55 protein-coding genes, 1 tRNA gene and 1 pseudogene (2 of these 57 only partly in view) are annotated in these 57032 nt (G+C 64.6%); 15 read left to right on the top strand and 42 right to left on the bottom strand.

Translation table 11 applies throughout. The features are described 5' to 3' along the window. A protein-coding gene (locus tag GGR46_RS17560) for an RNA-binding protein (RefSeq protein WP_183999315.1) crosses the window boundary here: on the bottom strand, positions 1 to 1017 show its 5' portion. 534 nt of this gene lie to the left of the window's left edge; 1017 of the gene's 1551 nt are visible here — the first part of the coding sequence; the start codon lies at positions 1015 to 1017; its stop codon lies off the left edge, out of view. Positions 1018 to 1314: 297 nt separating this feature from the next. Here GGR46_RS17560 and rtcR point away from each other — a divergent pair, with 297 nt between their 5' ends. Then, positions 1315 to 2913 (top strand): RNA repair transcriptional activator RtcR, encoded by a 1599-nt coding sequence (gene rtcR / locus GGR46_RS17555; RefSeq protein ID WP_183999314.1) that lies wholly within the window; start codon positions 1315 to 1317, stop codon positions 2911 to 2913. A gap of 369 nt (positions 2914 to 3282) precedes the next feature. Here rtcR and GGR46_RS17550 read toward each other — a convergent pair whose 3' ends face one another. The 6 genes and pseudogenes from GGR46_RS17550 to GGR46_RS17525 form a co-directional block, all read right to left on the bottom strand. Further along, the gene (locus GGR46_RS17550) at positions 3283 to 3834 is read right to left on the bottom strand and encodes a hypothetical protein (RefSeq protein ID WP_183999313.1); all 552 of its coding nucleotides are present in this window, start codon (positions 3832 to 3834) and stop codon (positions 3283 to 3285) included. 40 nt (positions 3835 to 3874) lie between these two features. After that, positions 3875 to 4165, bottom strand: a pseudogene (locus GGR46_RS25935) (RHS repeat-associated core domain-containing protein); the annotation flags it as partial. A gap of 115 nt (positions 4166 to 4280) precedes the next feature. After that, positions 4281 to 4508, bottom strand: coding sequence for a hypothetical protein (locus GGR46_RS17540; RefSeq protein ID WP_183999312.1), 228 nt, complete (start codon positions 4506 to 4508; stop codon positions 4281 to 4283). After that, entirely contained in the window at positions 4505 to 8746 is a 4242-nt protein-coding gene (locus GGR46_RS17535) for an RHS repeat-associated core domain-containing protein (protein WP_183999311.1), read from the bottom strand. Before GGR46_RS17535 ends, GGR46_RS17540 begins: the two co-directional genes overlap by 4 nt. A gap of 93 nt (positions 8747 to 8839) precedes the next feature. After that, the gene (locus tag GGR46_RS17530; protein WP_183999310.1) at positions 8840 to 9061 is read right to left on the bottom strand and encodes a hypothetical protein; all 222 of its coding nucleotides are present in this window, start codon (positions 9059 to 9061) and stop codon (positions 8840 to 8842) included. 127 nt (positions 9062 to 9188) lie between these two features. After that, positions 9189 to 9395, bottom strand: coding sequence for a helix-turn-helix transcriptional regulator (locus GGR46_RS17525; protein WP_183999309.1), 207 nt, complete (start codon positions 9393 to 9395; stop codon positions 9189 to 9191). Between the two features lie 737 nt (positions 9396 to 10132). Between GGR46_RS17525 and GGR46_RS25860 the strand changes: the two genes are divergently transcribed. Continuing rightward, entirely contained in the window at positions 10133 to 10591 is a 459-nt protein-coding gene (locus GGR46_RS25860) for a ParB/RepB/Spo0J family partition protein (RefSeq protein WP_343058227.1), read from the top strand. Positions 10592 to 10804: 213 nt separating this feature from the next. On the opposite strand, the gene GGR46_RS17515 is transcribed toward GGR46_RS25860, so the two are convergent. After that, entirely contained in the window at positions 10805 to 11437 is a 633-nt protein-coding gene (locus tag GGR46_RS17515) for a response regulator (protein WP_183999308.1), read from the bottom strand. Further along, positions 11434 to 14523 (bottom strand): triple tyrosine motif-containing protein, encoded by a 3090-nt coding sequence (locus GGR46_RS25855; protein ID WP_183999307.1) that lies wholly within the window; start codon positions 14521 to 14523, stop codon positions 11434 to 11436. Before GGR46_RS25855 ends, GGR46_RS17515 begins: the two co-directional genes overlap by 4 nt. 119 nt (positions 14524 to 14642) lie before the next feature. On the opposite strand from GGR46_RS25855, the gene GGR46_RS17505 reads away from it, so the two are divergent. The 6 genes from GGR46_RS17505 (at position 14643) to GGR46_RS17480 (ending at position 18606) form a co-directional block, all read left to right on the top strand. Further along, positions 14643 to 15002: a hypothetical protein gene (locus tag GGR46_RS17505; RefSeq protein ID WP_221262842.1), complete on the top strand. Its 360-nt coding sequence runs from the start codon at positions 14643 to 14645 to the stop codon at positions 15000 to 15002. Between the two features lie 150 nt (positions 15003 to 15152). Further along, the gene (locus GGR46_RS17500; protein WP_183999305.1) at positions 15153 to 15980 is read left to right on the top strand and encodes a VOC family protein; all 828 of its coding nucleotides are present in this window, start codon (positions 15153 to 15155) and stop codon (positions 15978 to 15980) included. A gap of 23 nt (positions 15981 to 16003) precedes the next feature. Beyond that, positions 16004 to 17194, top strand: coding sequence for a carotenoid oxygenase family protein (locus GGR46_RS17495; protein ID WP_183999304.1), 1191 nt, complete (start codon positions 16004 to 16006; stop codon positions 17192 to 17194). Then, positions 17139 to 17372, top strand: a complete 234-nt coding sequence (locus GGR46_RS17490) for a carotenoid oxygenase family protein (protein WP_183999303.1) — start codon at positions 17139 to 17141, stop codon at positions 17370 to 17372. Before GGR46_RS17495 ends, GGR46_RS17490 begins: the two co-directional genes overlap by 56 nt. Positions 17373 to 17396: 24 nt before the next feature. Beyond that, on the top strand, positions 17397 to 17807 hold the full coding sequence (locus tag GGR46_RS17485; protein WP_183999302.1) for a putative quinol monooxygenase: 411 nt from the start codon (positions 17397 to 17399) through the stop codon (positions 17805 to 17807). A gap of 22 nt (positions 17808 to 17829) precedes the next feature. After that, positions 17830 to 18606 carry an alpha/beta hydrolase gene (locus tag GGR46_RS17480; RefSeq protein WP_183999301.1) on the top strand — a complete coding sequence of 259 codons (777 nt, stop codon included), beginning with the start codon at positions 17830 to 17832 and terminating at the stop codon, positions 18604 to 18606. A 1-nt stretch (position 18607) separates the two neighbouring features. Here GGR46_RS17480 and GGR46_RS17475 read toward each other — a convergent pair whose 3' ends face one another. After that, positions 18608 to 19525, bottom strand: coding sequence for a LysR family transcriptional regulator (locus GGR46_RS17475; protein WP_183999300.1), 918 nt, complete (start codon positions 19523 to 19525; stop codon positions 18608 to 18610). Positions 19526 to 19638: 113 nt separating this feature from the next. On the opposite strand from GGR46_RS17475, the gene GGR46_RS17470 reads away from it, so the two are divergent. The 4 genes from GGR46_RS17470 to GGR46_RS17455 are packed head-to-tail and all read left to right on the top strand — an operon-like array spanning position 19639 to position 22811. Continuing rightward, positions 19639 to 20439: a type 1 glutamine amidotransferase domain-containing protein gene (locus GGR46_RS17470; RefSeq protein WP_183999299.1), complete on the top strand. Its 801-nt coding sequence runs from the start codon at positions 19639 to 19641 to the stop codon at positions 20437 to 20439. 59 nt (positions 20440 to 20498) lie between these two features. Next, entirely contained in the window at positions 20499 to 20792 is a 294-nt protein-coding gene (locus GGR46_RS17465; RefSeq protein WP_183999298.1) for a putative quinol monooxygenase, read from the top strand. A gap of 15 nt (positions 20793 to 20807) precedes the next feature. Continuing rightward, the gene (locus GGR46_RS17460) at positions 20808 to 21818 is read left to right on the top strand and encodes an aldo/keto reductase (RefSeq protein WP_183999297.1); all 1011 of its coding nucleotides are present in this window, start codon (positions 20808 to 20810) and stop codon (positions 21816 to 21818) included. Positions 21819 to 21842: 24 nt separating this feature from the next. Next, positions 21843 to 22811 (top strand): hypothetical protein, encoded by a 969-nt coding sequence (locus GGR46_RS17455; RefSeq protein ID WP_183999296.1) that lies wholly within the window; start codon positions 21843 to 21845, stop codon positions 22809 to 22811. Between the two features lie 71 nt (positions 22812 to 22882). Here the strand turns inward: GGR46_RS17455 and GGR46_RS17450 are convergent, their stop codons facing one another. Together GGR46_RS17450 and rfaE2 are read right to left on the bottom strand one after the other, a co-directional pair. Continuing rightward, positions 22883 to 23455: a D-glycero-alpha-D-manno-heptose-1,7-bisphosphate 7-phosphatase gene (locus GGR46_RS17450; RefSeq protein ID WP_183999295.1), complete on the bottom strand. Its 573-nt coding sequence runs from the start codon at positions 23453 to 23455 to the stop codon at positions 22883 to 22885. 8 nt (positions 23456 to 23463) lie between these two features. After that, entirely contained in the window at positions 23464 to 23946 is a 483-nt protein-coding gene (gene rfaE2 / locus GGR46_RS17445; RefSeq protein WP_183999294.1) for a D-glycero-beta-D-manno-heptose 1-phosphate adenylyltransferase, read from the bottom strand. Between the two features lie 62 nt (positions 23947 to 24008). Between rfaE2 and GGR46_RS17440 the strand changes: the two genes are divergently transcribed. Then, on the top strand, positions 24009 to 24578 hold the full coding sequence (locus GGR46_RS17440) for a D-sedoheptulose-7-phosphate isomerase (RefSeq protein ID WP_183999293.1): 570 nt from the start codon (positions 24009 to 24011) through the stop codon (positions 24576 to 24578). A gap of 33 nt (positions 24579 to 24611) precedes the next feature. Here GGR46_RS17440 and rfaD read toward each other — a convergent pair whose 3' ends face one another. The 29 genes from rfaD to GGR46_RS17295 all read right to left on the bottom strand — a co-directional run bounded on the left by rfaD (position 24612) and on the right by GGR46_RS17295 (position 54824). Further along, positions 24612 to 25607, bottom strand: coding sequence for an ADP-glyceromanno-heptose 6-epimerase (gene rfaD, locus GGR46_RS17435; protein ID WP_183999292.1), 996 nt, complete (start codon positions 25605 to 25607; stop codon positions 24612 to 24614). Continuing rightward, positions 25604 to 26533, bottom strand: coding sequence for a D-glycero-beta-D-manno-heptose-7-phosphate kinase (gene rfaE1 / locus GGR46_RS17430; protein WP_183999291.1), 930 nt, complete (start codon positions 26531 to 26533; stop codon positions 25604 to 25606). Before rfaE1 ends, rfaD begins: the two co-directional genes overlap by 4 nt. Before the next feature lie 65 nt (positions 26534 to 26598). Next, entirely contained in the window at positions 26599 to 27426 is an 828-nt protein-coding gene (locus tag GGR46_RS17425; protein ID WP_183999290.1) for a glycosyltransferase family 9 protein, read from the bottom strand. An 8-nt stretch (positions 27427 to 27434) separates the two neighbouring features. Then, entirely contained in the window at positions 27435 to 28739 is a 1305-nt protein-coding gene (locus GGR46_RS17420; RefSeq protein WP_183999289.1) for a hypothetical protein, read from the bottom strand. A gap of 56 nt (positions 28740 to 28795) precedes the next feature. Then, positions 28796 to 29743 carry a GDP-L-fucose synthase family protein gene (locus tag GGR46_RS17415; RefSeq protein ID WP_183999288.1) on the bottom strand — a complete coding sequence of 316 codons (948 nt, stop codon included), beginning with the start codon at positions 29741 to 29743 and terminating at the stop codon, positions 28796 to 28798. Continuing rightward, positions 29740 to 30711 (bottom strand): NAD-dependent epimerase/dehydratase family protein, encoded by a 972-nt coding sequence (locus GGR46_RS17410; RefSeq protein WP_183999287.1) that lies wholly within the window; start codon positions 30709 to 30711, stop codon positions 29740 to 29742. The genes GGR46_RS17415 and GGR46_RS17410 overlap by 4 nt, the downstream gene beginning before the upstream one ends. Continuing rightward, positions 30708 to 32042, bottom strand: a complete 1335-nt coding sequence (locus GGR46_RS17405) for a nucleotide sugar dehydrogenase (RefSeq protein ID WP_221262841.1) — start codon at positions 32040 to 32042, stop codon at positions 30708 to 30710. The genes GGR46_RS17410 and GGR46_RS17405 overlap by 4 nt, the downstream gene beginning before the upstream one ends. 19 nt (positions 32043 to 32061) lie before the next feature. Further along, a complete protein-coding gene (locus tag GGR46_RS17400) occupies positions 32062 to 33303 on the bottom strand; it encodes a glycosyltransferase family 4 protein (RefSeq protein WP_183999285.1) in 1242 nt (413 codons plus the stop codon). Next, complete coding sequence (locus GGR46_RS17395) at positions 33300 to 33962, bottom strand: sugar transferase (protein ID WP_221262840.1); 663 nt, start codon at positions 33960 to 33962, stop codon at positions 33300 to 33302. The genes GGR46_RS17400 and GGR46_RS17395 overlap by 4 nt, the downstream gene beginning before the upstream one ends. Before the next feature lie 4 nt (positions 33963 to 33966). After that, positions 33967 to 35160, bottom strand: coding sequence for a polysaccharide biosynthesis protein (locus tag GGR46_RS17390; RefSeq protein WP_183999284.1), 1194 nt, complete (start codon positions 35158 to 35160; stop codon positions 33967 to 33969). Then, positions 35157 to 36047 (bottom strand): NAD-dependent epimerase/dehydratase family protein, encoded by an 891-nt coding sequence (locus GGR46_RS17385; RefSeq protein WP_183999283.1) that lies wholly within the window; start codon positions 36045 to 36047, stop codon positions 35157 to 35159. Before GGR46_RS17385 ends, GGR46_RS17390 begins: the two co-directional genes overlap by 4 nt. After that, positions 36044 to 37426: a glycosyl hydrolase family 28-related protein gene (locus GGR46_RS17380; protein WP_183999282.1), complete on the bottom strand. Its 1383-nt coding sequence runs from the start codon at positions 37424 to 37426 to the stop codon at positions 36044 to 36046. The genes GGR46_RS17385 and GGR46_RS17380 overlap by 4 nt, the downstream gene beginning before the upstream one ends. An 85-nt stretch (positions 37427 to 37511) precedes the next feature. Then, a complete protein-coding gene (locus tag GGR46_RS17375) occupies positions 37512 to 39080 on the bottom strand; it encodes a lipopolysaccharide biosynthesis protein (RefSeq protein WP_183999281.1) in 1569 nt (522 codons plus the stop codon). 36 nt (positions 39081 to 39116) lie between these two features. Next, positions 39117 to 40295 carry a glycosyltransferase family 2 protein gene (locus GGR46_RS17370; RefSeq protein WP_221262839.1) on the bottom strand — a complete coding sequence of 393 codons (1179 nt, stop codon included), beginning with the start codon at positions 40293 to 40295 and terminating at the stop codon, positions 39117 to 39119. Between the two features lie 39 nt (positions 40296 to 40334). Beyond that, positions 40335 to 40982, bottom strand: a complete 648-nt coding sequence (locus GGR46_RS17365) for a serine O-acetyltransferase (protein ID WP_183999279.1) — start codon at positions 40980 to 40982, stop codon at positions 40335 to 40337. Continuing rightward, the gene (locus GGR46_RS17360) at positions 40979 to 41893 is read right to left on the bottom strand and encodes an NAD-dependent epimerase/dehydratase family protein (protein ID WP_183999278.1); all 915 of its coding nucleotides are present in this window, start codon (positions 41891 to 41893) and stop codon (positions 40979 to 40981) included. Before GGR46_RS17360 ends, GGR46_RS17365 begins: the two co-directional genes overlap by 4 nt. Positions 41894 to 41921: 28 nt before the next feature. Further along, the gene (locus GGR46_RS17355; RefSeq protein ID WP_183999277.1) at positions 41922 to 43145 is read right to left on the bottom strand and encodes a methyltransferase domain-containing protein; all 1224 of its coding nucleotides are present in this window, start codon (positions 43143 to 43145) and stop codon (positions 41922 to 41924) included. Next, a complete protein-coding gene (rfbC, locus tag GGR46_RS17350; protein ID WP_183999276.1) occupies positions 43142 to 43699 on the bottom strand; it encodes a dTDP-4-dehydrorhamnose 3,5-epimerase in 558 nt (185 codons plus the stop codon). The genes GGR46_RS17355 and rfbC overlap by 4 nt, the downstream gene beginning before the upstream one ends. Continuing rightward, positions 43699 to 44754, bottom strand: a complete 1056-nt coding sequence (gene rfbG, locus GGR46_RS17345) for a CDP-glucose 4,6-dehydratase (RefSeq protein ID WP_343058223.1) — start codon at positions 44752 to 44754, stop codon at positions 43699 to 43701. Before rfbG ends, rfbC begins: the two co-directional genes overlap by 1 nt. Beyond that, positions 44751 to 45521, bottom strand: coding sequence for a glucose-1-phosphate cytidylyltransferase (gene rfbF / locus GGR46_RS17340; RefSeq protein WP_183999275.1), 771 nt, complete (start codon positions 45519 to 45521; stop codon positions 44751 to 44753). Before rfbF ends, rfbG begins: the two co-directional genes overlap by 4 nt. 89 nt (positions 45522 to 45610) lie before the next feature. Next, positions 45611 to 46804, bottom strand: a complete 1194-nt coding sequence (locus GGR46_RS25510) for an exopolysaccharide biosynthesis polyprenyl glycosylphosphotransferase (RefSeq protein ID WP_221262836.1) — start codon at positions 46802 to 46804, stop codon at positions 45611 to 45613. Between the two features lie 81 nt (positions 46805 to 46885). Further along, positions 46886 to 48079 (bottom strand): hypothetical protein, encoded by a 1194-nt coding sequence (locus GGR46_RS17330; RefSeq protein WP_183999273.1) that lies wholly within the window; start codon positions 48077 to 48079, stop codon positions 46886 to 46888. Next, complete coding sequence (locus tag GGR46_RS17325; RefSeq protein WP_183999272.1) at positions 48076 to 50295, bottom strand: GumC family protein; 2220 nt, start codon at positions 50293 to 50295, stop codon at positions 48076 to 48078. The genes GGR46_RS17330 and GGR46_RS17325 overlap by 4 nt, the downstream gene beginning before the upstream one ends. 6 nt (positions 50296 to 50301) lie before the next feature. Next, entirely contained in the window at positions 50302 to 50979 is a 678-nt protein-coding gene (locus GGR46_RS17320) for a polysaccharide biosynthesis/export family protein (RefSeq protein ID WP_246426202.1), read from the bottom strand. 219 nt (positions 50980 to 51198) lie between these two features. Next, entirely contained in the window at positions 51199 to 52545 is a 1347-nt protein-coding gene (locus GGR46_RS17315; protein ID WP_183999271.1) for an O-antigen ligase family protein, read from the bottom strand. A 378-nt stretch (positions 52546 to 52923) separates the two neighbouring features. Then, positions 52924 to 53000, bottom strand: a tRNA-Arg gene (locus GGR46_RS17310). Positions 53001 to 53045: 45 nt separating this feature from the next. Beyond that, positions 53046 to 53708, bottom strand: a complete 663-nt coding sequence (gene nth, locus GGR46_RS17305; protein WP_183999270.1) for an endonuclease III — start codon at positions 53706 to 53708, stop codon at positions 53046 to 53048. Next, on the bottom strand, positions 53705 to 54433 hold the full coding sequence (gene dapB / locus GGR46_RS17300) for a 4-hydroxy-tetrahydrodipicolinate reductase (RefSeq protein ID WP_183999269.1): 729 nt from the start codon (positions 54431 to 54433) through the stop codon (positions 53705 to 53707). Before dapB ends, nth begins: the two co-directional genes overlap by 4 nt. Positions 54434 to 54473: 40 nt before the next feature. Next, positions 54474 to 54824, bottom strand: a complete 351-nt coding sequence (locus GGR46_RS17295) for a hypothetical protein (RefSeq protein WP_183999268.1) — start codon at positions 54822 to 54824, stop codon at positions 54474 to 54476. 117 nt (positions 54825 to 54941) lie between these two features. Here GGR46_RS17295 and GGR46_RS17290 point away from each other — a divergent pair, with 117 nt between their 5' ends. Further along, the gene (locus GGR46_RS17290; RefSeq protein WP_183999267.1) at positions 54942 to 56087 is read left to right on the top strand and encodes a hypothetical protein; all 1146 of its coding nucleotides are present in this window, start codon (positions 54942 to 54944) and stop codon (positions 56085 to 56087) included. Next, on the top strand, positions 56084 to 56791 hold the full coding sequence (locus GGR46_RS17285) for an NAD-dependent deacylase (RefSeq protein ID WP_183999266.1): 708 nt from the start codon (positions 56084 to 56086) through the stop codon (positions 56789 to 56791). Before GGR46_RS17290 ends, GGR46_RS17285 begins: the two co-directional genes overlap by 4 nt. Here GGR46_RS17285 and GGR46_RS17280 read toward each other — a convergent pair. Next, positions 56782 to 57032 carry the 3' portion of a hypothetical protein gene (locus tag GGR46_RS17280; protein ID WP_183999265.1) on the bottom strand. 217 nt of this gene lie beyond the right edge of the window, so only the last 251 of its 468 coding nucleotides appear in the window; its start codon lies off the right edge, out of view; the stop codon is at positions 56782 to 56784. The two genes, GGR46_RS17285 and GGR46_RS17280, sit on opposite strands and share 10 nt — an antisense overlap.

Below are 57032 nucleotides of genomic sequence, written 5' to 3'. Positions count from 1 at the left end.
AGAGCCCATCGAGCCCGACACGTCAGGACAGATGACCACACGGCCCGGCACCGTCGGCACGCGGACGAGCGACTGCTCGAGCGCATCCTCCAGCGCCGCCTGCACCTTGAGCGGCACGCCCTCACCGGCCTGCCCCAATGCCACCATCAGCTGATAGGGCATGGGTTTGATCTTTCCGAGCACACTCGCGTCGGTGAGCCGCGCGGCAACCGCATCGGTGACCCCCGCCACGTCGAACGCGCCGTTGCGCGCCAGCGTGTTGAGGTTCATCCGCAGCGCCTGCCACCCGATCCGCGTGGAAAGCTCTGCCCAGTTCTCCGCGGTCAGCGGAAACGCGGTGAGCCACTCGAACGGCACCGCCGGCAACGGCAGCGACCGATCGGCCTTCCACGCTTCGAACGCAGCGATCTCGGCAGGCAGCGCGGCAACGTCATAGGGACGCCCGATCAGCCAGCCATAGAAAGCGCGCCGCACCGCATCGGCAGGCTTGGGGTGAACCATGCGGACGATATCCGCCAGGCTCGGATCCTTGCCCGTCGCCGCAGCCAACAGCTGCGGCATCGATGCCTGCTCCAGCCAGCGCTGGACCAACCGCTTCGGCCGCGAGCCGAGCGACGAGCGGCCCACCTGGCCCGAGCGCATGATCTGCACGAAGTTGCGCAGCATGCGGCCATTGTCGATCACGCGGTTGAACACCGCGACCGCGAGGTCGGGATCGGCAACCGTCAGATAGGCCGCCAGCAGAGCCGGCATGTCCTTCATCGTGCCCGACTGGCGGGCATAGATGGCTGCCTGCGCCACGAAGTACGGATCGCAGGCGCGCGCCGCCTCCAGTACGTCCGACAGCTGGGTCTCCGCGGCGCCGTAGAAGCCGTCGGCCAGCGTGCCGGTCGCCGCGACCTGGGCGAGCTTGTGCTCGGGCCCATAGGCATAGGCCGGCGCTCCCTCTCGGTTCCGCGTGTCCGCGGCCGGCATCAGCTTTGCGATCGCCGAAGCGAAAAGTCCCTTGTTGGCCATTGTCCAACCCTCCTGCTGGCACCGCCCTGGGCGACGCCGTGAATTCCTCGGGGGCGGCCAGCCCATTCCGACCGCCCCGCGTTCCGCCGCCGGTTCAGGATGTTCGACCGCCCTGTCCGACGCAGATGTACTCCGCAGGAGGCGTGCCAGTTTATGGAACCGGCTAGCGCAATTCTTATAATGCACTGATTCTCAGCGATTTTATTGCAGACACCGGCCGCATTGTGATCCGTGGAAGAACGAAGTGCCCGCAAATATCCTATCGCTGTAGATCGAGATTTATCCTATAGGATAAGCATGAAACCTCTCACCGTTATCGGATTCCTCGGATCGACGCTGGACACGAGCAAGTTCGGCCCGTCGCGCTGGAACAAGTGGCGCCCCTCGGTCGCGCTCACCATGCACGAGGATCTGCGCGTCGATCGCTTCATCCTGCTCCATGGCGCGCCGCACAGCCGCCTCGCCGAATATGTCGCCGAGGATATCCAGTCGGTATCGCCCGAGACACGGGTCGATCTGCGCCGCCTCGACTTCAGCGATCCGTGGGACTTCGAGGAAGTGTACGGCAAGCTGCTCGACTTCGCCCGCGCCGAGCCCTTCGATCCCGATGCCGAGGACTATCTGGTCCACATCACCACCGGCACGCACGTCGCCCAGATCTGTCTCTTCCTGCTCACCGAGGCGCGCTATCTGCCCGGGCGGTTGCTCCAGACCCAGCCGGCCAAGCGTGCCGAGGACGGAGGCGCGCCCGGACGCTGGACGGCAATCGACCTCGATCTCTCCCGCTACGACAGCATCGCCACACGCTTCGCCGTGGCAGCAGAGGAGAGTACGTCCTTCCTCAAGTCTGGCATCGCAACGCAGAGCGTTACCTTCAACCGGATGATCGACGAGATCGAACATGTCGCGCACCGCTCAAAGGCGCCGATCCTGCTGATGGGCCCGACCGGGGCGGGCAAGAGCCAGCTTGCGCGCCGCATCTACGAATTGAAGCGCCTCAAGCACCAGATCGCAGGTCCGTTCGTCGAAGTGAACTGCGCGACCTTGAAGGGCGACAGTGCGATGTCCGCCTTGTTCGGACACCGCAAGGGTGCCTTTACCGGCGCGGTCGCCGACCGGCCCGGGCTGCTGCGTGCCGCGGACGGGGGCATGCTGTTCCTGGACGAGATTGGCGAGCTGGGGCTCGACGAGCAGGCGATGATCCTGCGCGCGATCGAGGACAAACGCTTCCTGCCTGTTGGCTCGGACAAGGAAGCCGCGTCGGAGTTCCAGCTGATCGCCGGCACCAATCGCGATCTGGGCGAGGCGGTGGCCGCCGGTACGTTCCGCGACGACCTGTATGCGCGGCTCAACCTGTGGACGTTCCAGTTGCCCGGCCTCGCCGAGCGGCGCGAGGATATCGAGCCCAATCTCGATTACGAGCTCGACCGCTTCGCGGAGCGCGAGGGCGACCGCGCGAGCTTCAACAGGGAAGCACGCCAGCGCTATCTCGCTTTCGCGACCAGCCCGGACGCGACCTGGCCGGGCAATTTCCGCGACCTCGCGGCGAGCGTCACGCGGATGGCGACCCTCAGCCCCAAGGGCCGCATCGACATGGAGTGCGTCGAGGCCGAGATCGGACGCCTGAAGCGCCTGTGGTCCGGCCAACGCGACGACGGCGCCGACGTGCTGGCGGAAGTCCTTGCGCCCGAGGCCCTGGCTGAAATCGATCCCTTCGATCGCGTCCAGCTTGCCGAGACCATTCGGATCTGTCGGAAGAGTCGCTCACTTTCCGAAGCCGGGCGCACGCTCTTCGCAGCTTCGCGCACCCGGCGGACATCGGCGAACGATGCCGACCGGCTGCGCAAGTATCTCGCACGGTTCGGTCTGGAGTGGCCTGGCATCGCATCGCTTTAGCCACAATATTTTCGAACGAAGGCGGGGAAGGCGGAGGGATTTCAGCTTTCTACTCAAGCACTTGATTTAGCTTGAAAGCTTCCTCGCCCACAATCTCCGCCCCCACATTCTTCCCCACACGCGGTAGGAGATTTTTTGGAGCTAGGTGGCACTGCTCGTGCCGGCAACCGGCGCCAAAACGGCACCGGAGTCTTCACCCTAGTGCCGCCAATTTCCCTAAACAACGATGCGCAGACAATGGTTTACCCCGTAGGGGGAGCCATTCCCTTTATCCTGTTTTCGCAAATACGGCATCCTGACGAGCCATCGTTCATGGCTCACCGAAGAAAGCAAAGTAGAAGAGGGCCGCGTCCACACAGCAGCCAGCGACTACAATTGCCCAAAAAATGACGGGTTGCTCATTCCGCCGGAACCCTTTGCCATCGGGTGTACCGCTGCCAGTTTTAAGCGCACGGACCACGATGAAAGCTCCGAAAATTCCAGCAAGCAATGTGGGTATATTGACCAAGGCATCCCTTTGGCGCGCTGGCACTTGGATATTTGAGTGTCCGTCCAGGTTCCCGCAAAACTAACCGATGGCAGCTGCACACTTCCGACATCAAACGTGCCACCACCGCCAGAGCCAGAGTCGTTCCATGATTTTGAATAGCCTCCGCCGATACCCAAACGACCGCCACCAACTCCGATCGATGCTCCGATGGAAAACCCATCTGACATGCCGGTGAATGCACCGATGCTGCTGTAGCTCGGTGCTGTGAGGGTCGCACCCGCCGCTAAGCCTGCTCCGAAACCAAAGGTTGTGAAAGTCCCGTGCGTTCCGGTCTGCTGATTGACCCAAGTGCCGGTTGCACCGACCATTCCAATGGCGAGCACACCTGAACCGCTAAGCGTTTTCGTCTTAATCCGCCCGTTTTCGTTCATCGCATCGGCGCATGTGAAAGGCCGCTGCTTTTTCGGCTTTCTAGGACCAAGTGAGGATCAGCCCCTGGCCCCTGACCACCTTTCCCGGACTTGGAAACTTTTTACACAGAATAGCATCGGCCCTGTGACCGTGATTACACTGCCCGGCGTCGGATATTGCGGCGGTGGAACAGCCACCCTCCCCCGGTTTGCAGTCTCGAAGCCCGGAGGGATCTATCAAATTGACGGGATCACCGCCGACGTAATTGTACCAGTTCGGCCCGTCCTCATAGCCGATCGGATCGGTCTGCGTGAAGCGATCAAGCTCCGGCGAATACATCCGCGCCTTGTAGTGATAGAGCTCGAGCTAGGGCATCCATCCCTGCCCGGGCACACAGGTTGCTTCGGATTGTGCTGCAACAATTTCCGCTCGCGGCGAAATGTGTGAGCCAGCATCATACACCGAGCTATAAGCCTCCCCCGAAGAACGAAATGATCTTCGTCCCGACCACCTTCATTGCGATGGCCACGGCGAGAACTATGACGGCCATCACTATGTCTTTCGGCAAGAACCCCCATCCCAACTGAAGAAACAGGTCGACGATTCCGGCAATCGCGATGCTCGCGGCAACTGCAATCACGCCCCAGATTGAAATTTGGAAGGCGTAATTCGTGAATGTCGTCGGCTTATTCATGGCGTGCATCCCAGCTGTGGCGTCGCGGCAGTGGCAGTGACCTTCCCTCCGTACCCGGCATAGGCACCCACACCCGCGTCGGGACCACCGCTTAGAGACCCTCCACTACCGTTCGTGCCGACCGATACTTCGCCGCCACCGCCAAACGCAGCACCCGCAGCGACGACGTGCTGACCGCTCACACCGGACTGGACCGGGCCGTTGGAATATCCAACGGACGGCGAATAACCAGCACCTCCGAAGAAGCCCAATCCGCCGAGCAACGAGAAGCTGCCGGATGCGTAGAATTGGGTTCCTCGCAAATTGAGACGGCTGATCGACTCAAGCGGGATCGAGATGCCGGCTTCGGTGCTGACATTACCGATCAGGTAAAGGAATGCCCCAGTCGCAGAAGCACCCAGCGGCGAGATGTTGATCCTGGCGCCGCGCGGGCATGGATGCGGCTTATTATTCTGCGGCTTTTTCGGGCCAGGTCCGGGTCCAGGTCCTGGCCCTTGACCACCTTTGCCCTGGCTTGGAAATTTTACACAGAATATCATCGGCGCTGTGACCGTGATTACACTACCCGGCGTCGGATATTGTGGCGATGGAACAGCCACCCCCACCTCCCCCGGTTTGCAGTCTCGAAGCCCGGAGGGGTCTATTAGATTGACGGGATCGCTGCCGACGTAGTTGTACCAGTTCAGCCCGTCTCCATAGCCGATCGGATCGGTCTGCATAAAGCGTCCAAGAGTCGGCGAATACATCCGCGCCTTGTAATAATAGAGCCCGAGCTCGGGCATCCATGCCTGCCCGGTATATTGGAAGCGCCCGATATTGCTGGCTGCCGGGATGCCATATTCGTCATAGCGGTTGATGCCGGTCGCGTTGCCCGAGCTGTCGGTCACGGCCACCACCGAACCGCGCTCGTCCGCATGGAGCCAGCGACGGTCGCCCGTGCCCGACCCTTCGTACCACACCACCGGTTCGTCGGTCCCGGGACCCCAGACATAGCGGCGCAGGATCGTCCCGCTGGTCGAGTTGTACTCGGCTGCCATCTGGCTGCCGGCCCAGGCGAAGCGCGTGTCTGCGGAGGGGCCGGTATAATATTGCAGCAACTGCCCGCCGGCCGGCTCGTAGACCATCGTGACGCCGGGCGCGGACGACATCCGGTTCTCCGAGGTATAGTCGTAGCTCGAGCTTCCCGAAGCGGTCAGGTTGCCCCGGCCATCATAGCCCAGCGGCGTGCCGCCAGCGGCCGTCATCTGGTTGAGGCCGTTGACCGAATAGGGACGATCGACATTGTAGTGCCCCGTCCAGGCATAGGCGTCGTTCGAGCGGGTCGATGCGCCGATCTGGCCTGCAGGATTGTAGGTGAAGCCGTTGGTGAAATCATAGGCGCTGCCGCCCAGGTCCTGGCTCAGGGACGAAAGCCGCGACACGGCATCATAGCCATAGCTCGTGCTGGTGCCGTTGCCGCGGGTGACGCTCGTGCGCCGGCCGAGGTCGTCATAGCCATAGGTCGCAAGCACGCCAGCACCCGAGGTCGCGCCATTCTCGCGGATCGCCGTGACTTCGCCGGTCAGGTTGTAGTCGTAATCGACATGGAAGCCGTCGCTCCATGTCATCCGCGTCTCGCGCCCGGCAAGGTCATAGGCATGGAGCGTGCCGGCGTTGTAGTTCTGCTCGTTCACGACACGCCCAAGCGCGTCATAGGTGAACGCGTTGACCGCATAGCCATTTCCGGTGGCATTGGTGAGGCGCCCCAGCAGATCGTAGCTATAGACCACGTCCCAATCGAGATAGGCGGTGTTCGGCGTCACCTTGCTGGCTACGCGATTTAGGTTGTCATAGCCATAGGTGATCGTCTGACCATCCCGCAGGCGGCGCGAAGTGACGTTGCTCGCAGCGTCATAGCCCAGCTGCTCGTAATCGCTCGCCGAACTCGTCGCGGCGCCCTGCGCGGGCACCGGATAATAGGTCTTCGAGAGCCGATCGAATCCGTCATATTCGTAGCTGGTCTTGTTGCCTTCACCATCGGTGACGCTGGCGACCTTGCTGTTGCCAGAATATGCGGTCACGATCTCATCCGCCTGATCGGCCGTGCCATAGGCCGTCTGGACCCGGGTGACCCGATCCGCCGCGTCATAGATCTTTCGCGTGATCCGGTCCGGTCCGGCGGAGCCGGCGGTAGCCAAGCTGCATGCTCCCGGCAATGATCCCCAGGTCGCGCCGTTCATCCGCAGCGCGGTGCAATCCAGGCGTCCCGCCGCATCATAGCCGTATTGCGTCACATTGTAGGTCGTGCCGCCAGCACTCAGATCGTCCCTGGTCTTGAAACCGTTGGAGTCATAGGTCGTGGCCAACTGCTGCTGGCTGGAGAAGGCTGCCCAGTCGCCGTCGCCGGTTCCGCCCACTGTTCCAACCTCCACCAGCGTCGGCTGATCATCGCTGTTGAAAGTGGTTCGCTCGGCCCTGCGCAGCCGCGGGCCGGCGCCATCCGGGTCTGGGGAAATGATGCCCACGCGATTATTCGCCGCATCATAGCGGAACGTGGTGGTGTCGTCGCTTCCTGCCAGCGGTCCATCGACGGAGAGAAGGTTGCCGGAGCTGTCATAGCTAGCGGTTTGCGTGGCGGTCAGGCTGCCGTCACCGGAGCCCTTGCTTACGCCGCTCGGCAGAAGGTTGCCGTTGTAGGAGATCGTGGTCTTCACCTCATCGGCGCCGCCGGCACAGCTGCTGGTCGTGCGGCAGGCCGAGACCCCGGTCAGCATCGAGACGCCCGCGACCGACGAGTAACTATATCGGGTCTGCGGCTGCACGCCCCCTGCCGTTGCCGCGGAGGACGTCACCGAGGTTGGCTGCCCCGTTGTCGGGTCATAGGTGTAGTCGGTCTGATTGAGCTTAGCGTCCTTGGTCCAGATGGGGCTGTTGCACGTCACCACGTTGCTGCAGCTGTCCGCATATTTGGCGGTCGTGACGATATCCGCGCCACCTACCGTCGGCTTCGCCTTCAACGTGGTCGAAGTGACATTGCCCCGGCCATCATAGGCATACTGGACCTTGTTGCCTTCGGGATAGGTGACCTCGGTCAGGCGGCTGCTCGTGTCGTAGTCAAATTGCGTAACGAGGTTCCCGGACGCTAGGACCTGTGTGATCTTGTGCACCCGCCCTTTCGTCAGGTCCGCCTCGACTATCTTTTGATTTGAGAGCGCGTCGGTAACGGTTGTGGTGGCGATCGAGCCGCTGACGATGCGCGAATAATTGGTAGTCAGACCGTCGATCGTGATCGACGACACATAGGAAGGAGTGCCGCTGTAGCTGATGGTCGTCGAATAGGAGGCGGCGCCGGGGCGCTGGATTCCGGTCAGCGGCACGCTGCTGGCGCTGAAACGCCAGGTGCGGCCTGCCGGGTCCGTATAATCGCCGAAGTTCCGCACCGGATCCAGATAGGTGATCGTCGGCGCGGACGCGGGGGGTTGGTTGCTGTTGGAGAACGCAACTGAGGTCCGCTGATACCAAGGGGTCGGCGGCGCAGAGGAGGTGCCGCCCGTGGTGTCTGATTGATAGTTTACCTGGAAACCATATCCAGCCGAGCTCGTGACTTTGCTCAACCGATAGTAAGAAATGCCTGCGGTGCAACTGGGCCCGGAGCCGCTAGTGCATCTCTGCGCCCAGTCATAGGTAATCGTGAACTTCATCCCGTTGGGCTTGGTGATACTGACCGGGATGCTGCAGGAGAAATCACCGTATCGCGAGCAGGCGTAACCCTGGACTGGATAAGTTCCGCTCAGCTTGCCCACGCCGAGCGATCTGAACTCGGTCTTGGTGCCGTCTGAGGCCGTATAGGTGTAGCCTGCACCGTTAACGACCAGCGTCGCCCCGCTTCCCGTCAGGGGAGTATAGGTGGTTCCACTCACGGCAAACGCGTCCGAGGCCGGACCCTGGATGACATAGGCGACCGTCGAGCCGCCAACGGTCCGAAGTGCCACGCCGCCGGTCCAATCGTCGGCCCAGCCACCGTCACCGTTGCGGGTACGCGTGAAGGCCACTTTGCCTTCGCCGGAACCGATCGCGCCTTCCGTTAAGGTGGTGACATAGTTGCCGCTGACCAGATCCACACCATTTTCGTCCACATCGACATGGATGGGTGGCGTCGTCTGCGCCATAGCCGGCACTAGGTGGCCGGCACCGAGAATGGTCGATGCGCAGAGCAGGCCAAGGCGGCGCGCGCGCGGAGTCATGTGCTTGCGGATCATAAGTGCTCCGTGAAAGGAGGCCAGGTATCGGCCGCGCGACTCCCTTTTCAGGAACGCAGCCTGCGACGATTGCGGATTGGACGAATGGTCGCGTCAGGGAGCGGGATTGGGAGACCCGGTGACCTTGACGTTCTTGCGGTTGTCGGCCTTGTCGAGGGTATACTCGGTCTTCACCCCGTTATTCACGGTCCCCGAGCGCTCGACCTTCACCAGACGCCCCTTCGCGTCATAGGTGTAGGTTACAGTTTCATTGGCCGACGCGTGTGAAGCGAGAACCGCGCTCAAGACGAGCCCGCTGGTCAGGATGCTACGCATATACCCCCATCTCGTGACGACGCGTTAGATTCCGTCACTCTCGGTCATCATGCCTGGTTGCACAAAATCCCCAAGGTGGAGATTGCACCGAAACGAAGCCAAACTGGGGACGTGCACCCGTCATCGCTCAAGACACATCCGCCTCATAGAACATCGGGTTCTTGAGCCATTCGGCGATCGCGGACTCGCGCCAGCCGGCGCACCGGGTGCTGATCTGGACGTTCCTGGGAAACGTGCCGTTCTGCATCTTGCGGTACATGGTAGAGCGGCTGAGGCCGGTGCGCTCGAGAACGGTCTTGATCCGGAGGATACGGTCGGGGGTGTCGGTCTGCATTGGTATCACCTTGCACTTGGTGCCGTTGAGTGGTGCGCCCCGGGGTAAGTTGGGCAGGAATCCAGACAGGTGAAAAGGGCCTCTTGGGTGTCAGAGGGTGCCTTTGCGGCCATAGCGTGCACAAACGTAGGATAGCGTAGGTCGCTGGAATCCGGGTGCTTGTGTCAGGGCGTCCCACGCTGCGCGTGACCGCGCTCTACGCCGCTTGCGCGGCCCCGAGCCGCTGCGCGTCTCGGCCCATTCGGGTTGCGGTCGCTGACGTGGCGGCCGGCGGTGCCGGCCTGAAGCGGAACGCGATGTCTGATGGGCGTTCTCTGGCGGACTGCTGCGCAGCCGCCAGGGTCCGCGGTGCTTCTTGTTTTCCGCGTGACACACTCGATCCGGCCGAAAGGCACGGCGGCGGCTGGCGCACAGTTGCGTGCGCACGCCGCCGCGACGGCCGCCCGGATTCGAGAGTGCTGCTTTGATGGGCGCCTTCGGCGCCGGGCGCTGCGCTTCTGAAGATCTGCGGACGGTGCTGGTGCGCCGGCGTTTGCCTGTCGGCCGCGGCCAAGGGGGGTGGGCGTCGCTCCCTCTAGTCCCGTCGCGGCGTGCCGCAACCCGGCTTGCGCCGGGTCCTCCACTGTGTTTCGGCCCTGCGGGTGCCGCCCGCCGCTCAAGCGGGACTGCCAGTCTGCTCCTTGCCGCCCGCCCCCCTTTTCCGGGGCCGGTGCGGTGTTTGAAGAGGAGTAGGACAGATGGAACTCGAGCATATCGATGTTGCCAAGCTCTGCATCTCCGCTGCCAACATGCGGGCCAAGGGCAAGGCCGACCTGTCGCACATCCTGCCGTCGATCCGGGCACGGGGTGTGCTGGTGCCGCTGATCGTGCGGCCGACCGAGGAAGCCGAGCGCTTCGAGATCGTGGCGGGCAAGCGGCGCTACCATGCGGCGTTGGTCGTGGCGGAGGAGAGTGGGGAACCCGGATCGTCCAATTGCCTCGCGGGATGTCACTCGCCGGATCTTATTTCGCAGACCTTTTGGCTTCCGGTGATGGTGACGTTCACGGTTCCGGTTGCCGTGGCGCCCAGCGAATCCGCGACGACGTACGAGACTATTTCGTTGCCGGGTCAATCCGAGACGATCTCGATAGCCGTGATGAAAATCTCATCGAAGTTTCGTTGGTCGATCGAGCCGGCTACGGACTGGGGGTCATAAGCAACTTTCGCGTCCATCATCAAATTCCGGGTTAATCACGCTGCCGACCCCCGGCAAATCCTTGTACTTGTCTTCGGTACCCATCACGTGACCCACTTCATGGCCCACCCCGAGCACGTCGCCGGGACGGCCGGGTTTTATCGAGAGTGCGGACTGCCAGATTTCGGCCGCGGTAGGGTAGCACGAACGCGGACATAGCTGCGCCAACCCTACTCAAAGAGCGATAATTCCCCGCCGCAGGGCGACGGTCACCGCTTGGGTGCGGTCATTGACGTCGAGCTTGGAATAGATGGCCCGCAAATGCGCCTTCACCGTATCTTCGGACAAGGACAGTCTGCGAGCGATGACTTTGTTGGCGTTTCCATCGGCAACCATGCCGAGAACCTCAACCTCGCGCATGGTGAGCGGATCCTCGGCGGCATGAACCGCGATCTCTTGTGCCACTTCCGCCAGAACGTAACGGCGGCCTTTGTGCACGACGCGGATCGCCTCCAGAAGTTCTTTGCGCAGCGACGTCTTGAGCAAATATCCCGATGCACCGGCCTTCAGCGCGCGCAATGCCTGAACATCACCCTCATAGGTGGTCAGTACGACAATGCGCGCGCCGGCAAATTCCTCGCGGAGCGCCTTGATAACTTCCAGTCCGCCCAGCACCGGCATTTGCAGGTCGAGCAGCATGATGTCAGGCCGGAGGGTGCGATAGGCGGCGATCGCCTCCTCGCCATTTGCCGCCTCGCCCGCGATCGTGATGTCGGGCTCGTTGCTGACGATTGCGGCGATACCGTCGCGCAGCGCCGCGTGATCGTCGACGACGAGAACGCGTATGGGCACAATGTCGAGAGTCATGACGCGGCCCCGGTCCGCCGCCAGAAACGAAAGCGCGGGGCGTGATCGGCATAGGCGCGCGCAGCCGGAATGAAGAGAGAGACTTCCACGCCCGCGCCGTCTCGGCTTCGCACAACAAGACGGCCGGAGATGCGTTCGGCACGTTCACGCATCCCGACAAGGCCGTAATGCCCCTCGCGCGAACCGCTGTTTACAAGCGCTGGGTCGATGCCTTTGCCATCGTCCAGCACAATCACGGTCAGGCCGCTGCGTTGATAGCCAACCAGCGCCTCGACCAGTGCAGCGCCGGAATGCCGGGCTGCGTTACGAAGCGCCTCGGTTGCGACTGAGAGGGCCTCTTCGCACGCATCAGCGCGCAGCTCCCGTGCCCGGCCTTCGACCATCACCTGAAATCGCGGGCCACCCTCCGGGATGCTTTCAGCTGCCGCGTCCGCGATTGCCTGGGGTAAATCCACTGCGCTCATCGGTGCGCGCAGCTCGCGCACCCGCTCACGCCCTTCAACGAGAGTCGCGTCCGCGCGTTCGAGTGCATCATCGAGCTTGGCGCGCGCCTCTCCCCCGGCAGGCAGCACATTTGCCACCGATTGGAACCGGAGCATCAAACCCTGAAACCCTTGCAGCAAGGTGTCGTGCAACTCACGTGCGATCCGCTCGCGCTCGGCAATCCGCGCGTCGAAACGGCCCTGGATCCTCGCTGTCTCCTGCCGCAGACGCAGCGCGTAAGCGCCCCATGCAAGCAACGCCAGAACCAAGGCCAGCAGAAGCTTGAACCACACCGATTGGAGGAACGTCGGCGCGATCGTGAAGCTGAGCGTTGCGCCTTCCTTGTTCCAGACGCCCGCATCATTCGCGGCGATAACCTGGAAGCGATAAGTCCCGGGCCCCAGGCGGGTGTAAAAAGCTTGGCGCCGCGTCCCCGGATCGATCCAGCCATCGTCGACACCGCCAAGCCTGTAACGGAAGCGAACGCGCCGCGGTTCAACGAACGACAGCGAGGCATAGTCGATTTCCAAACTATTCGTGCCCGCGGGCAGGTTGAGGTCTCTCGACGTATCGTACTCGTGCCCGTTGACCCGCAGCGCCTGGATCGCCACTGGCGGCGGCACCCGATTTCGGAACAGGTTCGCCGGATCGATCCAGACGACGGCAGCTCCGGTCAGGAACACGATGCGCCCGTCGGGACGCGGAAACACGGTATTCACGGATCCCGATTGCTGCGTTGGACTGGCAGCCGCCGGCAAGCCGTCGAGCTGGTCAAAAAGCTCGACCGTCGGCGCCGGCGCGCGTGGATCGCGCATGGCGCTTGCCACCGCTTGGCGATTGAACCTGAGGATTCCGGACGCCGAGAGCACCCACAAATCCGGACCGGCCGTCGCCACGCCGAATACGCGGGCCAGCTCGGGAACACGATCCGTTCCAAGCCGGTGGAAACGCGTGCCATCGAATGCCGCCAGGCCTTGCTCGCCTCCGACATATTCGACGTCTCGATCGGGATAGACCACGCGTATCGGGCCGATGCCGACATCCGCCTCGGAAAACCGCTTCAAGCCCCGTGGATCACGCCGCACCAAAGCATAGGGATCTGCTCGCGCCGTCCAGATGGCACCGTCGCGACCCGGGTCGGCCTTTTGGATGAACCCGAGGGTTTGCGCCGAAGGCATGGTGGCGTCGCGCTGCCACCGGCCCCCGTTCAATATCCACGCTCCGTTTCCGCGCTGCCATACCCATAGACCGTTGCCGGGCCGCGAGAGCACGGATACGATCGTCGTGGTTTCTCCGCCGGGCGGCCGGGCGACATCGACGAAGCCCTTGCCTTGCAGGCGGAACAGCCCCCAGAGCGAGGCCATCCAGATCGAACCGTCGTCGGTCCGGGCGAACCGCTGGACGCTCCAGATATCATCGAGGACGCGCTCGACAGAACCATCGGGCAACATCCTGAAAAGAGGACCGCGCGCACTGCCGAAGGGATCGGAATTGTCGGTGCCCGTGCTCGCATGAATGTACAGCAGGTCCCCGATCGGGCCGGCGCTATAGCCGAACCGGTTTGCTCCCACGGGGATGGCGCGTTCGACCACGACATTCGCGGATCGAAACATGTCGAGCCCGGCTTTGGTCGACACCCAGATGTTGCCCTCGCGGTCCTCGAAGATTCGCCCCGCCATGTCGTGTGTGAGGCCGTCGGCAGCCGTGTACGCGTCCACGTCCATGACGCGCGCGCCGCGCTCGAGTGCCGACCTGGCGCGCAACAGTCCGCTGGTCCCGTTGACGCACCAGAGCGATCCATCCCGGTCGATGAAGATGGGCCCGGCGATGCGCGCAGAGACGGTACCGCCATATTCACGTGGCGGAATCTCCGCATCCGGAACGTTGGCGATATCCGGCAGGCGATACATTCTTCCGGGGCGCGCGACGTCGGCCGTCCAAACCCGGCCCGCGCGATCCTGCGCCAGGCCCATGCCGCTGCCGGCATAGCCCGCGGCGCGCGCGCAGGACCCGCCGCGAGGCCGACAATAGAAGACGCCGTCGAAGTTCTTTACCCAGACCACGTCGTCGCGAGCGATCGCCGCGCTGTATACCTGGGCATCCGGGAGGAGCTGGCGCCATTTGCCACCCGTCCGCCGCCATAGGCGGCGCCCGACGACCGCCCAGGCTTCGCTGCCATCGCGGGAGATCAGGATATTTGTCGTGCCCTCGCCGGATGGGCCACCCTGCTCCGAGGTGTAATGGACGATTTGCGACCCGCGGATGCGCGACAACCCGCCCCAGCTATAGCCGACCCAAAGGTCGCCTTGATGCGTCGCTCTGACGACGGAGATGCTATCCTTCGCCAGCCGCTTGGCCGGAAAGCGGTCGAAGCGCTGCCCGTCGAACCGGTGGAGCCCGTCGTCGGCACCGATCCATATATAGCCGTCGGCAGTCTGGGCGACAGATTTGATGTCGGTCGGAGCCCCGTCAGCCTGCGTGTAGGCACGATGATACATCTGGAGGATGGAGCGTGTCGGATCGAGCGCATGGGCCGTTGGCGCAAGCAATACACCCGCGACCGCAAGCAGCCCTGACAGCACACTTCTCAACCACCGCGACACGGACTCCCCCCAAGCCGGATGTATTCTGCACCAGGCGCGTTCGCACACGCCCATTCAGGCGAGGATTTTCTAACACCTTTGGAAATGACTGCTAGCAGCGGTTGGCCGCAACAAGCGAAATGCCTCCATTTTATCCTGCCGGGATCGTCGGCGCCGGACTCTTGCTGCTCAGATTCGCCGTCGCCGGGTCGGCTGTCCTGAGCGTGCTGCTCGCCCCCGCCGCGCCGTTTTGGTGCGCACCGCTCGTCGTCGTGATCGGTGCATCCCTATGCGTCGGCATCGGTGTTCGTGCATCGGCGTCCCTCGGTCTGCTCGCGGCACTCTGCGTGCCGACGGGCGCCCCGCAACTGCTGGTCATCGTTCATGCAGTCACGGCTGCTTCCCTCGTCCTGACCGGAGCGGGCGCTTACTCTCTCGACGCGAGATTTTTCGGCCGCCGCCGCGTGGTCCTGCCTGGCACCCATGACACGTCAGGGTGATCCCAGCATCGCCCATCGGACATAGGCGGCATGCGACGCACCAGCCATCCCTGCCCAGTACGTCCGGACGAACCGCACACCGGCGTTCGTGCCCGGCCAAGAGGCGATTTCGCGAGTGATTGATTGCCGTCCGCACTCAAGGAGCAAAATATGACCGACAAGATGGGAGCCACCGGGATCGATCGGCGTGATCTGCTGCAGGCCGGTGGCGGTCTGGCGATGACCGGCTTGCTGGCGACGGGCGGCGTCGTGCCGGCAGTCGCGGCGGAGGCGGGTGCGACCTCGCTCGGCATGCGGCTGCGGGGCGTTCAGCATTTCGGCCTGACGGTCCAGAACATGGAGCGCGCCTTCACCTTCTACACCGAGGTGCTGGGTGGAACCGAGGTGATGCGCGACGGCGATTTCCAGGGCGAGCGCATCCACAATACGCTGCTGACCGACCAGGAGATCGAGGCCCGGGCGCGCGGCGTCAATCCGCGCACGATCGGCGTGCCCGATCTCAGGGGCGGCAGCCAGCGGCTCGACGTGCGGTTCATCCAGTTCGACAATGTCGTGCTCGAGCTGCTGCAATATCGCGATGCCGACCAACCGCTGGGCGGACCGCGCAGCTTCGCCGAGCCGCTCGACCATATGAGCCCGGCCTTCCCGCGGATGATGCACATCTGCTTCCACATCCGCGACGATGTCGACTTCAACCAGTTCATCCACGATCTGGAAGCCGAATCGGCACGGCGCGGCATGATCCAGGTCCGCGCCAATCGCGTGGTGACGGTCACGAGCGAAGCCCAGCGTCAGGCGGCGGCGATCGAGGCCAATTCCAATCCGATCACCGAGGGCAAGTCGAACGGCTGGCGGCTGATCTACTGCAAGGGTCCAGAGGGCGAGCAGCTCGAGTTCGTCCAGGCGCTGGGGCCCGTCAAGCGCACCTTCGACAATGCCCGCGAGGCGCGCCAGCGCCTGGTAGCGGGCCGGTCCTAACCCTCGCATCGAAGGATCAGCCCATGTTCGGCTCGCTTCTGGGACGTCGCGTCCTCAATGCGGAGGACACGCCGTACATCACCGGCGTCAACACGCCGATGCGTGAGGAGCTGACGATCGAGAACCTCGAGGTCGTCGGCACGATCCCGCCCGCGCTGCGCGGCCGATACCTGCGCATGGGGCCCAATCCCATGCATCCCAGTCCGAGCCGGCATCACTGGTTCGCAGGCGACGGCATGATCCACGGCGTCCGTATCGAGGATGGCAAGGCGCTCTGGTACCGCAACCGCTGGATCCGCTCCAACGCGGTCAGCGACGCGCTTGACGAGGAAAGGACGCCGGGACCGCGTCACCTGTTCGACACGGTCAACACCAACGTCCTCGGTTATGGTGGCACGACGTTCGGGCTGATCGAGGCCGGCAGCACGCCGGTGGTGATCGGCGAGACGCTGGAGACCGAGCGCTATACCGATTTCGCGGGCACGCTGCATGGCGGGCTGAGCGCACATCCGCATGTCGATCCGCTGACCGGCGAGATGCTCGCGGTCAGCTATGATGCGGCGAAATGGGGTACGATCCGTTATCTGGCGATCGGCCCCGACGGCACGGTGCGGCGCGAGGCGAAGATACCGGTGCGAAGCGGCCCGATGATCCACGACTTCGCCTTTACCGGCCGGTTCGCGATCCTACTCGACCTCCCCGTCACCTTCTCGCTCATCTCGGCGATATCGGGCTATCAATTCCCCTATCGCTGGAATGAGGATCACGAGGCGCGCATCGGCCTGCTGCCACGCGACGGCGGGGCCGAGGATGTCGTCTGGTGCCCGCTCGATCCGTGTTTCGTCTTCCATGCCGTCAACGCGCATGACGCGGCGGACGGAAGCGTGGTTCTCGACCTTGTCGTCCATGACAGGATGTTCTGGCGCCGGACCTCGGGCCCCGATTCCGAGCGATGCAGCCTGGAGCGCTGGACCATCGACCCGGAAGCCCGGACGGTGACGCGGACCACGCTCGATCCGGCGCCACAGGAATTCCCGCGCTGCGACGAGCGCCGGCTCGGCCAGCCCTATCGCTACGCCTATACGATGGCGATGATCGACCCGTTCCTCGGCACCGGTCTGTTCAAGCAGGATCTCGTGAACGGCACGCGCCAGGCGCATGATTTTCGGCCCGGCCCGCCACCCGTGCGAATTCATCTTCGTACCGGCCCATAGCGGTGCCGCGGAGGATGAGGGCTGGCTGATGGGTTTCGTCATCGACACGGCGTCCGAAACCACCGACCTGACGATCCTCGATGCGCGCAATTTCGAAGCGCCGCCCCTCGCCAGCGTCCGGATACCGCACATCGTCCCGCCCGGCTTCCACGGAAACTGGGTGGCGGACGCCGGCTGACCGCTTCCCAAGAGGAGATGCAAGATGCGCTTTTCCACTCGCTTCGCGGTCGCCGTGCTGGCCGGCCTGGCACTGCCGGCCACACCTGCGCTGGCGCAGGATCATGCCGGCATCCGCTATGGGGACATCCCCGCCACCGCCTATGCCGTGGTCGCCGAGGTCCAGGCCAGGCCGGGCAAGGAAGACGCACTGCGCGAGGCGACGCTGCCGCTTGTCGCCAAGGTCCGCGCCGAGCCCGACAACCTGCTCTATTTCCTCCAGGAGGATCGCGAGCGGCCCGGCCATTTCATCTTCTACGAGATCTTCGCCACTCAGGCGGATTTCGAAGCGCATAACCGCACGCCGCACGTCCAGGCCTGGTTCGCGCGCCTGCCCGAGCTCGCCGAGGGGCCGGTCAAGGCCATGCGGATGCAGATCCTGAACAACCGTCCCTGACCCTGGCCCGGAGATCATGGCAATGAACAAGGCACTCGCAGCGCTCGTCTCGGCGAGCCTCGCCACCAGCGCGGCGCCCGCTTTCGCGGGAGACGACGCCAGGCATCCGACGATCGTCCTCGTCCACGGCGCGTTCGTCGATGGCTCGGGCTGGTCCGGCGTGTACCAGATCCTGCGGAGCGAAGGCTATGAGGTGGTCGTCCTGCAGAACCCGACCACATCGCTCGAAGACGATGCCGCGGCGACCAGGCGCGCGCTCGCCACCATCTCCGGCAAGGCAGTGCTGGTCGGCCATAGCTATGGCGGGGTGGTGATCACCGAAGCCGGATCGGACCCGAAGGTGAGCGCACTCGTTTACGTCGCCGCCTTCGCACCGGACCAGGGCGAGTCGGTCTCATCCATCGTCGCCAGCGCCCCGCCGGGCGTGCCAGCCTTGCCGATCGTGCCGAGCGCCGATGGCATGCTGATGCTCGACAAGGCCAAGTTCCCGGCGCTCTTTGCCGCCGACGTCGCGCCGGACAGGGCGCGGTTCATGGCGGATTCGCAGCAGCCCTGGGGTGCAAAGGCACTGGAGGGCAAGATCAGCACTCCGGCCTGGAAGACCAGGCCGAGCTGGTTCCTGATACCGCGGGACGATCATGTGATCCCGCCCTCCGGCCAGCACGGCATGGCGCAGCGCGCCGGCGCGACGATCCGCGAAGTGCCCGGAAGCCACGCGGTCTATGTGTCGAACCCGCAAGCGGTCGCGGCGCTGATCGAGGAGGCGGCTGCTTCCGCCTCGGCAAACCCGGCGCAGTAGGTCAGGCGGACTGGGCCGGAGCCGATACGTGACGGATGATGTCGCCCACCAGCCCGCGCAACCAGCGATGTGCGGGATCGTGGCGATACCGCACATGCCAGGCCATCTCGACCGGGAAGGTGCCGAGATCGACCGGGGCGGGCAAGATCTTCAGCCGCGGGTCGTGCGCCAGGCGGCGGCAGATCAGCCTTGGCAACGTCGCGATATGGTCGGTGACCGCCACCATCTCCGCCACTGCGAAGAAGTTGGTGACCGAGATCGCCACCTCGCGCTTGAGCTGCTGCTGGGCGAGCGCCTGGAACAGGCCGGCGCGCATTCGTCCGGGCGGCACGACGTTGACGTGCTTCAGGCGCTCGAACTGCTCGCGCGATATGTTGTCGCCGATCTCCGGATGGGCGACCCGCACGACACAGGCGAGGCTCTCGTCGATAAGATGCTGGACGACGAGATTGTCGGGCGGATCAACCATGCGGCCGAGCACCATCGCGGTCGTGCCCGACGTCACCCCGGTCTCGGCGAGGTCGTTGCCATAAGGCGTCAGGCGCAGCCTGATCCCGGGCGCCAGCTGCTGAAGCCGCGCGACGATCGCCGGCACGAGCACGAACTCGACATAGCCGTTGGGTGCGATGGTGAAGAGCCGCTCGGCGCTGGCGGGATCGAAGTCCTGCTGGCCGAGCACCGCATCATCGAGCGCCGCCAGCGCCTCGGATATGCGCGGCGCCAGCTCGAGCGCGATCGGCGTCGGCTGGATGCCGTAACGCTCGCGGATGAAGAGCTGGTCCTGCAGCATCGTGCGCAGCCGTGCGAGCGCGTTGGACAAGGCCGGCTGGGTCATGCCGAGCCGCTCGGCCGCGCGTGTGACGCTGCGTTCTTCCATCAACGCGACGAAGATTGGCAGCAGATTGAGATCGTAGCGCATGAGATATATCCTCATACGTATAACTGAAATCAAGGAAATAAAGTTCTGGAATGACTGATCGGGGCGCATATCAGCCACGTCCACCCGGGGACAGCAAGCGAATGGAGGCCCAGATGGCCAAGGGTAAAGTACTCGTGATCGGTTCCAACGCCACCCGGATCGAACTGCAAGGCGGTGGCTGGGCCCCGACCGGCCAGTATCTCAACGAAACCGTCGTCCCGGCGATGGCGCTGATCGAGGCCGGCTATGATGTCGTACTCGCCACTCCGGACGGGACCAAGCCGCATATCGACGAGCTGTCGGACTCGGCAGGGCATTTCGGCGGCGACGAGACCGCGCTCGCCCAAGCTCGCGCATTCTGGGCGGAGAACCCCGCGATGAATGCGGTGCGGACGTTGCACGAAGTGATCGCGGACGGCCTGGATGGCTATGCAGGCCTGTTCTTCCCCGGCGGCCATGCCCCGGCGGTCGACCTGATGCAGGATGCCGAGGTGGGCACGATCCTGCGCCATTTCCACGAACGCGCCAAGCCGACCGCGCTTCTCTGCCATGGCCCGATCGCCGTCGCCGCGGCGATGCCGCATGCTCGCGAGTTCCGCGCCGCTTTGGTTGCCGGCGACGCCGGGAAGGCGGCTGAATGGGCCAAGGGCTGGCAATATGCCGGCTACCGGATGACGGTGTTCTCGGCGAGCGAGGAGAAGATCGTCGAAGACAATGTCCTGCACGCCAGGCTGTATTTCTACATGCCGGACGCGCTGCACATCGCCGGCGGCGAGGTGGTCACCGGAACGATCGATTTCGAGCCCCATGTGATCGTCGACCGCGAACTGATCACCGGCCAGAACCCGCGTTCGGACCATCCCATCGCCAAGGCGCTGGTCGAGGCACTCGACCGGGCGCGGGCCACGGCGTGAGGACGCGGATGACCGGCGGGGCGCTACGGCGCCACGCCGGTCCGGCAAGGAAGATACCCATGTCCAATTTGAAGATCATCGCGATTCTCGCGGCACGGCCGGGCAAGGCCGAAGCATTACGCATCCTGCTCGATGGGATGATCGCACCGACCCGGGCAGAGTCCGGCAACCTGCGCTACGACCTGTGGCAGGACCGGACGGACCCGGCTCGCTTCGTACTCGACGAGCTCTACGCCGACGACGAAGCCGTCGCCGCGCACCGCGCGAGCCCGCACTTCCAGAACTATCTTTCGCAGATCGAGACCCTCGCCGAGCGCACTCCATTCGCGCTCGACCCGGTCGCGGTCGCCTGAGGCAAGGATCCTATCATGGCACTCAAGGACATCATCGGCAGCAAGCTCGGCTTCGGCGCCGCGCCACTCGGCAACATGTTCCGCGACATCCCCGAGGACGAGGCGCTCGCCACCGTCGAGGCTGCGTGGGACGACGGCATCCGCTATTTCGATAACGCGCCCTTCTACGGCGCCGGCCTTGCCGAAATCCGCATGGGCGAGGCGCTGAAAGGCAAGCCGCGCGACCAATATGTGATCAGCACCAAGGTCGGCCGCGTCGTGCTCGACGAGCTCGAGCAGGGTCCCCGCGACAATGGCGAGAAGGGCGGCGTATTCGAGCATGGCCGCCGCAACAAGGTGATCAACGATTATTCGGCGGACGCCACGCTGCGCTCGATCGAGGACAGCCTCAAGCGACTGCAGACCGACCGTATCGACATCGTCTGGGTCCACGACATCGCGCGGGACTTTTATGGCGACGATTGGCTGGCGATGTTCGAGAGTGCGCGGACGGGCGCGTTCAAGGTGCTCGACCAGCTGCGCGACGAGGGCGTGATCAAGGCCTGGGGGCTTGGCGTCAACAAGGTCGAGCCGATCGAACTGCTGCTCGATCTCGATGGCCCGCGCCCCGACGGCTCGCTCCTGGCTGGTCGCTACACTTTGCTCGACCATAGCCGCGCCCTGCAGCGACTGATGCCCAAAGTGGCGGAGCGCGGCCTCGGTATCGTCGTGGGCGGGCCCTATAGCTCGGGCGCGCTCGTGGGTGGACCGAACTTCGAATATGCTCCGGCCACGCCTGCCATTCTCGACAAGGTGGCCAGGATCAAGGCGCTCGCCGATCGCCACGGCATCAGCATGAAAGCCGCCGGCCTGCAATTCGCGCTCGCCAATCCCGCCGTTGCCGCGGTCATTCCCGGGGCGAGCCGACCCGGCCGCATCGCCGAGGATCGAACCGCGCTCGAGGAAGTCGTCCCCGCCGATTTCTGGCGCGACCTGCGCGCCGCCGGGCTGGTCGATCCCGAGGCACCGCTCCCGATTGCGGATTGATATTCAAACCATGGGAGACAATCGATGTTCTTCGACCTGCTAGGCTTCGCCCTGTTCGGACAGCCGGCCGCGCCTTCGGCCGGCTTCAACGCAGCGGCGCGTGCCGCCTGCGCCGCGCCGGTCGGCGCGCGTCCCCGGCTTCCCGGGATCACGATCGAGGCGGTCGCCGCGGGTGGCGGCGATCTGCCCCATCTCCGCATCACTGATCGCGACAGCGGCGGTTCGATGAATGCCTATTATGATCCCAGCGCCGAGCGTGCGGCATGGGCGCGGGCAGCCTGTCTCGGCGCGCAGATCCGGTTGCTCCATGCCGAGACCGGCGGTGTCTGGCGGAATGGCCGCTGGTTCTCCGTCGTCTTCACACCCCGCGCCGATTATATCCCGCCGCGCAGCGTCTCCGAGAAACGCTGGAGCATCGCCACCGCCCCCGATGGCATGCTCACTACCGCCGGGCAGCACATGACCGTCGTGGTCATGCCGCACGAGCAGGTCCATGGCTTTCAGCAGCGCACGGGTGCCCAGACACCGCGCTGGTTCCATGAAGGGCATGCCGAATGGATCAGCCGCAAGGTCGTCGCGATCCTGGCGCCGGCCGCCGGACAGGCGGATGCCCTCGAGGGCGCCCGCGCGCTCCGGGACTCGACCGGACCGGTCGCACTTGCCGGCTGGGGCGGCATGCAGGTGAAACCCGAGGCGATCCTGCGCCAGGTCAGCGCGGAGGAGCGGGAGAAGATCAAGGCCGATCCGCACTACACGCCTGCCGGCCCGTTCAGCTTCGGCCCCGGTGACATGATCAGCGACGAGAGCAACACCCCCGCGCGCTACGAAGCGGCATGGCGGGTCTTCGCAAGCCTCGAAGCCGCTCATGGTGCGGCGCGGGTCGAGGCGTGGGCGATAGACCTCACAGCGGCCGGCGGTTCGGTCACGGGTGCACGGGTCCAGGAGACCGCAGCGGCGGCATTCGGAGAGGATTTGAGCAATCGCCTGCGATAGACTTGGCTATGTCGGCTGCAATCCAGCCGCCGCACCGTCGCCGATCAACGGCGGCGTTGGGGATTGCAGCACTAGTCCCGCAGTTGTTTCAAAGCGTCCATCGCGCCGATTTGGTGCCCATCGCGCGCCTCCATCCAGTCTGCTGCGGCAACAAGATCGGGAACGGCGGTTTCGTTTGAGCCGAGTTGCTCGATACCCTGAGAGCCGATCAGGATACCACGCCCGACGCCGGCAGCCCTTGCCGCTTCCAGATCGCTCATCTTGTCGCCGATCATGACGGAAGCCGCGAGATCGATGTCCTGCTCGCGCGCAGCCTGCAGCAACATCCCGGGGGAAGGCTTGCGACACGAGCAACCGGCCTCGGGCAGGTGCGGGCAATGGTAGACCGCAAGCAAGGGAGCGCCATTCCGGGCGAAATCAGCCCCGATCCTGTGCATCAACGTCTCGAACGCCGCTGCATCATAGAAGCCGCGCCCGATGCCCGACTGGTTGGTCGTGACCACCAGGGCGTATCCCAGATCCACAAGGCGCGCCGCCCCCGCAAGCGCGTTGGGCAAATAGGCCAGGTCCTCGACGCGATGAAGATAGCCTATGTCGACATTGATCACGCCATCACGATCGAGAAACGCGACCTTCTTGGGCATGGCCTGCCTCAGCCGATGTGGCTTGTGGAAGAAGCCCTGATCCGGGTCACGAGCTGCGTGGTGGAGTAGCCCTGCCGGAACGGTATCGCCTCCGCCCGGCCGCCCCAGCTGCGCACGAGCCGAGTTTCCTCAAGGGTTTCCATGTCATAGTCTCCGCCCTTCACGTAGATGTCGGGACGGAGCTGCTCGATGGTCGCCACCGGCGTACGTTCCTCGAAAAGGACAACGGCATCCACGCACCGCAAGGCGGCTATGACGGCAGCCCGGTCCTCCTCGCGGTTCAACGGGCGGTCGTCCCCCTTGCCCAGCATGCGAGCCGAGACATCGGCATTCACGCCGACGAGCAACGCCGCGCCGAGCGCCCGCGCCTCCTGAAGATATTCCACGTGCCCACGATGCAGAATGTCGAACACCCCGTTCGTAAAGACGAGCGGACGAGGCAACCGGGCGACCAGCGCCGCGATTTCGGCAGGCGAGGATTTCGATTTCATTGTGCCGGTCGCTATGCCAAATGCACCCGCAAGCCAAGAGCGAACGGAGTTATTCCTTTCCCATGTCATTGTTCCTGCGCAATCTCGACGAGCACCGCGAACTGTTCCAGCGCCTGGATAGCCTCGATGCACTGGTCGGCGAAGTGGCCCTCCGGATTACGGAAAGCCTGCGTCAGGGCGGAAAGGTCATGTTCTGCGGAAACGGCGGCTCCGCGGCGGACAGCCAGCATCTGGCCGCCGAGTTCACGGGGCGCTTCATCAAGGATCGCCGTCCTCTTGCCGGCCTCGCCCTCAGCACCGACAGCTCTGCGCTGACGTGCATCGGCAACGACTATGGCTTCGACGACGTGTTTTCGCGGCAGGTTGCCGGCCTTGGCCGGGCGGGCGATTGCATTGTCGGCATTTCGACTTCGGGCAATTCCAGCAACGTCATTCGGGCCTTCGATGTCGCCCGGGAAGCTGGGATTGTGACGATCGGCCTGCTTGGTCGCGATGGCGGCAAGCTGGCCGCTCTCTCGGATTACGCCATCATCGTGCCGAGCGACGTTACTGCCCGGATCCAGGAGGCGCACATCCTGATCGGGCACACGCTGTGCGGCGCCGTGGAGATCGAATTGGGCGAAGCGGGCTGACCGTTTTGTGGGCGGCTTGCGCCGCCCACCTGTTCAGGCGTTCTCGTTGGACAGCCAGTTGATATAGGCCTTCACGCCCTCGGCGACGGGGGTGAACTCCGCCGCGTAACCGATCGCGCGAAGGGCGCGCATATCCGCCTGCGTATAGCTCTGGTACTTGCCCTTCAGGGCTTCCGGGAATTCGACATACTGAACGAGGCCGGCCTCGACCTGCTCGGCAAGGGACAAGGCCGGCAGCCCGTTCCGGTCGCGCCAGCTGTTGACGGTGGCGAGTGCCACGTCGTTGAACGGCTGCGCCCGGCCGGTGCCGAGATTGAACACGCCGCTATGGCCCGGATTCTCGAAGAACCAGAGCTTCACGGCGACAAGGTCGTCGATGAATATGAAGTCGCGGGACTGCTGGCCCGCTTCATAGCCATCATAGCCGCCAAAGAGCCGGACATGGCCCTGATCGCGTAGCTGGTTGAAATGATGGAAAGCCACGGAAGCCATGCGGCCCTTGTGCGATTCACGCGGCCCATAGACGTTGAAGTACCGGAAGCCGGCAATCTGGCTGGTGGCAGCACCCAACCGGCGCCGGACGACCTGATCGAACAGCAGCTTGGAATAGCCATAGACGTTCAACGGCCGTTCGAATTCGGGTTCCTCGCGGAAGACGCTGCTGTTGCCGTAAGTGGCCGCGGAGGACGCATATAGGAGCCTCGTGCCGTCCCGCTGGCAAATGTCCAGCAAGTCGCGCGAACACCGATAGTTCAGGTCCATCATGAGACGGCCATCGGATTCCATCGTGTCCGAGCATGCGCCCTCATGGAACACCGCTTCGACCTTGCCATAGGCCCCCTTCTCGAGTTCCGCGTAGAAGGTCCTCAGGTCCACATAGTCGGCGATCTGCAGATCGCGAATGTTGCGGAACTTCTGCCCATCGGTCAGGTCATCGACGGCGATGATGTCGTCGAACCCGCGTGCGTTCAGCCCCGCGATGATGTTCGAACCGATGAAACCCGCGGCTCCAGTGACGACCAGCCTCACGCGAACAACTCCTCTCTGGTAGGCACCGCGGTGCCGAATTTGCCGACAACGATACCGGCCGCGCGATTGGCATAACCGATTGCCTCCCGGATCGGCATTCCCAGGCCGATCATCACGCCCAGGATGGCGATCACGGTATCTCCCGCACCCGTGACGTCGAAAACTTCCCGCGCCTCCGCCGGGACCCGCAGATGCCCCTCACTGTCGAACAGCGACATGCCTTCTTCCGAGCGCGTGACGAGCAACGCATCGAGCTTCAGTTCCGTTCGCAGATTCTGCGCACGTTCGACCATCTGCTCCTCGCTGTCCCAGGCGCCGATGACACGAGCGAGCTCCGCCCGATTGGGAGTGACCACGGTCGCGCCGCGGTAAGCGGAATAGTCGTCTCCCTTCGGATCCACCAGCACCGGCTTACCGATCTGGCGGGCATATGCGATCTTGCGCGCGATCTGGGCGAGCCCTCCCTTCCCGTAGTCCGAGAAGATAACGACGTCGTAATCGCCTATCTGCCGCTCGAAATTATCCGAGAGTTCCGTGAGCATATGCGAGGCCGGACGATCGTCGAAATCGATCCGCAGCAGCTGCTGAGACCGACCGCTGACCCGCAGCTTGACGATGGTCTTGAGCGCATCGTGCGACGAAAGCAGGGGCTTGATGCCATGCTCTTCCAGCAACCCGGCCAAACGGACCGATGCCTCGTCCCTGCCCACGGCGCTGATCAGGGCAGCCTTGGCGCCAATCGAGCAGATATTGGCAGCCACATTGGCCGCGCCGCCGAGCCTGAACTCCTCTCCCGTGACGCGTACGATCGGCACGGGTGCTTCTGGAGAAATCCTCTCCACTTCGCCGAACCAATATCGGTCGAGCATTACGTCGCCGACCACCAGCACGCGGCTATCTTCGGTATTCAAAGCACGCGATGCCATCGCGGTAGGTCCCTCAAATGTGGAGTGCAAACCAGGCGGTCAAACGCCAGAGATCCGCCGGATTGTCACTCGTTCGGTTCGATGAAACGGATGAATGCCTTCGCGGCAACACCCTCTTGGAAAAGGCTCCAGCGATTCGCTGAATACGCCGAAAACGGCAGCCAGAAGCGATTCTCGACCGGAGACAGTACGAAAACCGGTCGAGCGGCACGCTCGGCGAGATGCGCCGGAAGGCTGTCGGCGGCGATGACCGCGTCACAACCAGCCACTGCCGCGATCATGGCTTCGAACCGGCGCGGCACGACGACATGATCGCGATCCGGCGTCTGCAGATCGGGGCGTTCTCCGTCGAGCAGATACAGGATCGGCTTCCACCCCGCGGCCGAGCATGCGGAGACCACGTCATCGACGAGCGATACCGGGAGATTCTTCGCAGCGACGCGGCTGCCGGGGAAGATGCCAATTCTGCCCGATGCCGGGATCGGGGACGGCGGTGCGGCACCCTCTTCCCCCGAGAATAGCCGATAGGACAGATAGATGTTCGATGCGGCCGGCAAGCCGGACACGCGTCCTGGGAATGCCAATGCCCGTTCGCGCAGACCCGACTTGTCGAAGACCGGGGCCTGGCTCGACAGGTTCCCGCGCAGCGCACGCCGCACCTGCAGGAAGCTGCGCGCGGCGGCGAACGCACCGCACCGGCGCACATCGTACATCGCAGGCACACCGGATTCGGGAATTTGCAGCGTGGCCCAGGGCAGCTGGATGTCGAGCGCCCTGGCGAGCGGCAACAGGTGCGACCCGATCAGCAGTTCGGGTGCGGCATCGCCCCGCATGCGTTCCAGTGCCGTGGCGGCGATGGTAAGATCGCCAAACGCCTTCAGGACGACCATCATGGGCGATCTCACAGCGCGGGCGCGACCTTGGGCCGCTGGCGCGACTTGATGCGACCGACGAAATGGATGCCCACGATCAGGATCAGGAAAAGAAGCGCCTGGAGCGCCAGTTTGATCGAAGGAACAATGCCATCCCGGAAATGGGGGATGAGAATGGCGGTCACCACGACATACAGCCCGAAGCGGAGCGGGAGAAACCCGTTGGCGATCGCCTTGTCCCAGATCCGCTCGAAGTTGGTCGAACGCTGGCAAAGCAGGCCGAGTGCCGTGAATACCAACGCGACGGCGATCACCCCGCCTTGCAGGACAGTCTCGGCGAGGAAGTTGGTCGCACCCAGCGGAGACACGCCGTCGAGCGCATCATTGCCCGCCTTCAGGAGCTCGTCCTTGCTTTCCCAGAATATGCGCGGAACGAAGCTCACCACCGAGAACAGGAAGCGGGTGCCATATTCATAGCCGATATAGCCGGCCTCCAGGCGGTTCTCGATCCCCGGCAGCGAGTGCCCGGCATAGACACCTTCGGTCATGGTGTAGAAGCCGAGGTTCTCGAGGCTGACCTGATCCGAAACGCGGAAGGTCGACACGAGGACCAGACCCAGCAGCGCGCAACCGCCCAGCGTCATGCGGGCCCAAGGCGTGGAAATCCAGGACCGCGAGGAAAAGAGTACCAGAGCCGCCGGCATCAGCGCGGTCACGACTTCAAGTCGCTTGGCGCGGAATGCGAGCACGAAGATCAGCACGCCTAGCGCGGCGATGATCAGGACCTTCAACGGGACACGCCCGAAACGCTGGCCCAGGATCAGCGTCACCATGATCACCAGACCCAACAATTCGGTGGCTGAGAAGATGAGGCCATTGCCGATCGTGGGCAGCAACCCGCTCACCTCGCTCGCATAGCCGGATCGAAACTCGTTCCAGCCGAACAGGAAGATACCAATGCCGAGCATGGCGAAGAGCGCCGGGTACCAGATCGCGGTGCGGAACTGCGTGGCACTGGTGATATTGGCGTAGAAGAGCAGGCGCGGTTCGCCGAGCAGCCGCCCGAGATAGCAGCCAAGCTCGAGGCAGATCATCGCTATGACCACGTACCGCATCGATGTCAGGGCCAGCCCCGGGTCCGCGGCCTCGGGGCTCAGGAAAACCAGCCCGTGATAATTGTACGACGCATAGGCGGCGGCGGCGAGCGGAACGCCATAATAGAAGGTGGACAGGCTCGCGAGATCTGCCGGATGCGGGAATCGCCGCACGATCAGCCGCACGCCGCTCCGCGCGGCAAAGGCGAGAGAAATCGCGAGAAGGAGGAAAAATTCCACCGTTAGCTATCCACGTGGTTGTGAGGACGGCCGCACCCTTGGCCGCGACCTGCGATTCACGAACGTTCGGCCGAAGATTGTCCTTCCTGCCACCAAGCGTACATCTGCTCCAGGCCCGAGCGCAGTGCGGTCGAGGTCTTGAACCCGGACTCACCCAGCAGACGATTGTCCATGATCTTGCGCGGCGTACCGTCCGGCTTGGAACGGTCGAATTCGATGGCGCCGCGGTACCCGACCACGTCAGCGATCAGGCCTGCCAGCTCCAGCACGCTGACTTCCTCGCTCGACCCGGCGTTGACGAGACCACCGCGCTCCCAATGCCGCATGAGATGCACGCATGCATCACCCAGATCATCGGCGAAGACCAGCTCGCGCTGCGGCTTCCCCGTTCCCCATACGGTGACCGAAGGAGCATCCGCCAGCCGCGCCTCGTGCATGCGGCGCATCATGCCGGCCACCAGGTGGCTGCTGGTCGGATCGAAATTGTCCCCGATGCCGTAGACGTTCGACGGCATCACGGTGAACGCGTCGAAACCGAACTGCTTGCGATAGGCATCGCACATCGCCACGCCCGCGATCTTGGCGACCGCATAGGGGAGATTGGTCGGCTCGAGCGGCCCGGTCAGCAAGCTGTCCTCCCGCATCGGCTGCTCCGCTTCGCGCGGATAGATGCAGCTGGAACCGAGGAACAGCAGCTTGGTCGCGCCGGCCGCATAGGCCTCGTGGATGACGTTGGTCTGGATCTCCAGGTTCATCCGGATGAAATCGCCACCGAACTCCTGATTGGCGAGGATGCCTCCCACCTTCGCGGCAGCCAGGAACACCCATTCCGGGCGCTCGGCCTGAAAGAAGGCCCGGGTCGCCGAGCGATCATCGAGCGGCAGTTCCGCATGGGTGCGCACCATCGGCTGCGGCAGCCCGGCGCGTTCCAGCGCACGGACGATCGCGGCGCCGACCATGCCCCGGTGCCCGGCCACGAAGATGCGGGAAGGCATGTCGGTCATAGCAGCTTGTTATCCTCGGGAGCGAGCTGATGCTCACGATACCAGCTCGCGGTCCGCTGAAGGCCAGCCTTCAGGTCGACCCGGGGATCATATCCCAGGGCACGCATCTTGGCGATATCGGGGCAACGGCGCGGCGTCGCGCCTTCCATCCCCGGCCCGGGTACGATCTCGAGATCGAGCCCGAGCGCCGCAATGACTTCCTGCGCCAGCGTCAGGATCGCGACCTCTTCCATCGATCCGATGTGGTACACGTTGCGGTGCGCGCCGTGCGCGTACATCTTGAGGATGCCGTCGACGACGTCCTCGACATAGCAGAACGCCCGTGTTTCACTGCCGTCGCCCTGGATCTCGAGAGTGCCGGTACCGTTCTCGGCGGCCGCAATGCTCTTGGCGATCAGCTGGGGGATCACGTGCTTCCAGCCCATGTCCGGACCGTACACATTGTGCGGGCGGAACACCTGCACCTTGCGGAAATGATCCTGGCCATAGTTGAAGGCGATGAGCTCGGAGACCAGCTTCGACCCGCCATAGGAATAGCGCGGATTCAGGGGATCCGGGATCACCATCGCGATCGACTCGTCGGTCGGGACGATCGCAGGCGTCTGATAGACCTCGGCCGACGAAGCGACGACCAGGTCGTACACCCCCGCCGCACGGCACGCATCGACGACCGCCAATGCGCCGCGCACGCCGACGTCGAGCACGAGCTCGGGGCGCTGATAGAAATTCTCGGTGCCGTTGATCGCCGCGAGGTGGAACACCACCTGCGCGCCGGCGATCGCGGCGGTCAGCGCCTCCGTGTCACGGACGTCGCAGGTCGCGGCCGTGATGCCGGGATGGCCCGCGATCCGTGCAGGCTGCCCGCGGAGATAATTGTCCACCGCGACGACCTCATGGCCCTCATCGGCCAGACGGCGGGCAAGATACGCGCCGATGAACCCGGCCGCGCCCGTCACTACAGCCTTCATGCCGCCTTCTCCCCTGCAACGAGATTCCCGACGGTGACGTAGCGTCCGGGCTGCACGCCCATTTCGTGACCGAAGTGATTCCAATAATCGTAGATGAAACCATTGGTGCCGAGCTTGCCGGCGAGCCGGTCGAGCGTCACCTTGCGATAGCTGGGATGATTGTTGGCGATGAAGAGGATGTGCGCGCCTTCGGCTGCGCCTTCCAGGTCTCCGTGCACTTCAAGGCCCAGGCCCAACTCGCCGATCTGCTGTTCCTGCACGACCGGATCGTACACGCGGATCGCCCCTTCATGGCCCTGCGCACGAATCGCATCGATCACGTGCAGCGCCATGGAGCCTCGCAGATCGTCGGTCTCGGGCACGCCCTTGAAGGCCAGGCCTGCCAGCGCGATCGTGAGCGGTGCATTCGCGTTGCGAGCGCGGGCGATGGCGAACGCCTGCGCCACCGTTTCATGCGGCTGGCGTTCGTTCACCTTCCGGGCAGCGCCGGTGACTTCCATATCGACGCCATGCTGTGCCAGCGAGTGACGCAGGATGTGCGGATCCTTCTCCAGGCAAGGCCCGCCCACCAGCCCCGGGAGCGCGACATTGGTCCTGGGATAGCCAAGCTTGCCGAACCCGATCACGTCATTGGCATTGACGCCAACGGCGTCGCAGGCGCGCGCCACTTCGTTGGCGAACGCGAAACGTACGTCCCGATAGGTGTTGTCGATCAGCTTGATCATCTCGGCCGTTTCGGGCGAGGCAACCCGGACGACGCTATTCGTCAGCTTGCCGAACAGCGACGCCGCACGATCCGTCGCCGCGTCCGTCAAACCGCCGACGATCTGCGGCAGGTTCGCGATCTCGCGAAGCGCGTCGCCTTCCAGCGTCCGCTCCGGACACATTGCGACGAAGCCGGAACGGCCCGATTCCTCGAGCACCCGCGCGACCACCTCGCGCGTCGTCCCCAGCTTCACCGTCGAACGCAGGACGATCAGAGCGCCATCCGCCATGTGCGAAACGACCTCGCGCGTGGCGGACTCGACCATGTCGAGACGCGGATTGCCATCGGCACCAAGCGGCGTTCCGACGGTGATCACATAGGCGTCACACGGCGCGACATCGCTGAAGCTGGTAAAGGCCTTGAGGCTGCCACGCTTGACCACCTGGTCCAGGATCTCATCCAGGCCCTGCTCGGAAAAATGCGGCTTGCCGGCATTGGTGAGGTCCACGACTTCGGGACGGCGCTCGACGCCCACCACTTCGATCCCGCGCTGGGCCATGGCCACGGCCAGAGTCAGCCCGACATAGCCGAGCCCGACCACGGCAACCCTTTCGATATCCTTCAACGGATTGCTCCCAGTGACTTCAATTTGTGCGGCGCGGTGCATCGTTTCGCTGCAAAATGCAACGGAACCGCTCGATTACCGCGCCGAGCGTATACTTCGTTTCGGCCGCACGACGCGCCGCCGCACCGCGAACATCCGCCTCCGCCTTGCCTTCGGCCGTTGCGAGATGACGGACCAGCGCGGGCAAATCCGTCCGCGCCTGCGATCGATCGATCACCCATCCCGCATTTTCTTCGGCGACGACCAGCGCCAGTTCAGATCTCGGATGCGCGACTGCGATGATCGGGCGGCCGGCCGCCATGACATTGTACATGCGGCTCGGCACCGAAATGCCGTACATCCCGTCGACGAACGAGATCATCGTCGCCGTGCTCGCGTTCAACATTTCGGCCAGACGATCGCGCGGCTGCCGCGGCAGCTTCAGCAAGTTGCCCGCATCGTCGTTCGAAGCCTCCGAGACCACGGAGGATTTCCCGCCATAGCCGACCGCCAGAAACTTCAGGTCGGGCACGCCCGCGAGCGCCTGTGCCGTTTCGACGAAAAGCTCGACGTCGTGCGTCCGGCCGAGATTGCCGGAAAACTGGATGACGGCCATGCCGGCGAGCTGATGCTCGCCGAGAAACCGGTTCTGCTCGGCGGGAATCGGCCGCACTTCCTCGACGTCGCCCCAGTTCGGGATCAGCACCATGCGATCCGCATGCTTGCCGAGCTTCTTACCCACCACGTCCAGCATGTCCCGACCGAGCACGACGACCTGGTCGAACAGGCGAAAGGAATGATCGAACGCGACCTGGAGCACGCGATAGGGAGCCCCTCCCCGCATCACGTTCGTGGCGGCGAGCACTTCGGGATAGATATCGTGGACCAGCAGGGTGGATCGGCAACCGCGAAGGCGGGCAAGCCATCCGCAGATGAAGGGCACCGTGGGCGGGTTCGTGACGACCAGCAGCTGGTCCGACCGACGGAGCCGGAATGCGAGGAAGAAAGCGACCGCGATGGTGAAGCTGACGAGGTTCACCGCCCGCAGGAGGAGCCGGTCCTTGTCGAAATGCGTGGACCGGAGCCGGTGGATTTCCACGTCGGCGTGGCGCTCATGGCGCGGCGCGCGGATACCCCGCTCGGAATAGCTCGGCTGACCGCAAACCGCCTGGACGTCGAAATCCTTGGCAAGGCCTTCGGCGATCTTGGTGATGAAGTAGCCGGTCGACGTCTCTTCGGGGTAATAGAGCTCGGAAATGACCCACAGGCGCGGACGACTCATTTCGCTCTCAGCGCTTCGGGCGGCGGAGGCAGGTCCGGCAGCATGCTGCCGATGTCGAGATCGGGTTTCACGATCGCGGCGAGTGTCAGCGAAATCAGCTTCACGTCCGTCCACAGGCCCGCATGCACGGCATACCAGCGCTCGAGCGCCGCCTTGTACGGCGCGATCACTTCGCGATACACCGCCTCGCGGTCGACCGCCTGATCCAGGATGCGCTCTTCGTCCCGGAAGACGATCGAACCGATCCCCGAAAGCCCGGGGCGCAGATGCGCGATCGCCTTCCAGTGCTCGTCGGGAAACATCGCCGCCACGCGCGGGGTCAAGGGGCGATAGCCGATCAGGCTCATGTCGCCGAACAGCACGTTGATCAGCTGGGGCAACTCGTTGATCTTGGTTTTGCGAAGGAATTGACCGACGGGCAGCACCCGCGGGTCTCCGCGCACGGTGATGTCTCCACCGGGGAGCGTCGCGCTGTTCTTCAGCATGGTCGCGAACTTCAGGATGCCGAACAGCTTCCCTCCGCGCCCGATACGTTCCTGGCGATAGAATACCTCGTGCTCGCCAGTGAGCAGCAACACGATGACGACCGGGACGAGCACCGGCGAAAGCAACAGGAGCGCGCTACCCGCTGCCACGATATCAAACAGACGCTTGATCATGGCCTTACATCTTACCGTCTAGGAAGGTGCCCGTCTCGACGTGATGCAGCTCCGGACAGGCGACCCGGATCGCATCGACCAGTTCCGCCCGCGTCCAGCGGCCAGCGTCGCGCAACGCCTCGACCCGCGCCGCGAACGCATCCGCGCGCTGGCGGGCCTCCCGGTCGAGGGCAGGCTGCCGGATCACCCCGATCGTCTCAAACCGTTCCCAATCGACATCGTCGCCGGGCCCGTAGAACTCCTCGAAGGGCTTCTCGCCCGTCGTGTCGCTGTCAAAGAAATAGCACGGCCATTCGCCACGGCGCGCACATTCCTCGACCTTGCGGCGAGCCTCTTCCTCCGTCGCCATTTCGACCGGCTCATAGCCCGAGGCGCGCAGATAACGACGCGCGATCTCGGCGAAATCGATCAAATGGGTATCTGCGTCGAGCGCGGGGAAGAAGATTTCCCGATGCGCGCCGAGCGTCGCCGCGGCCAGGCACAGCATGCCCGACTCTTCACCCGTCACGAAGTAACGGCGCACATCGCGGGGAGCGGACAGGGGCTGGCGATGCACCAGGCGCTGCGTGAAGCCATGCAGCAGGCTGCCGTCCGAGAAAGCGACATTGGCAAATCGCGCGGTGCTGACCGGCACATCCGCCACGTCGGAGAACAGGAAGTCCTCCATGATGCGCTTGGTCGCGCCCATCAGATTGGCCGGGTTCTTCGCCTTGTCGGTGGAGACCGCGAAATATTTCCCCGAACCACCCTCCGCCGCGCGCGCGAGCGTATCGCGAACGTCGAGTACGTTCGTCGCGATCATCCGCATCAGCGAGAACGCGTCCTTCTCCGACCGGACGTGCTTCATTGCCGCCAAGTTGAACACCAGATCGTAGGGCCGCTGCTCTTCGAGAAACGCCTTCGCTTCCGGCCCGTTCATTGCCAATGGCAGGAACTGGGTCTCACCCTCAATATAGCCGAGAGAACTGCGGATATCGCGCACGACCTCTACGAGGTTGTTCTCCGAAAGGTCGATGACATGGAGCGCAGCCGGGGACTGCGCAAAGCACTGCCGCACGACCTGCCTGCCAATAGACCCTGCACCACCATAGACGAGGATACGCTTTCCAGCGATACGCTCATTTACCTCGGAACGATTCTTCTCCAAATCGTCAGAAAAGAGCCGATTGGTTCTACCGATTATATTTTCAATATTCATGCGGAACCGCTAGCCATTTTCTCGATAAGACGGGTGATGACGGCAGGAAGCGCCGCCTCGGGCGGCGTTTCCCTGACAAAATTGGCCGCGTTTGGCAAGCGACTGCTCTTCAAAAGACTGGCGTACAACTCTGGCCGCAACCACTCCAGCACATGGCCAGCGAGAGCCGGGACGGGCACCCGTCTGATCCGGCGGCCCAGCACTTCCTCGGCACGTTCCGCGACGAGATCATAGGTGAACGGCGTCGGATCCGCGGCGAGCACGACGCCGTGACGATCTGAATCCACGAGGGACAGGATCGCCGCAGCGGCACTCTGGTAGCTCAGCATTGCCCGAACCACCTCACGCTTCGGCGCAGGCGCCATCCGCGTCCTGACCACCATGCGCAGAAGCTTCGCCAACTTGCCATTTGGCGAGGTGTCGAAGAGCATCGGAATGCGCAGCAACACCGGCTCGAACGTGTCGGACGCCGCCGCCTCCAGGGCACGATCCCCGGCAAGCTTGGTACGGCCATAGTCGGAGACGGCATGCTCCGGAGTCTCGAAGCCGATCTCCTCGGCATGGCCGTAGACCGAGAAGGAAGAGACCTGGACGAAGCGGCGCACGCCTGCTTCCCGGCTTAGCGCGGCGAGAAAGGCGGGCAGCACCGTATTCGCCTGGTGGAGCGCCTCCTGGGATCCGCTGACCAGCCCGGTGCAATTGACGAGCGCCGCCGCTCCCGCGAAATGCGCGGCGGTGATCGCATGATAGTCCGGCACGACGACCGTTTCGAAACGATCGTCGCTGCGGCGCGCAATCGCCCGCCCGCGCGCGCCCAGCAGATGCATGATTTCCTGGCCGAGCCGGCTATGGCCCCCGACCACTACGACAGGACGCTCTTCACTCATATGCTTGTCCGCAGATCGATGCCGACGATATTGGCCCCGGCGTCGATGACCGTCGCGCCGCCACGGGCAGCTTCCCGCAACCGCACGGCACCCGAACCCTGCGTCGATGCAGGCGACGGAAGGAAGGCACCGGCAATGCCGTTGCCGCCGCTTACCGTTCCGCGCCAGCGACGCTCGCCATTCCCGCCCTTCAATCGCAAGGCCAGCTCCCAATGCACCCCCGGCCAGCTCGGCAGCGTCGCGGTGGCACCGGAAACCGTAGCGAGACCGGCGACATCGCGCACGCTGATCGGGAACACCCCTTCTGGAGCGGCGCGCACGAGCGGCAGGGCACAGTCCTCGACCGCGCCTCCGACCAAGCTGAGCGCGGCCAGGTCCCGCCCCGCGTTGATGATCTCGCCGTACAGGTGCCGGAACTCGCACTCGACCAGGTGGAAGCGGCCGGACACGCCGGTCGCGATCCCCTTGCTCGTATCCGCGCCATTATAGAGCGGGCTGGTCGGCCTGCCGTCGAACTGGCAATTCGCAAAGCTCAAGCGGGCGCCCTGACCCGCCGCCTGATCGATCGCGAAGCCCGGCCAATTGCGAAAGCTGCAATTATCGAACGCCATCTCGGCGCCATTGGCGCGGCAATGCACATAACCGACAAAGGTCTCGAACTGCTGGTTCATCGTGAAACTGCACGCGGACACCCGAACGTTCACGATCCCCGTCGCGCCATCCATCAGTAGCAGACCGGCATATCGCGAATAGCAGAACTGCGCCGCGCTGATCGTGATGTCGCGGGCCCCCGCCTTGAAGGTGACGGCATAATTGGCGAGATAGGTGATGACATTGCTGACGTTGATGTTCTGGCATTGATCGAAGACGATGCCGTTCAGCGCCTGATCGACCACGATGTCGGCGATCATGCCGTCGGCGCCGCGCACATGGATGCCGGTACCCACCGCCGACAGAAAGAGCCTGCGTATCGCGAAACCCTGCGCCTCGGTGAAGATGAGCGCCTGGGTTGGCGCGCTTCCCAAGGTCTGCAGGTCGCTGACCTGGACGGGCGCCCCGCCTGGATCCTCGCGGAGACGGCCGGCGACCAGGCCACTTCCCAACACGAATGTGTGCCCCTGCGCCCGCGTCGCGTCGATGACGGTCGGCTCGCCGTCGCCGTGCAGATGCTGCCCCTTCCGGACGCAAACCGTGCCGTCGATCCGATAGCGACCCGCCGGCACGTAGATGAGCTCGGCCAGCGCCGGACTCCACGGCGCGCTCGCCTGCGTGGCCCGGTTGAAGGCATCGGTGTCGTCGGTAACGCCGTCGCCCTTCGCGCCGAAGTCACGGACACTTCGACCCGTCATGCAGGGCGCGCCGGCCGGGGTCTTCTGCATGGCGGATGAGGGCGCCGCTCCGGCAGCCGCAATCGCCAGGCCGCCGCCCAGCAGATGCCGCCGCGTGGGATCCGCCAATATCCGGTCAGCCATTCGCGCCTCCAACACGGCCCTTCAGGAACATACCGAGCCGCGCCGAGATGACCGCGCGAACGGTCGATACCGCAAGGCCCGATGCGGCGACTGCGGCGGTTCCCGCGACGGCAAGCACCACCATCGTTTCGAAGCGCGATGCTCCGGCGGGGGCCAAAGCACGAATTGCCCCCACCACGACGAAACACGCCGCGACCGGCAACGCGACGTCGCGCACCGCCCAATCGCGCCAGGCCACCGGCAACTTGCGGCGCACCAGCAACGGCATCGCGATCAGCATGCCCAGATTGACGAGGAACCATGCCCAGGCAGCGGCAACTAGGCCATGCGTCGGCACGAACATCAGCAAGGCGGCCAGGAAAGCCGCCGCAGCCAGGATGTTCAGATAGAGCGGCGCCTTGACTTCGCCCCGGGCAAGCAACGCGAAATACGGGATCTGCAACAGCGCGTTCGCGAGCGCTCCGAGCGCCAGCAAGGCGATGATCGGCGCGGTGCGATTGGCCAATTCGACATTGCCGGCCCAGACCAGCACCAATTCGCGCGGGAAGAATATCAGAATGGCGGCAATGGTTACCGCCGCCACCGCCGCGACCTGTGCACTGATGTCGTAGCTCCGACGGAGATTCTCCGCGTCGCCGGCAGCCGAATGGCGGCTGAGCACGGGATAAAAGGCCTGGGATACCGGGCCCACGGCGGCTGCCACCAGATTCGAAACCGTATAGGCGAAGGTGTAATAGCCGAGCATTTCCAGCGGCAATACGTGCGAAATGATCAGCTTGTCGGCCTGGGTGAGCACGAGCGCCGTGAGATTGATCGCCACCAGCCCGCCGGCAAATCCCCCGATCCCGCGCAACGCCGATCCGGAAAACCGCCCCGCGGCGATCCGCGGCAGCGTGGCATGGCATTTGTGCCGCAGCACCATCACGCTCGCGAACGCGACCACGACCTGCCACAGGAAGAACGCCTGGACGGTGGGCGAGACCAGCGCCAGCACCAGCGCGGAACCGCCAAAGCGTGCCGTCGTGACGGCGATGTTGAAGCTGTTGTACCACACCTGGCGATCCAGGCCGTACAGCGCGCTGCGATAGATGGTTTCCATGAACCGGAACGCGACGACCACGCCGCACAGGCGCAGCGCCCCGACGACCTCGTCCAGGGGCAGCGACGTGGTCAGCCAATAGCGCGCGATCCACGGCGCGGCGACGACCAGGAGCAGCGCGCAGAGCAGCACGAAGCCCCCGCAGACCAGCTCCACCGACCGGAGCAGCTCGACCGCACCACGCGCCGGAAGGCTACCGCCAACGAACCGCGCCATTTCCCGCGACAAGGTCGGCGACATGCCGAGATCGAGGAGCGCCAGCCACGCCTGCAGGATGATGTAGATTCCGATCAGGGCGTAGCTCTGGATTCCCAGATAATGGATGAAAATGGGAACGAAGACGACGTTCGCGACCGCCGTCCAGCCCTGCCCCACGTAATTGGCGATGACGTTCCCGCGAAGAGCCATGACATTCCCGTGGTTGAAGCAGACCGCAAATGACACGATCGGCGCGACGCGCAACCGCCGGCCAGCATCCGGCAATCGATTCCGACAGGCCTAGCGGCCGATGCGAAGCGCCGCCCTTGCTTGCGCGACAGGCTGGCTGAGGAGACCGGTCTGCCCGGCGGCGAGCATGCCGGTGAGCACTTCCGCGGCCCCCGCGACATCGCCCACCCCCTGCTTCAGCAAGTCCACCGGGCGCTGGCGCGAGAAGGACGTGATCAGCTTGCCGATACGGGCCATCTTCCCCGCCCGCGGCGCGGCCTGCCGCTCCTGCGGCGCCTCGATCCCCGCCGAGGTGAACATCGCCAGCGCTTCCTCGACGGAACGCCCAGCGGCGACACGACGCGCCAGCTCTTCGTTGAGCGTTGCCCGGACGTCCTCGATATCGATCAGCGCATCGATCGACGGAAGATGGTTCGCCTGAACCGATCGCGCCGCCGTCTCGACGATCAAGGCGCCGACCGTCAGCGCATCGTCGAAGCCGGGGAGATAGCCCAGATCGTCTTCCACCTTCCAGTTCGCCTGCTCGGCCTCGCTGCCGCCGCCGAACTGCGAGGCGCCGTTGCTCCGGCGCGAACCGCCGTTGATCACCAGCGGCGAGTGGGAGAAACCGAAGCGGATATCGTCCAGGCACAGCGCGATCGTGGACGCACAATCCACGATGCTCGAGACGAAGAAACGCCCCTGGCGGGCAATCACGCGGTCCACCGCCGATCGCGCGACAAAGCCATGATAGATGCACGGCAGGCGATAATAGTCGTCCGTCTTCAGCAGCGGGCGAAGCGCCGCCCGGCTCGTCCGCACTTCAAATCCCCGGCCGCGCGGAAGCAGCGCCATGCCGCGACGGCTCAGCAGCAGATCCGGCCAGGCATAATGCGCACGCGCCGCGGACAGCGCCTCGATGCCGTGCGTCGAAAAGGCCTCGACGATCTGCTCCGGCGCAAACGGGAAGATGCCGTCGTCATCGCCGATGAAACCGAGAATCTTCCCCCGCGATTCCCGGATGCCCTTCTCGAAATTGTCGCGCATGCTCAAGCGCCGATCCGAGCGGACATAGCGGATCCGCGGGTCGTCGAACGACTGCACGACTTCCGTCGTATTGTCCCGGCTGGCGTTATCCAGAACCAGGATCTCCATCTCGGCCATGGGGCTTGCAATGCAAGTCCGGAGACTCGAAGCCAAATAATCCGCACGTTCACGAGTGGGAATAACGATACTAAGCAACGGTTCCATATCGTATGCTTCCACCTATGTATTAAGCTATACTCTGGATCAATCGTTCAGGTACAATTGATTATAATCCCGAACCAGCGGGGTTATGTTTATTTCGCCATTCCGTTCACGAACAAGACTGTTGTCGGGAACATGGCTGTTATGGACACGCACGCCAGCGCCGATGACGACATTGTCGCCGATCACTGCGCTGCCGGTGACCGATGCCCCGGCATACAGGATGACATCCCGCCCCAGCCTCGGCCGATTGTCGCCGACACGCCCCACCGTCACGTTCTGGAATATGACGAGCCGGTCGCCGTAATCGGCATTGCCCAGCACCGCCCCGATGCCATGCGACACGAAGAAGACGGGCGGCAGCTTGACCGCCGGATGCACCTCGATGTTGCAGAGGGACTTGTTCAGGAAGAACAGCTTGTCGACCAGCGCCGCCGAACGATCGGCCTCCCAGGCGACACGGCCCAGCAGATAGAGAAATGTCGCATATTGCAGGCTGTGCAGATGGTCGAAGCGATCATTCTCGAAGATCCGCACGACCCGCGATATCGGACGAAAGCGTTCGAGCGCCTCGGGAACGAAGGCATCGACTCCCTCGCGATCCTCGTCCTCGCCACCGAAGATCAGCAGCTGGCGGGCCACATAGGCACTCAGCCGGTCCGCATCCCCTATGCGCAGCGCGATCGTCATGCGACCGCCTTGCCCGCAGCGAGGCAGGCGACGCGCATGGCGTCGCGGATCCTGTCCTCGACGGTCGCGGACGGAGAGAATCCCACTTCGTCGCGCAGCCGGGACATGTCGGCAACGACTTCCACGGGCTCGCCGGGCGCCAGGGGGCGCGCGCCGAATTCGACCGAGATGGGCCATGGCGCGCCCTCGATCGCGATTTCGACGAAGCGACGCACCGGAAGCGCCACCCCCGACCCGATATTGACCGGCCCTTCCACATCCGAATGGAGCAGCGCGAGCAATCCCGACGCCAGATCATCGACATGAATGAAGTCGCGGCGCTGCGTACCCGCTGAAAGCATGGCCGTGGTGCCTTCCACCCCGGCCTTGATGAGCGTCCCGAGCAATCGCTCGCTCCGCTCGTCCGGCCCGAACGGAAAGAAGATGCGCCCGGAGGCAAAGCTCAGCCCCATGTCCGGCGCCGCGCGCTGCAACAGGTCGGTAAGGTGGGCCTTGGCGGCGCCATAGAGGGTGGCAGGCCGGATGGCCGAACGCGTCTCGTTGAGCGGGCCTTCCACCCAGTCATATTCGGCGCACGAACCCGCCAGGACCGCACGGGTGCCGCCGCTGGCGGCGAACGCGCGGAAGAGACGCAAGGAGGCCGCGACCCAATCCAGATTGACCGGCGCGCGCCAATAGAGGCCCGGCTCGGCATACCAGGCCAGGTGCAGCAGATGCGTCGCCCGCACGCGGCCGAAAATCTCTTCCGGGTCGTCCCGCAGCAGATCGGCCCGGCAATGCTCCGCGCGAACCCCGTCCACGGCCTGCCGGCCGATCGTGACGACGTCCGCCCCGCTGCCCTGCAGGGCGCGGAGCACCGCCCGCCCGATAAAGCCGGTCGCACCGGTAAGCGCTATGCGAGGCGCACTCATGCCAGTGGCGGCCCCTCGCCCGCGGCGATCACAGGAGTTCCAGAACCGGCACAGCCGTCACCAGGGTCGCACCCCATTCGCGCGCATAGGAGAGCTGCGCCGAGACTTCGTCCCGCAGGTTCCACGGCAGGATGACGATATAGTCCGGGCGCGTTTCGGCCAGCCTGGCCTCGGCCACGATCGGAATGCGGCTGCCCGGCATGAACTTGCCGATCTTGGCGTCCGCGCGATCGACGACATATTCCAGCAGGTCGCCCCGAACGCCCATGAAGTTGAGCATCGTGTTGCCCTTGGCCGCGGCGCCATAGCCGGCCACCGAGCGGCCATCGCGGCGCGCGTCCAGCAGGAAGCGCATGAGGCCGTTCTTCACCTTCTCGGCCGCCTCCTGGAAACGGGTGTAGAAGGCGGCGCTGGTGATACCGGCGCTCTCTTCGCGCGCGAGCATCTCGGTGACGCGCGGGGTCACGGCGTGCGCCGCATCGATCCGGCACGCATAGACCCGGAGGCTGCCGCCATGGGTCGACAATTCCTCGACGTCGAAGACGCGCAGGCCATTGCTGCGGAACACATTTTCCACGGCCGTCAGCGACAGGTAGGAATAATGCTCGTGATAGACGGTGTCGAACTGGGTGTCCGTGACCATCCGCAGAAGATGCGGGAACTCGAACGTCGACACGCCCTGCGGCTTCAGCAGCCGGGCGAAGCCGCCCACGAAATCATTGATGTCCGGCACATGGGCGAGGACGTTGTTCGCCGCGGTCAGGTCCGCCTGCCGCCCTTCCGACGCCAGCTTCTCGCCGAGCGCCACGCCGAAGAACTCCTCGACGATCGCAATGCCCTTGGCGCGGGCGGCATCCGCGGTGCTGCGGGTCGGCTCGATCCCGTAGCAGGGAATGCCGCGACCGGCGACATATTGCAGCAGATAGCCGTCATTGGCCGCGACCTCGACGACGCAGGAATCCGCGCCCAGGCCGAACCGCTCGGTCATCGCGGCGACATAGTCCTCGGCATGGCGCAGCCAGGACGAGGAGGTCGAGCTGAAATAGGCATAGTCTTCCGTGAACAATTCCTCACGGCCGGCGAAATCCTGAGTCTGCACGAGCCAGCACGTCTCGCACACCAGCACCCGGAGCGGAAAGTAGCGCTCCGGCTGGTCGAGCTGACCGGCCGAGAGATAGGCATTCGAAGGCGGCGCCGTACCTAGATCGAGGAACGGCAGCTTCACCTCGTTGTGACAATGACGGCACTTCAAAAGGCTACTCCTTCGAACGGGTTCGCCAGCATCGCGTGATTACGGTCGCGATCCGACATATCGGTGACAGGCTCCGGCCAATCGATGCCGAAGACCGGGTCAAAAACATTATGCGCCGCATCCGACGCCGGAACATAGGGCGCGGAATGGCAATAGATCAGCTCGACATCATCCGTCAGCGCCTGAAATCCGTGCGCGAACCCCTCGGGAATGAGCAGCGCCCGCCGGTTCTCGGCCGACAGCACCTCGCCATGCCACTTCGCCAGGGTCGGCGATCCCGCGCGCACGTCCAGCGCAACGTCGAGCACGGCGCCCCGGATGCACGTCACCAGCTTCATGTCCGCGTGGGGCGAGCGCTGGTAGTGCATGCCCCGGATGCTGCCGCGCCGCGCGGTGAAGCTGTGATTGACCTGGGCGACCGGCACGGTCCAGCCCAGCGCCGCGAGTTCCTCGCGGTCGAAGAGCCGGGCGAAGAAGCCGCGCTGATCGCCGAACGCGTGCCGTTCGAGGATCCTGACGTCGTCCAGGGATGTCGGGAGGATCTGGAAAGGCATCAGGCGACGCTGTCGAAAGCCGCGATATCCGCCGCGCAGAGCGACCGCACGTCTTCCCCGTCGCGGTGCCCCCGGTACCAGTCCATCGTCCGCGTCACGCCGGCCTCGAGCGACCAGCGCGGCCGGATGCCCAGCGAATCGCGCGCGCGCGCGGTCTCGAGCGCGAGGAAGCCGGCCTCGTGCGGACCCGCATCGACCGTGCCGAAGCTGGTCTCGCCGGTTCCGAAGGCAGCTCGGGCGATCTCGATGACATCCCGCACCGTTGCGGCGGCGCCGGGCTCGGGACCGAAATTATAGCTGTCATGCGCCGCCCCACCCTCGAAGAGCCGCTTGGCGAGGGCCAGGTACGCGGCCACGGGCTCCAGCACGTGCTGCCACGGCCGGGTCGCGCCGGGGCGCCGGACCGAAAGCGTCTCGCCCGCCGACCAGGCGCGGACGGCATCCGGGATCAGGCGATCGGTCGACCAGTCACCGCCGCCGATCACGTTGCCGGCGCGTGCCGTCGCGAGCCGGACGCCCTGCGCGAGCAGGAACGACTTGGCGTAGCTCGCGGCAACGAGCTCCGCGCAAGCCTTGCTCGCGCTATAGGGATCGTGCCCGCCGAGGGCGTCGCTCTCCCGATAGGGATAGCTCCACTCGTTGTTGTGATAGACCTTGTCGGTCGTGACGATCACGGCCGCGCGCAGCTGATCCTGCCCGCGCAGCGCGTCGAGCACGTGCGCGGTTCCGATCACGTTGGTCGCGAAGGTGCCGACGGGATCGGCATAGCCCGGCCGGACCAGCGCCTGCGCGGCAAGGTGCAGCACGATCTGCGGCGCGGCCGAGTCCACCACCGCACGCACCGCCGCCCCGTCGCGGATGTCGACCAGATGCGAGCGCATCCGCTCCTCCAGCCGCAGGAGCGAGAACAGGCTGGGGCTGGTATCCGGCGCCAGGGCCATGCCGGTGACCTCGGCCCCGGCGGCGAGCAGGACCTCGCACATCCAGCTTCCCTTGAAGCCGGTATGCCCCGTGACGAGAACCTTCTTCCCTGCCCAGAAGGCCCTGTCGATCACCAGGTCTTCCACGGCGCGCGGCCCGTTGCCCACAGTTCCTCCAGAGCGGTCTTGTCGCGCAGCGTGTCCATCGGCTGCCAGAAGCCGTCGTGCTGGAACGCGCCGAGCTTCCCGTCGCGCGCGAGCGATTCCAGCGGCTCGGCCTCCCACACGGTCGGGTCGCCGGCGATCCGGTCGATCACCTCGGTCTCGAGCACGAAGAAGCCGCCGTTGATGAACCCGCCATCGCCACGGGGCTTCTCGGTGAAGCCGCCGACCTTGTCGCCGTCCATCATCAGCGCGCCATAGCGGCCCGGCGGGCGCACGGCGGTGACGGTGGCGGCCAGGCCGCTCGCCTGGTGCTGTGCGATCAGCGCGGTCACGTCCACGTCCGCCACGCCGTCACCATAAGTGAAGCAGAAGCTCTCGCCGGGCGTGAGGTGCTTGGCCACGCGGCGCAGCCGTCCGCCGGTCATGGTTTCCTCGCCCGTGTCGACCAGCGTGACGGTCCACGGCTCGGCCTTCGCATCGAGGACGGAGACCGAGTTCTCCTTGAGATCAACCGTGACGTCCGACATGTGGACGAAGTAATTCAGGAAGTATTCCTTGATGACATACCCTTTATAGCCGCAGCAAATGATGAAATCATTGATGCCGTGCGAAGAGTATATCTTCATGATGTGCCAAATTATCGGCTTCCCGCCAATTTCGATCATTGGCTTGGGCCGAAGATGGGTTTCCTCAGAGATTCTAGTGCCAAGCCCTCCGGCCAGGATTACTGCTTTCACCACGGCTTCCTTCTGCGGACGGGCCAGCGCACGACCTGGGCCCTGGCAGGGGCCCTAGCCAGCGATCGTCTCGAAATCAATGCGCCGCGCTATTTTGCGCCATGCCCCGTCAGCATCGTCCGGATGGTCTGGGTTACGATCAAAATATCGAGCCAGGGCGAAAAATTCTTGATGTAGAAGAAGTCATATTGAAGCTTGGTCGTGACCTCGTGGACATCGGCCACATGCCCCTGGTTGACCTGTGCCCAACCGGTGATCCCGGGGCGCACGATGTGCCGATAGCGATAGAACGGAATCTCCGCCTCGTACCATTTCGACAGCACCTGGGCCTCCGGACGCGGCCCGATCAGGCTCATTTCGCCGCGCACGACATTGATCAGCTGCGGGAGCTCGTCGATGCGCGACCGGCGCAGGAAACCACCCAGCCGCGTGATGCGCGCATCCCCGGCCTGCGTCATCGCCGAGGCCCGCTCATCCTCGCCGGCGGGCCGGTTGGTCATTGTCCGGAACTTGTAGACCCTGAACGGATTGCCCCGATAGCCGACGCGGACCTGGCGGAACAGCGCGGGGCCAGGCGAATCCAGCCGCACCGCGACCGCGACGATGAGCAGGAAAGGCAAGAGCACCACCAGCGCCGCCGCGGCGAGAACCCAGTCCGCCGCGCGCTTGAAGCTCATATAGGTCGACATGGGAGACAGCGTGCCGAAGCTGTTCTCGGAAAGATGCTCCAGCTCGATCCTGCCCGTCATCGATTCGACCAGGTGCTTGCAATGATAGACGGGCACCCCGGCGAGCGCGAAGTCGGCCAGCCGCCGGTCCCACGCGTCGGGCATGTCGTGGCGCAGATCGACCACCACCGCCTGCAGCCCGGAAAAGTCGGAGCTGGGATCCGGCATCTCGCGCCACTCGATTCCCTGCAACGCGCGCACGGCGGAGACCGCCCCGATAGGGACGAGCCCCATCCGCAAGGTCCGGCGACTCTGGAAGCGGAGGTGGAGGAAGAAGAACCAGATCACGCCCCCGATGAACCCGCTCAGCAGGATGAAGCGCGCATAGTCGATGCGCCCCAGCAGCAGGACCAGTATCGCCACGCCATAGGAGGCACAGAAGGAAGGAAGGATGTAGGAGCTCGCTTCCACGCCCGGATAGTTGCTCACTTCCCGCGCCAGCCATGCCCCGAAGGCCATGGCAAGGACACTCGCCAGCAAGGTGATGTCGAGCTGGTCGGTCGCGGCGGGCGGTCCGAGATAGCGGCGCGCAAGGTACGGAAGCACCCCCGCCACGATCACGCATCCCAGGATCTGGTATCGAAGCCGCAACCACCCTCTCGCGGGGGAGCGAAGCACGTCTTTCATAGGAATTCCTCAGCTCCCCGGCTGGGGCTGCAATCGCACATTGGCCACGCGTCCCTCGGCTGCCGTATCCGCGGCCTGCACCAGCTTCAATGCCAGCCATTGCTGCGGGCACTGCCCGGCGGGCACGCTGAAGACCGCCGCTGACTCCGCAGGCAGCTTCGCCAGCGGCTGCGCCTGGCCCACACAGGCGACCTGCCACTCGAGGCGCAGATTGTCCGCCTTGTCCAGTCCAACGTCCGCTTCGAGCCGGTAACGGCCCGGCGCAAGCGCGATCATCTGGCGGGCGATCTCGCCGCTGGCGCCCCCTTCCGCGCGGAAAGCCAGAACGAAGGACTTTTCCTCCGCCTCACGCGAAGCGGCGATCGAGCCTTCCTGCGCATATTGCCACTCGAAGGGGACCGCACGGTCGGCACGATCGAAGCTGCCGTTCCGCAGGAGAGACGCCGCCGATGCCGGCGCCGTGGCCTGATAGAGCTTCCAGGCGAGATCCGCCCGCTGGGCGGCCGCCAGATTGGCTATCGCCCCGTCCAGAACCTCGTTCGGCAGCTTCACCCCCCGCGCATGCAGTCGCTGCACGAAACTCGCGACGGTTTCGGGCGGCACGTCCTGCCCGATGAGCGTTCTGTAGAAACCGTCCGCCCAGGGCGGACCGGAAGCGAGGAAATCCGCCAGTTGCCGTGCGATCTCGGGATCCGACGTCGCATGCGCCAGCACGGGGAACAGCTGCGTCCCCGCCGCGCGGGAGGTTCGTAGCGCGAGGTCGTAGTGCCGAAGCGCCGTCGCGACGTCTCCGCGCTCCGCGGCGTTCTCGATGAACCAGATATGCGTGATGAGGTCGCGCCGGGTCAGCGCCTCCGCATAGTCGAAGAGCTTGCCCGCGCGCGGGAGGTTCCCCGACTGCGCCGACGCCAATGCGGCGGCGCGGACCGCGATAATGTCCGTCGGCTCCTTCGCCAGGGCGCGCACCGCCAGCTGCCGCGCCGAAGACCAGGCATCCCGCGTCTTGCCCGTCTGCGCCAGATCCCAGGCCTGCCGCGCCGTCGCGTGCGCATCGCCCGGCACGTACCGGAGCACGGTTCCGGCCGGAGCATTCGACGCGTTCATGGATACGGCCACCTGACCGACCACGACAAGCGAGAGGGCCGCCGCAACGATGGTCAACGCACGCGGCCCGTGTCTGAGAACGGACGCGCGTACCGTCATGCCTTCGCGTCTTCGGCCAGATCGCCCTCGCGGCCATAGCCATAGCCATAGTCATAGCCATAGCCGAGATGGCTGCGCTTGGTCTCGAAACGCACCAGGACGCCACCAAAGACCCGCACATGCGCGTTGCGCAGGCGCTGCAGGGCCACCGTGGCCATCCGCCGGCTGATGCCATGCGCCTGGATGGCGAACAGCACACCCTCGACGCGCGAACCGATCAGAAGGGCATCGGCCAGTCCCATGATGGGCGGCGAGTCGATCACCACATGGTCGAACTGCTCGCAAAGCTCGGCCACGACCTCGCCGAAACGGTCGCTCACCAGCAGCTCGGCGGCGTTGGGCGGCTGGGGACCGGACGGCATTGCGGTGAGCCCGAACCGATCGACCTTGTGCAGCAGCTCGCCGAGCGGGCGCGCGCCCACCAGGTAATCGCTGAGGCCCGCGGTGTTCACCAGCCCGAGCCGCACATGGAGCGACGGCTTGCGCATGTCGCCATCGACGAGGAGCACCCGCTTGCCGGCACGGGCCAGCAAGGTCGCCACGGCGAGCGCCGTGGTGGACTTGCCTTCGGCAGGCCGCGAGCTCGTGACCGAGAGCGAGCGCGGCAGGCCGTGATTGGTCGAGAAGCGCAGGTTGGTCTCGACCGACAGATAGGCTTCCGTCAGGCTCGACTTGCGATCCAGGATTGCTTCGTTGGTCGCATTCTCCGGCACCTTGGGCGTGACGCCCAGCAGCGGGATGTGCAGCTCCTCGCCGACCTGCGCGGGATCGTCGAACGCATCGGCCGTCTGCTCGAGGATGAACACCAGCAGCGCTCCGGCGCCCAGGCCGGCGATGATCGACAGAATGAGGTTCAGCAGCAGGCGCGGGCTCGACGGACGCGTGGGAACATCGGCCTCGTCGACAACGGAGATGTTGTTGACACCCACGCCGCTGGCGACGCCGATCTCCTTGTACCGCTGCAGCAGCGCATCATAGAGCTGACGGTTCGTATCCGCCTCGCGCTGATAGATATTGTACTGGATGGTCCGGCGGCGCTGGTCCAGCAGCTCGTTCTTCAACCGGTCGACGTTGCGGCCGAGCTCGGCTTCGCGAACCGAGCTGTCGCGATAGTTGTTCCGGATCGATTCGGACACGCGGGACTGCTCGCGCGAAATGCTCTCGTCCAGCTTGTCGATCTGCGACTTGAGCGCCTGGGCCGCCGGATATTGCGGCTCGAACTGCACCATCATCTTCTGGTACTCGGCCGCCAATTCGGCGCGCCGCTGACGCAGCCCGGCGATTGCCGTATTCTGCAGCGCTTCCGGCACTGCGCCGTTGCGCGCGGAATCGAGGCGCGATCCCTGGCGGATACGGTCCGCCTCGGCCTGGGTCAGCTCTGCGTTCAGGGCAGCGAGATTCTCGGCCAGGATCGAACGTTCGCCGCCGCCCGCACCCTTCGCGCCATCGGCGGCCGGGATGTTGATCAGGCGCTCACGCGAAGCGAAGTCGACGAGCTGGCGCTCGGATTCCTCGACGCGGGTGCGAAGCTGGCCAAGCCGGCTCTCGAGGAAGCTGCGCGCATAGGAGGTCGCCTCGTAGCGCCGCTCCAGCGTCGTGCGGATGAAGCGCTTCACCCAGGCGTTCACGATCTTCGCCGAGAGAACGCGATCGGGGCTGGTGAAACTGACGTTCACGAGCCGCGACAAACGCACGGGGTTGATCGAAATGCGCTTCAGAAGCGCTTCGCCAGCCTGCTTGCGGCGCGCCTCGCGCTTCGCCGGGTCCAGAACACCGTCGGCGTTGCGCCCCTGGGGCCGCACGCCGAACATGTCGAAGAAGGCGGCATTGTCGGCGAGCTTCAGCTCGTCGACGACGCTCTCCGCCAGCTCATTCGACTGGAGCAGGCCATATTGGGTCTGGTAGAATTCCAGATCCTGGTCGGTCGCTTCGCGCTCCACGCCCTGCACCGGGGCGATCCGGTTTCCCTCGCGCGCGATCTCGATCAGCGACGACGCGGTATATTGCGGCGTCATCAGGAACGTGACGATGATCCCCGCGAGGATGAAGCCGATGACGGTCGCCAGCAACGGCTTGCGCCAGCGGAACGCCATCGCCCAATATTGCTGGATCACGCTGCGACTGTTCGCGACGATCCTGTGACCGGATCGCACCGGCGCGAGATCGCCTTCATCCTGGAGGGTCGAGAAATCGACGCTGCCGTCAAATCTGGTCATATGGATTTACTTCTGAATAAGCGCGACGACCGGCGCGACCAGCAAGGGAGCAACCGTCAGAATATCACGGAACATGCGCCGGGCGGGCGAATTGCCGACCACCACGACGTCATTGGCGTAGATGTACGGGTCATCGTACACACCCCGCCGGATCGCACCGAGATTGTAGAGGCCCGCATAACGCTTGCCGTTGACGGTGCGCAGAACGACGACGTCCTCGAGCCGGCCATAGTCGCTCAGGCCCTTGGCGGACGCGATCGCGCGCATCAGCGTCATCTGGTTGGTCACCGGATAGAGGCCCGGCTCCTTGACCTCGCCGTCCACCGTCACGACCTGGCTGACCGAGCCCTTGAGGTTCACCACCACGTTCGGGTTGCGGACATACCGGTTCCGGAGGCGATCCTCGATCGCGCGGGACAATTCGATCGCCGTGGTGCCGCTCACGTCGATCGCGCCGATCAGGGGCATGTTGATGCGACCGCTGGCATCGACCTGCACTTCGCGCGAGAGCTCGGGCACGTTGAACACGTCAACGGAAATGGTGTCGAGCGGACCGATCAGCGCGACCCGATCGGGCGCAACCAGGTCGCTGCGCACCGGAAGCGGCAGGGAGACATCGTTCAGAACGGCGAGCTGGCTGCTGCTCTCGACGCGGGGCGTTCCGCCACAGGAACCCAGCGACAAAGCGCACGCGCAAGCTATTACCAGAGAAAACAGTCTGTTCACGCTTACTTTCCTGAGAATACCGGAGATCTGGCGTGGCGGTCTTAGTTTAAGGGCCGATGGGGGTAAAGAGCAAAGCTCCCCGTCACATAAGGCAGGCCCAACCGAGACTTACCATTGCCGATTCCCCCAGTCGTACCGGAGCGGCGGCTCGGCGGCCCGCCACACGATCGCGCGAAATCACGCACTCCGTGATGGCCGAGCCGGGCCGGCCCCAGTCCCCGCCGCGGCACCAGATGCGAGCCATGCGCTCGCCACCAGGAAGACGCAGGCGATCAGCGGAGTCCGCAACGGGTAATCGACCACGCTCGCCCCCATGCAGAGCGCAGTGACGACGCTGCCCAGCTGGGCCAGGCTGTTCGCCGGGGCCGGGCGGAACCAGGCGCGCAGGGAATGCCGGGTCCAGAACACCAGATAGGCAAGGACGATCAGGACGCCCGGCAAGCCGCCCTCGATCACCACCTGCAACGGGTCGTTGTGCGCCTGGTTGAAATAGGTGAAGGTGAGCGTCTGGAACGGCTCGAACCGGCGGAACACCGGCTCGAAGGATCCGAACCCGGAGCCGAACGGGAAGAAAGCCTTCGCCATCTCGACGAGCGCCGCGAAATTCGCCGAGCGCTTGTCCGCCACCGCATCGGCGGTGAACAGCCGCTGGAGCGATGCGGAGCGATCCGCCGCGATCATGGCGCCGATGACGGCGGCCGCCAGCGCGACCACGGCGATGATCGCCCATCGCCGCGCACGCCCCTTGGCGAAAAGCGACCGGCTGAAATAGGCGCTCGCGGCAAGGCTCGGCACGAGAAGCAGCAATCCCGCGCGCGATCCCGTCGCGAGCAACGCGACGACCAGCAGCAACGCCGCGCCAAGCGCGACCATCGCCCGGGTCTTCTCGCGCCCCACTCCCCACACTGCCAGGCACGGAATTGCCAGCGCCAACAGAAGCGCCTGATGGTTGCGATTGGCGAAGATTCCGCTCGGCTGGGAAGCCGTGAAGATCCGATAGGCCCGGAAAAGCGGCGTCTCGCCTTCCCCCAGCTGCGCGACGCCGAGCAGCGCGCTGACCACCGCCGCGATACAAATGGCGGCAAGTGTAAGGCTCAGGCGCTTGCGGCCGATCGACACGATGGCCATCAGAACTGCGAAACAGGGCAGCAGCGCCACAAGCGCGTTCCAGCCCAGCGACGGCGCCAGATTGATCGGCCGCCAAGGCTGCTCGACCCCAAGGGCTCCGGCGAGCGCCGCATAGGGCTCTCGGCCGGGCAGCGCCGTCCATAAACCAGGCGGCAGGGGAACCAGTTGCATCCCGATCAACGTCGCGATCGAGAGCAGCAGCCAGAATAATGGCTTCAGCTCCGGCCGCGCCTCATGTCGCGCGGACCAGAGCGCGGCCAGCAAGACCACCGCGGCTACCCGAACCGCGACCTGCGCAGGCTCGTCGCCTCGCGACGCCCCGCCGAAGAACAGCAGGACCAGCCAGAACGACAGCGCGATCCAGACATTCCACGGCAGGGAGGATATCCGGGCCAACGCGCTCCCGCGCGGGCTTCCCCCAAGCGAACGCTTTCCGCTCCCATGAACTCTATGCACGCCCGCACGCCCCTGTCTTGAACTGCTGATACCATGGAGGGCATGCCAGCTGCGGCAACGGCGGACAGATACGCAAAGCCCTGCACACTTTCGAAAAGCGAAGAGGACGGCCTTACGAAAAGCGCAGGCGCCTCGCAACCGATCGCCTCAGGCCGATACCGGCTTTCGCTTCTCCATGCGAGTATCCCGGTCGACTTCAGGGCATGCGAAGCAAGTGGCGCTCGACACGTTCGGACACCCCGAACGCGCATTCTCGAACCCGCCAGGGTTCGCAAGCGCGAACGCGCGCGCGAGCTTATGCGAGGCTCTTCAAAAAATTGGCGCACCCGACAGGATTCGAACCTGTGGCCTCTGCCTTCGGAGGGCAGCGCTCTATCCAGCTGAGCTACGGGTGCCTGGAACAGGGCGCGTAGCAAAGCCTTTGCCGCCGCGCCAGTGGTTCAATGCGCCGGGGCCGCCTTCTTTTTGGGCGCCGGGGTCTTGGGCTTGTAGGGGCACAGGTCCTCGACCACGCAGCGCCAGCACTCCGGCGTGCGCGCCTTGCAGGTGTAGCGGCCGTGCAGGATCAGCCAGTGATGCGCGTGCAGGCGGAAGGGCTGGGGCACCGCTTTCTCCAGCTTCTTCTCCACCGCCAGCGGCGTCTTGCCCGGCGCCAGCCCGGTCCGGTTGCCGACGCGGAAGATGTGCGTGTCGACCGCGAAGGTCTCCGCGCCGAACGCGACGTTCATCACCACGTTCGCGGTCTTGCGCCCGACGCCCGGCAGCAGTTCGAGTGCGTCGCGGTCATCGGGCACCTGCCCGCCATGATCGCGGATCAGCGCCTCGGACAGGGCGATCACGTTCTTCGCCTTGGTGTTGAACAGCCCGATCGTCTTGATGTGCTGCTTGAGCCCGTCCTCGCCCAGCGCGACCATCTTGGCGGGCGTATCGACCTCACGGAACAGCGCGCGGGTAGCCTTGTTGACCCCGGCATCGGTCGCCTGGGCCGAGAGCACCACCGCGACGAGCAGCGTATAGTCGTTGACCGATTCGAGCTCGGTCTCGGGATTGGGATTGTCCGCGGCCAGGCGCGAGAAGAACTCGAAGACGTCCGCCTTCTTCACCCGCCCAGCACCTGGTCCATCGTATAGCGGCCCGCCGGCTTGTCCGCGAGCCACAGCGCCGCGCGCACCGCGCCCCGCGCGAAGATCGCACGGTCGTCGGCACGGTGGGTGAGCTCGATCCGCTCACCGGCGGTGGCGAAGACCACGCTGTGATCGCCCACCACCGAACCGCCACGCAGGCTCGCCAGACCGATCGTGCCCGTGGCGCGCGGCCCGACCGTGCCGGCGCGGTCCGTCACCTCGGCCTCGGCAAGGGTCGTGCCCATGCCCGTGGCGGCGGCATTGCCGAGCATCAGCGCCGTGCCCGAAGGCGCATCCGCCTTGTGGCGATGATGCATCTCGACGATCTCGATGTCCCAGTCGGCGCCGAGCTGCTGCGCCGCCTCGCGCACCAGCCGCTGGAGCAACCCGATGCCGAGCGAGGTGTTGCCGGTCTGGAGCACCGCGATCTCCTGCGCCGCCGCGTCGATCAGCGCGTGATGCTGGAGGGAGAGGCCGGTGGTGCCCACCACGATCGGCTTGCCGGCGGCACGCGCGGCGGCGAGATGCGCCTCGAGCGCCTGGGCGGCGGAAAAGTCGATCAGCACGTCTGCTTCGGCTGCAATCGCGCCGGGATCGTCCTTGACGTCGGCGCCGCCGGCAATGCGTGCGTTCATCTCGGGCGCCACCGCCGCGATCGCCTGCCCCATACGGCCGAGGCTGCCATAGATGCCGATGCTGGTCATGTCCGCTCCTCTGGCACAGCGGCGGGAGCGTGCAATAGGGTTATTTCGCGTCCTCGTCCTGCTTCTTCGGCTTCCTGCCGAGCGGGATGCTGGCCGTGACCATCAGCCCGACGCCCTTGGCGCCGGGCAATTCGCGCTGGACCGCCGCCACCGTGCCGCTGCCACCGCCGGGGAAGCGGAAGTCGGGACGCAGCGGCTTCTCCGCCCAGCGCGCCTCGTCGAGGGTGGGCAGGCGCATGCCGTTCGGATTGCCGCACACCGTGATCGTGTCGCCACCCGGACGGCAGGGACGCTTCGGCACCATCGCGGCGTCGCCCAGCTCATCGGGGCTGGGGAAGATCGGCGCCCGATCCTGCGGGGCGAGCGCAACGAGGAGTAGGGTTGCGAGCATGAAAGGGAGTGAACGCGCGATTTGCGGCAAGGACGTGGCGGGTTACCTTGCCGAGCGACAGCTGCGGCCTAGTATCCTCGCCAGACCGCGAGACCTGGGAAGAAAACTTTGAGAGACATGAGCACTGGCGCCCCGAGTCCACCGACCTTCGAAGAATTCGCGCAAGCCGAACATGATCGAAAGGAAGTCGCCGCAATAGCGATAGCGGAGGGTTTGAAGAAGGGTGAGCTACCAACTCCTGAGCCGATTGTCCGCGCGATAATCTGGCGGGTTGATCGCCACGTCCTCATGCGAGAGCACGTCTATTGGAAAGAGCACAAGTTGCGGGTCGGCCTCGATGCCTTAATCTCCGCAGCGTTAGCCGCACATCTCGATCTCGCACGCGCCGAAGCTGCTTTAACGGCTTTCGCTCAGACCAAGGATTCTTTTGAGGATCACATTCGGCAGACCGTAGAAAACCCGGCCCAGAAGGAGGTGATGGCCTTCTGCGCTGCGTATGTCGGGACCGTTGATACGCTTCGACGGTTCAAGACGAGACGGCCTGATATATGGAGCGAGATCGATGCGCTCCGAATAAAAGGGACCGGCTCTGTCGAGTATCGGTTTATCTTTGAGCTGCGTCGCAATCTTTCTCACGGCTCGGTAGTGGTTCCATACTGGAATATTCGGAATGACGGTGCAGGAACTTCCGGAGCCATCCATTTCTCCTCAAGCGAGCTTTTAGCATTTGGCGATTGGGGCTCCGAGGTGAAGGGTTTCCTTCGTACGAATGCCTCAGACTCATTCTCGATTTCCGCGATAACGGCCAAATGCGTGGAGGGGCTGGCCAAGTTTCGGCGTGACCTTGAAATTCTGTTTGCGCGGCATCGAACTACGGCGGAACGGGATTTCGAAGGTATCAATAGCCTCGCTCGCCGTGTCGGCAGCCGTCAATTCGCAAAGATCGTTCTGACGCCGCTGATTGCCAAGGGTATCGATCCTTACGCTCATTTGCATCGCTTCTTCTCGTCGGAGCAAGTCGCTCGCATCCTCGATTATCCCAATCGCAGTGCAGAGCAGGTCGAGTATGTCCTACGCCTGCGAGAGGCCGAAATGGATATCGATGACAGCCTGAAATCCCTCATCTACGACCTCTTTCAGGCGAAGAAGGATTTCGCGGCGGTCCCTGAGCCGCCGAGTTTGGAACCAAAATCACTCGGGCAGGCCTGGCCTCCTCCCGACCTCATCGGGCCGCATGAGATCGGCGAAGGCAAATCGGAATGAGAGCCATCCACAACATCGTCATCCTCACCGGCGCCGGGCTTTCGGCGGAGAGCGGCATCGCCACCTTCCGCGGGCCGGGCGGACTGTGGGAGGGGCACCGGGTCGAGGATGTCTGCACGCCCGAGGCACTCGCCCACGATCCCGAGCTGGTCCACCGCTTCTATGACGCGCGCCGGGCCAAGCTCGACGAAGTCGTGCCCAATCCCGCGCACCAGGCGCTCGCCCGGCTCGACGCCGAGTGGAAGGGCGGGCTGCTGATCGTCACCCAGAATGTCGACGACCTGCACGAGCGCGCCGGCGCCAACCGGATGCTCCACATGCATGGCGAGCTGAAATCGGCGCTCTGCGCGGCGTGCGGCGACAGCGGCGAATGGGAAGGGTCGCTGCCACCGGAGAGCGAATGCCCCGATTGCGGCAGCCCGGCGCTCCGCCCCGACATCGTCTTCTTCGGCGAGATGCCCTATCACATGGAAGTGATCGAGCGGGCGCTGGCCGATGCCGACCTGTTCGTCTCGATCGGCACCTCGGGCGCGGTCTATCCGGCGGCCGGCTTCGTCCAGACCGCACGCCATCACGGCGCGGAGACACTCGAGCTCAACCTCGATCCCAGCGCCGGGAGCAGCTGGTTCGGCGAGACCCGGCTCGGCCCGGCCGGCACTTTGGTGCCCCTATGGGTCGAGGAGATGCTCGCCGGTCAGGCGTGACCCACGACATGGAGATGCGGCGCGCGGCTGTTCACGAACACCTCCTCACGCGCAATCGGCGACCAGGGCAGCCAGCGGAACCAGGTATAGATCGTCCGCCAGCCCTCGCCATGGGGCAGCTGGAGCAGCGTCTTGTAGGGCCGCTTCGCCTTGGGCCAGTAGAAGAGGTGCAGGCGGATCGCGCCGTTCACCAGCCCGTCCAGCGTATCGATGAACTTGGTCTCCGCCTCCGGATCGGCAT

Source organism: Sphingomonas kyeonggiensis (assembly GCF_014196745.1).
In the GTDB taxonomy this organism is placed as follows: Bacteria; Pseudomonadota; Alphaproteobacteria; order Sphingomonadales; family Sphingomonadaceae; genus Sphingomonas; species Sphingomonas kyeonggiensis.
Note: the sequence above shows the minus strand (reverse complement) of the source record. Positions and strands in the feature narration are given on the sequence as shown.

What these genes read in the sequence shown, in the direction of transcription:
- GGR46_RS17385 (WP_183999283.1), bottom strand. Translation starts at nt 36,047, where the DNA reads ATGAGTGAAGAGCGTCCTGTCGTAGTGGTCGGGGGCCATAGCCGGCTC.
- GGR46_RS17290 (WP_183999267.1), top strand. Translation starts at nt 54,942, where the DNA reads ATGAGCACTGGCGCCCCGAGTCCACCGACCTTCGAAGAATTCGCGCAA.
- GGR46_RS17295 (WP_183999268.1), bottom strand. Translation starts at nt 54,824, where the DNA reads ATGCTCGCAACCCTACTCCTCGTTGCGCTCGCCCCGCAGGATCGGGCG.
- GGR46_RS17480 (WP_183999301.1), top strand. Translation starts at nt 17,830, where the DNA reads ATGAACAAGGCACTCGCAGCGCTCGTCTCGGCGAGCCTCGCCACCAGC.
- GGR46_RS17505 (WP_221262842.1), top strand. Translation starts at nt 14,643, where the DNA reads ATGCCTCCATTTTATCCTGCCGGGATCGTCGGCGCCGGACTCTTGCTG.
- GGR46_RS17325 (WP_183999272.1), bottom strand. Translation starts at nt 50,295, where the DNA reads ATGACCAGATTTGACGGCAGCGTCGATTTCTCGACCCTCCAGGATGAA.
- GGR46_RS17365 (WP_183999279.1), bottom strand. Translation starts at nt 40,982, where the DNA reads ATGACGATCGCGCTGCGCATAGGGGATGCGGACCGGCTGAGTGCCTAT.
- GGR46_RS17465 (WP_183999298.1), top strand. Translation starts at nt 20,499, where the DNA reads ATGTCCAATTTGAAGATCATCGCGATTCTCGCGGCACGGCCGGGCAAG.
- GGR46_RS17450 (WP_183999295.1), bottom strand. Translation starts at nt 23,455, where the DNA reads ATGCCCAAGAAGGTCGCGTTTCTCGATCGTGATGGCGTGATCAATGTC.
- GGR46_RS17540 (WP_183999312.1), bottom strand. Translation starts at nt 4,508, where the DNA reads ATGAATAAGCCGACGACATTCACGAATTACGCCTTCCAAATTTCAATC.
- GGR46_RS17515 (WP_183999308.1), bottom strand. Translation starts at nt 11,437, where the DNA reads ATGACTCTCGACATTGTGCCCATACGCGTTCTCGTCGTCGACGATCAC.
- GGR46_RS17395 (WP_221262840.1), bottom strand. Translation starts at nt 33,962, where the DNA reads ATGATCAAGCGTCTGTTTGATATCGTGGCAGCGGGTAGCGCGCTCCTG.
- GGR46_RS17285 (WP_183999266.1), top strand. Translation starts at nt 56,084, where the DNA reads ATGAGAGCCATCCACAACATCGTCATCCTCACCGGCGCCGGGCTTTCG.
- GGR46_RS17550 (WP_183999313.1), bottom strand. Translation starts at nt 3,834, where the DNA reads ATGAACGAAAACGGGCGGATTAAGACGAAAACGCTTAGCGGTTCAGGT.
- GGR46_RS17425 (WP_183999290.1), bottom strand. Translation starts at nt 27,426, where the DNA reads ATGATGGTCGTCCTGAAGGCGTTTGGCGATCTTACCATCGCCGCCACG.
- GGR46_RS17380 (WP_183999282.1), bottom strand. Translation starts at nt 37,426, where the DNA reads ATGCAGAAGACCCCGGCCGGCGCGCCCTGCATGACGGGTCGAAGTGTC.
- GGR46_RS17390 (WP_183999284.1), bottom strand. Translation starts at nt 35,160, where the DNA reads ATGAATATTGAAAATATAATCGGTAGAACCAATCGGCTCTTTTCTGAC.
- rtcR (WP_183999314.1), top strand. Translation starts at nt 1,315, where the DNA reads ATGAAACCTCTCACCGTTATCGGATTCCTCGGATCGACGCTGGACACG.
- GGR46_RS17360 (WP_183999278.1), bottom strand. Translation starts at nt 41,893, where the DNA reads ATGAGTGCGCCTCGCATAGCGCTTACCGGTGCGACCGGCTTTATCGGG.
- GGR46_RS17330 (WP_183999273.1), bottom strand. Translation starts at nt 48,079, where the DNA reads ATGACGGTACGCGCGTCCGTTCTCAGACACGGGCCGCGTGCGTTGACC.
- GGR46_RS17370 (WP_221262839.1), bottom strand. Translation starts at nt 40,295, where the DNA reads ATGGAACCGTTGCTTAGTATCGTTATTCCCACTCGTGAACGTGCGGAT.
- GGR46_RS17440 (WP_183999293.1), top strand. Translation starts at nt 24,009, where the DNA reads ATGTCATTGTTCCTGCGCAATCTCGACGAGCACCGCGAACTGTTCCAG.
- GGR46_RS17495 (WP_183999304.1), top strand. Translation starts at nt 16,004, where the DNA reads ATGTTCGGCTCGCTTCTGGGACGTCGCGTCCTCAATGCGGAGGACACG.
- GGR46_RS17530 (WP_183999310.1), bottom strand. Translation starts at nt 9,061, where the DNA reads ATGCGTAGCATCCTGACCAGCGGGCTCGTCTTGAGCGCGGTTCTCGCT.
- GGR46_RS17490 (WP_183999303.1), top strand. Translation starts at nt 17,139, where the DNA reads ATGATTTTCGGCCCGGCCCGCCACCCGTGCGAATTCATCTTCGTACCG.
- GGR46_RS17500 (WP_183999305.1), top strand. Translation starts at nt 15,153, where the DNA reads ATGACCGACAAGATGGGAGCCACCGGGATCGATCGGCGTGATCTGCTG.
- GGR46_RS17470 (WP_183999299.1), top strand. Translation starts at nt 19,639, where the DNA reads ATGGCCAAGGGTAAAGTACTCGTGATCGGTTCCAACGCCACCCGGATC.
- GGR46_RS17535 (WP_183999311.1), bottom strand. Translation starts at nt 8,746, where the DNA reads ATGATCCGCAAGCACATGACTCCGCGCGCGCGCCGCCTTGGCCTGCTC.
- GGR46_RS17475 (WP_183999300.1), bottom strand. Translation starts at nt 19,525, where the DNA reads ATGCGCTACGATCTCAATCTGCTGCCAATCTTCGTCGCGTTGATGGAA.
- GGR46_RS17400 (WP_183999285.1), bottom strand. Translation starts at nt 33,303, where the DNA reads ATGAGTCGTCCGCGCCTGTGGGTCATTTCCGAGCTCTATTACCCCGAA.
- rfaE2 (WP_183999294.1), bottom strand. Translation starts at nt 23,946, where the DNA reads ATGAAATCGAAATCCTCGCCTGCCGAAATCGCGGCGCTGGTCGCCCGG.
- rfaE1 (WP_183999291.1), bottom strand. Translation starts at nt 26,533, where the DNA reads ATGGCATCGCGTGCTTTGAATACCGAAGATAGCCGCGTGCTGGTGGTC.
- GGR46_RS25860 (WP_343058227.1), top strand. Translation starts at nt 10,133, where the DNA reads ATGGAACTCGAGCATATCGATGTTGCCAAGCTCTGCATCTCCGCTGCC.
- GGR46_RS17415 (WP_183999288.1), bottom strand. Translation starts at nt 29,743, where the DNA reads ATGACCGACATGCCTTCCCGCATCTTCGTGGCCGGGCACCGGGGCATG.
- GGR46_RS17455 (WP_183999296.1), top strand. Translation starts at nt 21,843, where the DNA reads ATGTTCTTCGACCTGCTAGGCTTCGCCCTGTTCGGACAGCCGGCCGCG.
- GGR46_RS17410 (WP_183999287.1), bottom strand. Translation starts at nt 30,711, where the DNA reads ATGAAGGCTGTAGTGACGGGCGCGGCCGGGTTCATCGGCGCGTATCTT.
- dapB (WP_183999269.1), bottom strand. Translation starts at nt 54,433, where the DNA reads ATGACCAGCATCGGCATCTATGGCAGCCTCGGCCGTATGGGGCAGGCG.
- rfbC (WP_183999276.1), bottom strand. Translation starts at nt 43,699, where the DNA reads ATGCCTTTCCAGATCCTCCCGACATCCCTGGACGACGTCAGGATCCTC.
- GGR46_RS17485 (WP_183999302.1), top strand. Translation starts at nt 17,397, where the DNA reads ATGCGCTTTTCCACTCGCTTCGCGGTCGCCGTGCTGGCCGGCCTGGCA.
- GGR46_RS17460 (WP_183999297.1), top strand. Translation starts at nt 20,808, where the DNA reads ATGGCACTCAAGGACATCATCGGCAGCAAGCTCGGCTTCGGCGCCGCG.
- GGR46_RS17525 (WP_183999309.1), bottom strand. Translation starts at nt 9,395, where the DNA reads ATGCAGACCGACACCCCCGACCGTATCCTCCGGATCAAGACCGTTCTC.